General features: G+C 68.9%; 50 protein-coding genes and 1 pseudogene (2 of these 51 only partly in view). 32 read left to right on the forward strand and 19 right to left on the reverse strand.

Annotation, left to right across the window (positions count from 1 at the left end):
- The 5 genes from WS95_RS03300 to WS95_RS03320 form a co-directional block, all read left to right on the forward strand.
- A protein-coding gene (locus WS95_RS03300; protein ID WP_059822291.1) for a CPBP family intramembrane glutamic endopeptidase crosses the window boundary here: on the forward strand, positions 1 to 694 show its 3' portion. Its footprint begins 146 nt before the window's first position; only the last 694 of its 840 coding nucleotides appear in the window; its start codon lies beyond the left edge, outside the window; the stop codon is at positions 692 to 694.
- A 50-nt stretch (positions 695 to 744) separates the two neighbouring features.
- Positions 745 to 1656, forward strand: a complete 912-nt coding sequence (locus tag WS95_RS03305; RefSeq protein ID WP_059822293.1) for a hypothetical protein — start codon at positions 745 to 747, stop codon at positions 1654 to 1656.
- A 353-nt stretch (positions 1657 to 2009) separates the two neighbouring features.
- Complete coding sequence (locus WS95_RS03310; protein WP_059822294.1) at positions 2010 to 3596, forward strand: trypsin-like peptidase domain-containing protein; 1587 nt, start codon at positions 2010 to 2012, stop codon at positions 3594 to 3596.
- A gap of 232 nt (positions 3597 to 3828) precedes the next feature.
- On the forward strand, positions 3829 to 5040 hold the full coding sequence (locus tag WS95_RS03315; RefSeq protein ID WP_059822296.1) for an MFS transporter: 1212 nt from the start codon (positions 3829 to 3831) through the stop codon (positions 5038 to 5040).
- A gap of 126 nt (positions 5041 to 5166) precedes the next feature.
- Positions 5167 to 5706 carry a DUF4303 domain-containing protein gene (locus WS95_RS03320; protein WP_034206174.1) on the forward strand — a complete coding sequence of 180 codons (540 nt, stop codon included), beginning with the start codon at positions 5167 to 5169 and terminating at the stop codon, positions 5704 to 5706.
- A gap of 56 nt (positions 5707 to 5762) precedes the next feature.
- On the opposite strand, the gene WS95_RS03325 is transcribed toward WS95_RS03320, so the two are convergent.
- The 6 genes from WS95_RS03325 to cobA form a co-directional block, all read right to left on the reverse strand.
- Positions 5763 to 6461: a fumarylacetoacetate hydrolase family protein gene (locus tag WS95_RS03325; RefSeq protein WP_034204722.1), complete on the reverse strand. Its 699-nt coding sequence runs from the start codon at positions 6459 to 6461 to the stop codon at positions 5763 to 5765.
- Between the two features lie 118 nt (positions 6462 to 6579).
- Positions 6580 to 7521, reverse strand: a complete 942-nt coding sequence (locus tag WS95_RS03330) for a helix-turn-helix transcriptional regulator (protein WP_059783360.1) — start codon at positions 7519 to 7521, stop codon at positions 6580 to 6582.
- 80 nt (positions 7522 to 7601) lie between these two features.
- Positions 7602 to 8198 carry a uracil-DNA glycosylase family protein gene (locus WS95_RS03335; RefSeq protein WP_059822297.1) on the reverse strand — a complete coding sequence of 199 codons (597 nt, stop codon included), beginning with the start codon at positions 8196 to 8198 and terminating at the stop codon, positions 7602 to 7604.
- A gap of 121 nt (positions 8199 to 8319) precedes the next feature.
- Positions 8320 to 9372, reverse strand: coding sequence for a CmpA/NrtA family ABC transporter substrate-binding protein (locus WS95_RS03340; protein ID WP_059822299.1), 1053 nt, complete (start codon positions 9370 to 9372; stop codon positions 8320 to 8322).
- Between the two features lie 5 nt (positions 9373 to 9377).
- On the reverse strand, positions 9378 to 9974 hold the full coding sequence (locus WS95_RS03345) for an ANTAR domain-containing response regulator (RefSeq protein WP_034204726.1): 597 nt from the start codon (positions 9972 to 9974) through the stop codon (positions 9378 to 9380).
- 120 nt (positions 9975 to 10094) lie between these two features.
- Positions 10095 to 10856 (reverse strand): uroporphyrinogen-III C-methyltransferase, encoded by a 762-nt coding sequence (gene cobA, locus WS95_RS03350; RefSeq protein ID WP_059822301.1) that lies wholly within the window; start codon positions 10854 to 10856, stop codon positions 10095 to 10097.
- Positions 10857 to 11520: 664 nt separating this feature from the next.
- On the opposite strand from cobA, the gene WS95_RS03355 reads away from it, so the two are divergent.
- From WS95_RS03355 to WS95_RS03370, 4 genes are read left to right on the forward strand one after another with little or no spacing between them, the layout of a single operon-like run.
- On the forward strand, positions 11521 to 12846 hold the full coding sequence (locus WS95_RS03355; protein WP_059822302.1) for an MFS transporter: 1326 nt from the start codon (positions 11521 to 11523) through the stop codon (positions 12844 to 12846).
- Positions 12847 to 12867: 21 nt separating this feature from the next.
- Complete coding sequence (gene nirB, locus WS95_RS03360) at positions 12868 to 15429, forward strand: nitrite reductase large subunit NirB (RefSeq protein ID WP_059822304.1); 2562 nt, start codon at positions 12868 to 12870, stop codon at positions 15427 to 15429.
- A gap of 38 nt (positions 15430 to 15467) precedes the next feature.
- Positions 15468 to 15812: a nitrite reductase small subunit NirD gene (gene nirD / locus WS95_RS03365; RefSeq protein ID WP_059822787.1), complete on the forward strand. Its 345-nt coding sequence runs from the start codon at positions 15468 to 15470 to the stop codon at positions 15810 to 15812.
- Between the two features lie 16 nt (positions 15813 to 15828).
- Complete coding sequence (locus WS95_RS03370; protein ID WP_059822306.1) at positions 15829 to 20016, forward strand: bifunctional nitrate reductase/sulfite reductase flavoprotein subunit alpha; 4188 nt, start codon at positions 15829 to 15831, stop codon at positions 20014 to 20016.
- A gap of 183 nt (positions 20017 to 20199) precedes the next feature.
- On the opposite strand, the gene WS95_RS03375 is transcribed toward WS95_RS03370, so the two are convergent.
- Together WS95_RS03375 and WS95_RS03380 are read right to left on the reverse strand one after the other, a co-directional pair.
- Positions 20200 to 20976 (reverse strand): SDR family oxidoreductase, encoded by a 777-nt coding sequence (locus tag WS95_RS03375; RefSeq protein ID WP_059822308.1) that lies wholly within the window; start codon positions 20974 to 20976, stop codon positions 20200 to 20202.
- A gap of 4 nt (positions 20977 to 20980) precedes the next feature.
- A complete protein-coding gene (locus WS95_RS03380; protein ID WP_059822309.1) occupies positions 20981 to 21421 on the reverse strand; it encodes a GlcG/HbpS family heme-binding protein in 441 nt (146 codons plus the stop codon).
- Between the two features lie 107 nt (positions 21422 to 21528).
- Between WS95_RS03380 and WS95_RS03385 the strand changes: the two genes are divergently transcribed.
- From WS95_RS03385 to WS95_RS03400, 4 genes are all read left to right on the forward strand, one after another.
- Entirely contained in the window at positions 21529 to 22443 is a 915-nt protein-coding gene (locus tag WS95_RS03385) for a LysR family transcriptional regulator (protein ID WP_059783380.1), read from the forward strand.
- A gap of 81 nt (positions 22444 to 22524) precedes the next feature.
- A complete protein-coding gene (locus tag WS95_RS03390) occupies positions 22525 to 22959 on the forward strand; it encodes a hypothetical protein (RefSeq protein ID WP_034204735.1) in 435 nt (144 codons plus the stop codon).
- A 414-nt stretch (positions 22960 to 23373) separates the two neighbouring features.
- Positions 23374 to 25968 carry a bifunctional lysylphosphatidylglycerol flippase/synthetase MprF gene (mprF, locus tag WS95_RS03395; protein ID WP_059822311.1) on the forward strand — a complete coding sequence of 865 codons (2595 nt, stop codon included), beginning with the start codon at positions 23374 to 23376 and terminating at the stop codon, positions 25966 to 25968.
- The gene (locus WS95_RS03400; protein WP_059822313.1) at positions 25965 to 27245 is read left to right on the forward strand and encodes a virulence factor family protein; all 1281 of its coding nucleotides are present in this window, start codon (positions 25965 to 25967) and stop codon (positions 27243 to 27245) included. Before mprF ends, WS95_RS03400 begins: the two co-directional genes overlap by 4 nt.
- 243 nt (positions 27246 to 27488) lie before the next feature.
- On the opposite strand, the gene WS95_RS03405 is transcribed toward WS95_RS03400, so the two are convergent.
- The 3 genes from WS95_RS03405 to uxuA all read right to left on the reverse strand — a co-directional run bounded on the left by WS95_RS03405 (position 27489) and on the right by uxuA (position 30637).
- Positions 27489 to 27878: a hypothetical protein gene (locus tag WS95_RS03405; protein WP_034204738.1), complete on the reverse strand. Its 390-nt coding sequence runs from the start codon at positions 27876 to 27878 to the stop codon at positions 27489 to 27491.
- Between the two features lie 314 nt (positions 27879 to 28192).
- Complete coding sequence (locus WS95_RS03410) at positions 28193 to 29503, reverse strand: MFS transporter (RefSeq protein WP_059822315.1); 1311 nt, start codon at positions 29501 to 29503, stop codon at positions 28193 to 28195.
- 72 nt (positions 29504 to 29575) lie between these two features.
- The gene (uxuA, locus tag WS95_RS03415; protein WP_179950162.1) at positions 29576 to 30637 is read right to left on the reverse strand and encodes a mannonate dehydratase; all 1062 of its coding nucleotides are present in this window, start codon (positions 30635 to 30637) and stop codon (positions 29576 to 29578) included.
- Positions 30638 to 30904: 267 nt separating this feature from the next.
- Between uxuA and WS95_RS03420 the strand changes: the two genes are divergently transcribed.
- The 3 genes from WS95_RS03420 to WS95_RS03430 all read left to right on the forward strand — a co-directional run bounded on the left by WS95_RS03420 (position 30905) and on the right by WS95_RS03430 (position 34693).
- Positions 30905 to 31627 (forward strand): FadR/GntR family transcriptional regulator, encoded by a 723-nt coding sequence (locus WS95_RS03420; protein WP_059784995.1) that lies wholly within the window; start codon positions 30905 to 30907, stop codon positions 31625 to 31627.
- A gap of 166 nt (positions 31628 to 31793) precedes the next feature.
- On the forward strand, positions 31794 to 32924 hold the full coding sequence (locus tag WS95_RS03425; RefSeq protein WP_059822316.1) for an extracellular solute-binding protein: 1131 nt from the start codon (positions 31794 to 31796) through the stop codon (positions 32922 to 32924).
- The gene (locus tag WS95_RS03430; RefSeq protein WP_059822319.1) at positions 32921 to 34693 is read left to right on the forward strand and encodes a GGDEF domain-containing protein; all 1773 of its coding nucleotides are present in this window, start codon (positions 32921 to 32923) and stop codon (positions 34691 to 34693) included. Before WS95_RS03425 ends, WS95_RS03430 begins: the two co-directional genes overlap by 4 nt.
- Positions 34694 to 34780: 87 nt before the next feature.
- On the opposite strand, the gene WS95_RS03435 is transcribed toward WS95_RS03430, so the two are convergent.
- Complete coding sequence (locus tag WS95_RS03435) at positions 34781 to 35080, reverse strand: DUF4148 domain-containing protein (protein ID WP_059822320.1); 300 nt, start codon at positions 35078 to 35080, stop codon at positions 34781 to 34783.
- 286 nt (positions 35081 to 35366) lie between these two features.
- Entirely contained in the window at positions 35367 to 35624 is a 258-nt protein-coding gene (locus WS95_RS03440; RefSeq protein WP_006478949.1) for a hypothetical protein, read from the reverse strand.
- Between the two features lie 619 nt (positions 35625 to 36243).
- Between WS95_RS03440 and WS95_RS03445 the strand changes: the two genes are divergently transcribed.
- Entirely contained in the window at positions 36244 to 37140 is an 897-nt protein-coding gene (locus WS95_RS03445) for a LysR family transcriptional regulator (protein ID WP_059822322.1), read from the forward strand.
- Between the two features lie 118 nt (positions 37141 to 37258).
- Positions 37259 to 37897 carry a LysE family translocator gene (locus tag WS95_RS03450; RefSeq protein ID WP_179950163.1) on the forward strand — a complete coding sequence of 213 codons (639 nt, stop codon included), beginning with the start codon at positions 37259 to 37261 and terminating at the stop codon, positions 37895 to 37897.
- A gap of 70 nt (positions 37898 to 37967) precedes the next feature.
- Here the strand turns inward: WS95_RS03450 and yddG are convergent, their stop codons facing one another.
- Both yddG and WS95_RS03460 read right to left on the reverse strand, forming a co-directional pair.
- On the reverse strand, positions 37968 to 38909 hold the full coding sequence (gene yddG / locus WS95_RS03455; RefSeq protein ID WP_063890146.1) for an aromatic amino acid DMT transporter YddG: 942 nt from the start codon (positions 38907 to 38909) through the stop codon (positions 37968 to 37970).
- A 579-nt stretch (positions 38910 to 39488) separates the two neighbouring features.
- Positions 39489 to 41174 (reverse strand): purple acid phosphatase family protein, encoded by a 1686-nt coding sequence (locus WS95_RS03460; RefSeq protein WP_034204745.1) that lies wholly within the window; start codon positions 41172 to 41174, stop codon positions 39489 to 39491.
- 323 nt (positions 41175 to 41497) lie between these two features.
- Between WS95_RS03460 and WS95_RS03465 the strand changes: the two genes are divergently transcribed.
- From WS95_RS03465 to WS95_RS03495, 7 genes are all read left to right on the forward strand, one after another.
- Positions 41498 to 41797 carry a YXWGXW repeat-containing protein gene (locus WS95_RS03465; RefSeq protein ID WP_059783390.1) on the forward strand — a complete coding sequence of 100 codons (300 nt, stop codon included), beginning with the start codon at positions 41498 to 41500 and terminating at the stop codon, positions 41795 to 41797.
- 226 nt (positions 41798 to 42023) lie between these two features.
- A complete protein-coding gene (locus WS95_RS03470) occupies positions 42024 to 42809 on the forward strand; it encodes an RNA polymerase sigma factor (protein WP_082725141.1) in 786 nt (261 codons plus the stop codon).
- Positions 42806 to 43225, forward strand: a complete 420-nt coding sequence (locus WS95_RS03475; RefSeq protein ID WP_059783392.1) for a hypothetical protein — start codon at positions 42806 to 42808, stop codon at positions 43223 to 43225. The genes WS95_RS03470 and WS95_RS03475 overlap by 4 nt, the downstream gene beginning before the upstream one ends.
- Entirely contained in the window at positions 43222 to 43722 is a 501-nt protein-coding gene (locus WS95_RS03480) for a periplasmic heavy metal sensor (protein ID WP_059783394.1), read from the forward strand. Before WS95_RS03475 ends, WS95_RS03480 begins: the two co-directional genes overlap by 4 nt.
- Positions 43723 to 43946: 224 nt before the next feature.
- Positions 43947 to 45341, forward strand: coding sequence for a DUF1800 domain-containing protein (locus WS95_RS03485; RefSeq protein WP_059783396.1), 1395 nt, complete (start codon positions 43947 to 43949; stop codon positions 45339 to 45341).
- A gap of 2 nt (positions 45342 to 45343) precedes the next feature.
- Entirely contained in the window at positions 45344 to 46501 is a 1158-nt protein-coding gene (locus WS95_RS03490; protein WP_034204750.1) for a DUF1501 domain-containing protein, read from the forward strand.
- Between the two features lie 58 nt (positions 46502 to 46559).
- Positions 46560 to 46778 carry a YXWGXW repeat-containing protein gene (locus tag WS95_RS03495; RefSeq protein WP_034204751.1) on the forward strand — a complete coding sequence of 73 codons (219 nt, stop codon included), beginning with the start codon at positions 46560 to 46562 and terminating at the stop codon, positions 46776 to 46778.
- 135 nt (positions 46779 to 46913) lie between these two features.
- On the opposite strand, the pseudogene WS95_RS03500 reads toward WS95_RS03495, so the two are convergent.
- Positions 46914 to 48109, reverse strand: a pseudogene (locus WS95_RS03500) (tyrosine-type recombinase/integrase).
- 295 nt (positions 48110 to 48404) lie between these two features.
- On the opposite strand from WS95_RS03500, the gene WS95_RS03505 reads away from it, so the two are divergent.
- Positions 48405 to 48785 (forward strand): DUF4377 domain-containing protein, encoded by a 381-nt coding sequence (locus WS95_RS03505; protein WP_059822325.1) that lies wholly within the window; start codon positions 48405 to 48407, stop codon positions 48783 to 48785.
- 17 nt (positions 48786 to 48802) lie between these two features.
- On the opposite strand, the gene WS95_RS03510 is transcribed toward WS95_RS03505, so the two are convergent.
- Positions 48803 to 50188 carry a DHA2 family efflux MFS transporter permease subunit gene (locus tag WS95_RS03510; RefSeq protein WP_059822327.1) on the reverse strand — a complete coding sequence of 462 codons (1386 nt, stop codon included), beginning with the start codon at positions 50186 to 50188 and terminating at the stop codon, positions 48803 to 48805.
- An 831-nt stretch (positions 50189 to 51019) separates the two neighbouring features.
- Here WS95_RS03510 and WS95_RS03520 point away from each other — a divergent pair.
- On the forward strand, positions 51020 to 51697 hold the full coding sequence (locus tag WS95_RS03520; RefSeq protein ID WP_082746852.1) for a hypothetical protein: 678 nt from the start codon (positions 51020 to 51022) through the stop codon (positions 51695 to 51697).
- Between the two features lie 11 nt (positions 51698 to 51708).
- Here WS95_RS03520 and WS95_RS03525 read toward each other — a convergent pair whose 3' ends face one another.
- The gene (locus tag WS95_RS03525) at positions 51709 to 52935 is read right to left on the reverse strand and encodes an acyltransferase family protein (RefSeq protein WP_059822329.1); all 1227 of its coding nucleotides are present in this window, start codon (positions 52933 to 52935) and stop codon (positions 51709 to 51711) included.
- A gap of 485 nt (positions 52936 to 53420) precedes the next feature.
- Here WS95_RS03525 and WS95_RS03530 point away from each other — a divergent pair, with 485 nt between their 5' ends.
- The 4 genes from WS95_RS03530 (at position 53421) to infA (ending at position 55443) form a co-directional block, all read left to right on the forward strand.
- Positions 53421 to 53657: a FitA-like ribbon-helix-helix domain-containing protein gene (locus WS95_RS03530; RefSeq protein WP_034204757.1), complete on the forward strand. Its 237-nt coding sequence runs from the start codon at positions 53421 to 53423 to the stop codon at positions 53655 to 53657.
- Positions 53644 to 54060, forward strand: coding sequence for a type II toxin-antitoxin system VapC family toxin (locus tag WS95_RS03535; RefSeq protein ID WP_179949311.1), 417 nt, complete (start codon positions 53644 to 53646; stop codon positions 54058 to 54060). The genes WS95_RS03530 and WS95_RS03535 overlap by 14 nt, the downstream gene beginning before the upstream one ends.
- A gap of 447 nt (positions 54061 to 54507) precedes the next feature.
- Complete coding sequence (locus tag WS95_RS03540; protein WP_006483056.1) at positions 54508 to 54711, forward strand: cold-shock protein; 204 nt, start codon at positions 54508 to 54510, stop codon at positions 54709 to 54711.
- Positions 54712 to 55179: 468 nt separating this feature from the next.
- Positions 55180 to 55443 (forward strand): translation initiation factor IF-1, encoded by a 264-nt coding sequence (infA, locus tag WS95_RS03545; protein WP_059783409.1) that lies wholly within the window; start codon positions 55180 to 55182, stop codon positions 55441 to 55443.
- 504 nt (positions 55444 to 55947) lie between these two features.
- Here infA and WS95_RS03550 read toward each other — a convergent pair.
- Positions 55948 to 56727 carry an SDR family NAD(P)-dependent oxidoreductase gene (locus WS95_RS03550; protein ID WP_059783411.1) on the reverse strand — a complete coding sequence of 260 codons (780 nt, stop codon included), beginning with the start codon at positions 56725 to 56727 and terminating at the stop codon, positions 55948 to 55950.
- 166 nt (positions 56728 to 56893) lie between these two features.
- On the opposite strand from WS95_RS03550, the gene WS95_RS03555 reads away from it, so the two are divergent.
- A protein-coding gene (locus WS95_RS03555; protein ID WP_059783413.1) for an AraC family transcriptional regulator crosses the window boundary here: on the forward strand, positions 56894 to 57671 show its 5' portion. The gene runs 122 nt beyond the window's last position; 778 of the gene's 900 nt are visible here — the first part of the coding sequence; it begins with the start codon at positions 56894 to 56896; its stop codon lies off the right edge, out of view.

Here is a 57671-nt window from a genome sequence, read left to right on the forward strand (position 1 = left end):
CAGCATCGGGCGGGTGCTCGCGAACGGCCTCGTATTTACGGTGCTGCTTCATCACGGCAAATTGACCTACCGCAGCTTGCTGCACGACGGCGTCGATTCCTGGCGAACGACGATCGGGCGATTTTTCGTGCCCATCGTGCTGATGACACCGGCTTTGCTCGTGACGATGAGCGTGCTCGAAGTCGGCGTCGGGCAGTTTTTCCCGTGGACCGGAACCCGAGACGACGCCCGCGAGGTTTATGTGAATGGCGGGCTCGGCCTGATCGTATTGACCTGCGCGATTGCGCCGCTACTCGAAGAGATGCTGTTTCGCGGCGTGATGCTGCGCAGCTTCTTGCGACAGTATCCGGAGGGAACGGCTATCGCCCATTCGGCCGCGGTATTCGGTCTTGCGCATTTGAACGTGTATCAGTTCGCGCTCGCATTCGGACTCGGTTTGCTGATCGGCAAGCTGTATGCGGCTACCCGATCGCTGCTGCCGGGGATATTGATTCATGCCTGCTACAACACGGCCGTCGTGATCGTCGCGCTGAAATCGCCGTTCGTTCTCACCGGGGAGAGCCTGCTGGAAATCTGGCCGACGTCCTGGTGGTTCGGCGCGCTCGTGCTGGGCGGCGTCGGCGCATGGTGGCTGGTCAAGGCGGTGGATGAGCAGCGAATGGTGTCGGCGAGTACGGCAAACGACAACGCGTGAAACGAGCGCGCACGGCGATGGGCTTCTACAACGAGAAAACGAGGTGAAGGATGCGGGGCAAGCAAATCTTTCTGGTGGGGCTGGCAAGTACGGTGCTGATGCTGACGGCATGTGGCGGCGGCGATGACGGTGGCGGCGCCAAGACCGGAAGCAGCGCGTCGAACGACGATACGACGGGAACGCCGACGGCCACGTCGCCCGCCGCGCCGGCGCCAGCGCCGGGCGCGTCGACCCAGCCTGCGGTCCAGACGGCTTGCCGACCGAACGGCAACTTCAGCTATTCGGGGGCTGCGTCGCCGGTCGCGGCGAGCAACGGCCAACTGGCGGTGCTCGTCGTGCCGAATTTGCCGAGCGATTACGCGAAGAACCGCAACATGACGGCGGCCAATGTGCCGGCGACGAGCCTGGTTCAGCAGGGTAGCGGCGCATTTACGACGCTTGCGTCGTCGGCGGCGGCGACCGACTGCCTCGGGCTCGACCATGGGGCCGTGACCGACATCCAGGGCGTCGGCACCGATGTGGCGATCGGCCGGTGGAATCGCGCGATGGACACCGACGGCAATACGTATACCGATACGCAAGGCGTGCACTACGCGGTCGGCACGCCGCTGTCGTTGCCCGCCACGGGCGGCCCGCTTTCGTGTACCCAGGTGATGGCCGATACGGTGGCGAGCAACAACGGCGACACGAGCGGTGCGCTCGTGTCGAGTTCGGCCACGCTGGATCCGGTCACGCGCATGCTGACCACACTGAACCTGTCGATCAAGCTGGACAGCGCGCAATACGGGCTGACGTATACGCAGGTGCCGTTGAACGGCGTGCTGAAGACCACCGGCCCCGCGACGATTCAATCGATCGTGGTCGGACACGACGCGGCCCAGCCGCTGGTGGCCGTCGGTTACACGGTTGCGTTGCCGAACACGCAAGGCGTCGGCGGCGTGGCGGTGTTGTCGTGCCACTGACCGGAGCCGGTGCCGGCTCGTCGATGGACGGGGGCCGATGACGAACCGTTTGCGGTGTGCGGGCCACCTGTCCGTGATGCGCGACAGGTGGCATGTCCGGCCGCAGACCGCGACGATGACACTGGCACTGACGCCCGCACCGATGCGTGGTGGATGTTCGGATTGACGAACCGCGCGCTTTGTTCGAAACGAACGCCGTCGCGGTTCCGCCGCTCGGGTACCTCCCGGCATACGGGTTTCGATTCGTATGTTCCACCCGGCGCGTAGGCTATAAATGGTTGGGTGTGCCGGTGTTTGTCGGGCGCCTGCGCGTCTCGCGCAGGGGGACCGCGACTGCCCGGGGGAGGTGCACCGTGGTTTGCCAGACGCTTGCTCGCGCCGTGCTTCGCACCGCGTTGATCGGGGGCGTGTTTGCCGGAGTCCTGCCGCCGCCCGCCGCCATCGCCGGCACCCTCGCGCCACCCGCCGCACCGCCGGCGATGAAGGCACGGCCGCCCGCCGCGTCCTATGCGATGCCGGTCGACTTCCCGGCGATCGTCGAGCGCTACGGCCCGGCGGTCGTGACCGTCCTGGCCGCCACCCCCGATCCGCAGACCGGCGGCCCGGCCTTCGCCATCCTCGATCCCGACGATCCGCTCGCCGCGTTCTTCCGCCATGGCGCACCAACGCCCGCGCAGGGGCCGCAGGCGCCGGCGCCCGATACCGCGCCGCGTACGGTGTCCGGCAGCGGCTCGGGCTTCATCGTCAGCGCCGACGGCCTGATCGTCACGTCCGCCCATGTGGTCGACGAGGCGACCGACGTGACCGTGCGGCTCGTCGACCGCCGCGAATTCAAGGCGACGGTGCTGGCCGTCGATCCGCAAAGCGATGTGGCCATGCTGCGCGTCGACGCGCGGAAGCTGCCGTTCGTGCGCCTCGGCGATTCGTCGAAAGTCCGCGCGGGCGAACCGGTGATGACGATCGGCGCGCCGGACGGGTCGGGCAACACGGTCACGGCCGGCATCGTCAGCGCGACGTCGCGCCGGCTGCCGGACGGCAGCGCATTCCCGTTCTTCGAGACCGACATCGCGCCGAACCCGGACAACTCGGGCGGCCCCGTGTTCAATCGCGCGGGCGACGTGATCGGTATCGCGGTGCAGGTCTATACGGGCGCCGACCGCTACGCGAGCACGACCTTCGCGATCCCGATCGCATTCGCGGCGAAGGTGCGCGCCCAGTTGCGCGCGCAACGGCAGGCGCAGATGCAGGCGCAGCAGCCTCAGGCGCCGGCGCCGGGCGCACCGTCCGCCAATGCGTTAGGCGTCGACGTGCAGGACGTGGGCGTCGGTCTGGCCGCGGCGTTCGGGCTGCCGCGTCCGGCGGGCGCGCTCGTCAACGGCGTCGAGCCCGGCTCGCCGGCCGCCGCGGCCGGCCTGAAGCCCGGCGACGTGATCGTGAAGATGGGCGATACGGCCATCGGTCGCTCGGCCGAACTGAACGACCTGGCCGCCGCGCTGCCGCCCGGCGGGAAGGCGCCGCTGCGCGTGATCCGCAACCGTGCGCCGATGACGCTGACGATCGCCGGCGCCGACGACGTGGGTGGCGGCACGGCGGCGACGGTCGGCATGGTCGCGCCGAAGGCCGCCGCGCGGCCGGGGCCGGGTACCGGCGGCGCAGGCGACAGCGGCGACCACGGCGATCGTCTCGGGCTGACGATGCACGCGTTGAGCGACGACGAGCGCCGTTCGACGGGGCTCGCGGTCGGGATGATGGTGGACGCGGTGCACGGCCCGGCCGCGCGCGCAGGCATCCAGCCGGGCGACGTCGTGCTGGAGCTCAACGACACGCTGCTCGAGACGCCGGACGACGTGCAGACGCTCGAAGCGAACGGCGGCAGCGTGATCGCCGTGCTGATCCAGCGCAACAACGCGCGGAAGTTCGTCTCGGTGCGCACGCGTTAGTGAGGGCGTTGACGCGGGTGCCGTCGTCCACCTAACATCGTCCGCTATCGCTGGCGGTCCGCCACGCATTCGGGAGCCATTCGGCATGAAAACGGCATGCTTCATCGTAGTCGTCCACAGGCGCAAGGTCCGGTAGCGGCACCGCGCCGGCATCCATGCGCCCCCGACTCGTTCGGGGGCTTTTTTTTGTGTTGCGCGCGGCCATGCGGCCCGTGCGCGGGAGGGCATCCGCTTGCCATCGAACCTGTCGACCGCTTCCGACCCGGCGTCGCCGCGGCATGCGACGTTGATCCTGCTGTGCGCGTTGTCGGTGCTGCCGCTGAGCCTGTTCCTGTCGTCGCTGCCGACGATCGTGCGCGACCTGCATACCGACTATGCGGTCGTCGCGCTGTCGCTCGGCGGGTATGCGGCGGTGGCCGCGTCGCTCGAATGCGTGACGGGGCCGCTGTCCGACCGGTTCGGGCGGCGCCCGGTCGTGCTGACGAGCGTTGCGATATTCACGCTCGGTTCGCTCGGCTGCGCGATGGCGACCGATATCCGCGTGTTTCTCGGCTGCCGGCTGATGCAGGCGGCGATCACGTCGGTTTATCCGGTGTCGATGGCGGCGATCCGCGACGCCGGCGGCGGCGCGCGCGCGGCGAGCCGGATCGGCTATGCGGCGATGGCCGCCGCGTTCGCGCCGATGCTCGGCCCGACGCTTGGCGGCGCGCTCGACCAGACGGTCGGCTGGCGCGCAAGCTTCTGGCTGCTGGCCGCAGTCGGCATCGCGCTGTTCGGCTGGTGCGCGCTCGATCTCGTCGAAACCCATACGCACCGGTCGTCGAGCTTCGGGCAGCAGCTTCGCGCGTATCCGGCGCTGCTGCGTGCGCGCCGTTTCTGGGCCTATGCGCTGTGCATGGCGTTTTCGACGGGTGCGTTCCATGCGTTTCTGGCCGGCGCGCCGCTCGCCGCGAAAACGCGGTTCGGCATCGCGCCGGCGGAGATCGGCTTCTACATGGGGACGATCACGGCCGGGTTCGTGTGCGGCAGCTTCGTGGCCGCGCGGGTCGCGCGCCGCCATGCGCTGGCCACGACGATCCTGTGCGGGCGGATCGTGGCGTGTGCGGGCCCGCTGATCGGCCTCGTGTTCGTGTTCGGCGGCGCGACGCACGCGCTTGCGTGGTTCGGGCCGTGCGTGCTGGTCGGCATCGGCAATGGACTGAGCAATCCCGCCGCCCATGCGGGCGCGGTGTCGGTGCGGCCGGAACTGGCGGGCAGCGCGTCGGGGCTGGCCGGCGCGATGACGATCGGCGGCGGCGCCGCGCTGTCGTCGCTGACGGGCGCGCTGTTGACCTCCGCCAATGCGGGCTACCTGCCGCTCGCGACGATGCTGCTGTCGGCGACGGTCGCGCTGGCGGCCGCCGTGTGCGTGCGGGCGTTCGACGCGCAGGACGCCGGGCGGTGAGCGCGGGTGCGCCCCGGTACCGGCGCGCGGCCGAATGACGGACAATCCGCCGCATGCCGGGAGACGATGCACGATCCGCGCGCCACGTGTCCCGGCGAGCACGAAGGGCGACTGGACGAGGATGCGATGAGCGACTTTTCTGATTTCCAGCGAGACATTGCCGATGCCGCGAGGGCGACCTTCAGGGCGCTGCGGGCGTTGCACCCGGACGAGCATTTCTACGCGTTTGCGTTGTACACCGACAGCGGCGCGATGACGGTCGCGCCGGCAGCCAATTCGCTCGAAGGGCTGCGCCGGATCTGCGCGCGGCAGGCGGTTGCGGACGACGATCCGCGGTTCGTGTGGGGCGTTTCCGAATGGGCGTACGCGGCGGCCGAGGCGTCGCCGTTCAACGCGATCTGCGGCAGGCTGGCCGACGAAGTGCTGAGCCCGCAGTTCGTCCGGTCGCGATTCGCCGAATTTTCGCGGCAACTGCACGCCGACATGATCGAGGCGTTACGTTTGCTTGATCGCGACGGCGTATTCGGCACGGGCGACGACCGGGCGGCCGTCACGCTGTTCGTGTCGATCGGCGACGACGACGCAGCCGAGGCGCTGGAAAACGCTTCGGCGAAAGCGCTGAATCCGCCGGCCGTCGCCGACGCGTTCCTGCGTCGCTACGACTGACCGGCATCGAGGTATCGCGGGGCGGCCCGGGCAGGCAGCCGCCCCCGCAAACGCCGTCAAGGCTTCGCGCCGACCACGAATTCGAACGTCGCGATGCCGTCGACGCCGCCCGTCACGCGGTCGCCCGGCTGCAGCGCGCCGACGCCGGCCGGCGTGCCGGTGAAGATCAGGTCGCCGGCCTTCAGCTCGACCGAGCGCGACACGTACGCGATGACGTCGGGCACGGCCCAGATCATGTCGGCGAGGTCGCCTTGCTGGCGCGTGTCGCCGTTGACCGCGAGCCAGATGCGGCCGGCGGCCGGATGGCCGGTGGCCGTCGCCGCGCGCAGTGCGGTCACGGGGCCCGATGCATCGAATCCCTTTGCCCAGTCCCACGGGCGGCTCAGCTTCTTCGCTTCGGCCTGCAGGTCGCGGCGCGTGAGATCGACGCCGACGCCGTAGCCCCACACGTGCGACAGTGCGTCGGCCGGGTCGATCGAGCGGCCGTCCTTGCCGATCGCGACGACCAGCTCGATTTCGTGATGGAGATCGTTCGTCAGCGGCGGATAGGCGACCGTGCCGCTGGCCGGGACGATCGCGTCGGCCGGCTTCGTGAAGAAGAACGGCGGCTCGCGGTCGGGGTCGGCGCCCATTTCACGGGCGTGGTCGGCGTAATTGCGGCCGACGCAGAATACGCGGCGTACCGGAAAGCGCGCGGACGACTGGTCGACTTCGACTGAAGGACGCTCGGCGGCGTCGATGACATAGGCGGACATCGGATGGCCCTCGTTCGGTAGGAAGACGGATGGCCGGCGCACCGCGCCGGCATGCGTGCAACGATACCCGACGCGCGTGCGCCCGGATGCGACGCAACTGCGTTTTACCGGGACAAAACTACGCGTCGGCGGCGGCCGGCGGATCGTCGCCGTCGGGCAACGCGGCGTTCGCGTCGCGATAGGCTTTCGGCGAGACGCCGACCCGCGCGCGGAAGCGCCGCGCGAAATACCCTTCGTCGCGGAAGCCGACCGAGCGCGCGATGTCCGCGATGCGCCGGCTGGTATGGGCCAGCAGCGACTGCGCCAGCGCGATGCGGCGCTCGGTCACGAGATCGGTGAAGGTGCTGCCGGTTTCCTTGCGGACCAGGTGCGCGAGGTAGTTCGGCGAGAGGAACGCGGCTTCGGCGGTCGCGGCGAGCGTCAGGTCCTCGCGGGTCAGGTTCGCACGCACGTGGCGCAGCACGCGGGCCAGCGCGTCGCGCCGGCCGGCGCGCTGGGCGCCGCGCTGCGCGAGTTTGTCGAGCGCGCCCGCGTACTGCGTGCAGACGAGCCCGATCAGTTGCAGCAGGTAGCCGCGCAGCAACGTGGTCGAGCCGAAGGTGCGCACGCGATCGGCGTCGAGCATGCACAGCGCGAGGCGGCGCGCTTCGTCGTACGTGTCGCCGGTCAGGATGAAATCGAGGTGCTCCTGGAAGCGGAACGGCGTCAGCTCGGGGAAGCGGTGCGCGGGCACGTCCTCGAGGTCGAGCGGATCGACGTCGAGATCGGCGCGCAGGAACGCCTGGCTGAAGTTGATCACGATGAAGTGCGCGCCTTCCGGATGCGGAATCAGGTGCTCGCGGTGCGGCAGCACGAACGCGAGCGCGCCGCGCGGAAACGGCCGCGTGACGCCGCCGATGCGCTGCTCGGTGTCGCCGCCGAGGTTGAACTGGATCTGGAAATACGCGTGCCGATGCGGCTCGGTGATCGCCTGGCGCGACGCCTGGTCGCGGATGTAGAAATCGAGCCGGTCGCTGCGTTCGGGCATCCCGTACAGGCGCGGCGGGGCGGTGGAGGGCATGAAGGATTCTGCTGTTCGTGACGCGGATGAGCCGCGATGGTACAGCGAACCGGGCGCGACGGGGACGGGCGTTTGCGCGGTCAGCCCACGAGCGGCGCGACCCGGCGCCGCAGCTCGGGCACGACCTCGGCGTCGAACCACGGATGGTGCTTGAACCACGCCTGGTTGCGCGGCGACGGATGCGGCAGCGGCAGGATCGCGGGGCCGTAGTCGCGCCACGCGTGGACGGTGTCGGTCAGCGTCGCCTTGCGCGTGCCGCGCAGGAAATGCCGCTGCGCGTACTGGCCGATCAGCAGCGTGAGCCGGATCGACGGCAGTTCGGCCACCAGCCGGTCGATCCACAATTGCGCGCATTCGGGGCGCGGCGGGTTGTCGCCGCTCGCGCCTCGGCCCGGGTAGCAGAAGCCCATCGGCACGATCGCGAAGCGCGTCTCGTCGTAGAACGCGTCGGGCTCGACGCCGAGCCAGTCGCGCAGCCGCTTGCCGCTCGCGTCGTCCCACGGGATGCCGCTCGCATGGACGCGTGCGCCCGGCGCCTGCCCGACGATCAGGATGCGCGCGTCGCGATGCGCGCGCACGACCGGGCGCGGGCCGAGCGGCAGGTCGTTTTCGCATGCACGGCACGCGCGGATTTCGGTGAGCAGCACGTCGAGCGGCGCGCGCGTTCGTTTCGGCATCGGTTCGGAGCGGGGACGGAGTGGCGAGGCGCTGTCGTACGAGCGGCACGAGCGGCACGCGCGGGCAGCGGCCGGGCGCCCTGGCCCGGCAGCGCACGCCGGCTGCACCGCGCGGCGCGCGTCACGCCTGCGACAGGCCCGCTGCGCCGCCTTCGGCGACCGCAGCATCATACAACGCGGTCTGCGCGATCGCCGCGGCGATGCCCGCGTCGTCGTGCGTGCCGTCGAGCATGCCCCAGCGCCGGTATTGCGACAGGAACCACAGGCCCTCGCGCGGATCGGGCCGGTTCACCGCGCCGCCGTCGTGGAAGCGGATCGGCAGCGGCGGCGTGGCGAACGGCCCCGCGCCGTAGTCGCCGAGCAGGCGCGGCGCGATCAGCCGGGCCGGCACGCCGAGCGCGTCGGGCGACGCGAGCCAGTCGGCCGCCTCGCGGCGGTGCGCGGCGCTGTCGAGCCATGCGCATGCATCGACGAGCGTGCGGATCAGCGCGCGGGCGCTGGCCGGATACAGCGCGACGAAATCGCGCCGGGTCGCGAGCACCTTCTCCGGATGATCGGGCCAGATCTCGCTCGTGACGGCGACGGTCCGGCCCGCGCCGCATGCTTCGGCGACCGCATGCCACGGTTCGCCCGCGCAGAACCCGTCGAGCTCGCCGCCCGCGAGCGCGGCGACCATCTCGGGCGGCGGAATCACGACGCTGCGCACGTCGCGCAGCGGATCGACGCCGTGCGACGCGAGCCACGCGTTCAGCCACATCGCGTGCGTGCCGGTCGGGAAGGTCTGCGCGAGCAGCGGCTTGCGGCCGAGCGTCGCGAAGGCGGCGCGCACGCTGCCGGTTTGGCGGTACGCGTCGGCGAGGCCGCGCGACAACGTGATCGCCTGGCCGTTGCGGTTCAGCACCATCAGCGCGGCCATGTCGGCCTGCGGGCCGCCGATGCCGAGCTGCAGCCCGCAGACGAGCCCGTACAGCGCATGCGCGGCGTCGAGCTCGCCGCTGAGCAGCTTGTCGCGCACGGCCGCCCACGACGGCTGGCGGTTCGGTTCGAGCGTGAGGCCGTGGCGCGCGCCGAGGTTCAGGCGGTGCGCGACGATCAGCGGGGCCGCGTCGCTGAGCGCGACGAAGCCGAGGCGAAGATGCGCACGTTCCGGCGCGGCGGGAGGAGATGTATTCATTGCACTCATGACTGGGGTGACGCGTCGAGCAGTTGTCGCGCGACGTCGACGATGCGCAGGCCCTGATCCATCGCACGCTTGCGCAGCGCCGCATACGCGTCGTGTTCGGACAGCTTGCGCCGGTCCATCAGCACGCGTTTGGCGCGATCGATCAGCTTGCGCTCCGCGAGTTCGCGCTCGACGTCGGCCAGCCGGCGGCGCAGCGCATCGTCGTGCGAGAAGCGCGCGAGCGCGACTTCGAGAATCGGCGCGAGGCGCTCGGCGGACAATCCTTCGACGAGATACGCACTGACGCCCGCGCCGACCGCCGTGCGGATCAGTTCCTGATCGGCGTCGTGACTGAACATCAGCACGGGGCGCGGCGCGGTCGCATGCATGACCGCGAGCTGCTCGAGCGTGTCGCGCGACGGCGAATCGGTATCGATGATCACGACGTCGGGGCGTTGCTCCTCGACGGCCGCCGGCAGGCGCGCGGGCGTCGCGACGTCGTTCAGCATCTCGTAGCCGAGGCGCGCGAGCGCGTCGCCGAGTTCGCCGATCGGCTTGTCGGTATCGGTGACGAGCAGCACGCGCAGGCGGGCGGGCAGGGCGGACGAACTCATGAGGCGGGCAACAGGGGCAGTGACGCGTCGGTACAAGGGGCGAACGAGGGATTCGGGCCGCACGCGCGGCCGGCGGCAAAGGAAACGGGGAGCGGCCGAAGCCGCGCGATGCCGCGCACGTCAGGCGGCCCGCGCAAGCGTCGCGCCGGCTGCCGCGTCCACGCCCTGGGCGGCCGCTGCGCCGATCGCGCCGCCGACGAGGATCACGGCCGGGCTGCCGAGCCGCGCGGCTTCGACGCCGCCCGCGAGCGTGCCGAGCGTGCCGGTCCAGCGGCGCTCGTCCGGCGTGCCGGCCCATTGCACGGCCGCCGCCGGCGTCGACGCCGGGAGCGCGGCGAGCAGGCCCGCCGCGATGCGGTCGACGCGGCTCATCCCCATGTAGATCGCGAGCGTGGTGCCGGTCGCCGCGAGCCGTGCCCAGTCGGGTTCGCCGTGGTCCTGGCGGTGCGCGGTGACGAACGTGACGCCCTGGCAGTGCTCGCGGTGCGTGAGCGAGATGCCGAGGCTCGCGGCGGCGGCGAATCCCGACGAGATGCCGTTGACGATCTCCACGGGAATCGCGGCCGCGCGCAGCGTCGCGAGTTCTTCGCCGGCGCGCCCGAACAGCAGCGCGTCGCCGCCTTTCACGCGCACCACGTGCGCGCCGCGCAGCGCGTGGCGGCGCATCAGCTTCTCGATGAACGCCTGCGGCGTGGAGCGGCAGCCGCCGCGCTTGCCGACGCGGATCACGCGCGCCTGCGGCGCGAGTTCGACGATGCCGGGCGCGACGAGATCGTCGAGCAGCAGCACGTCGGCGGCGGCCAGCGCTTTCACCGCCTTCAGCGTGAGGAGATCGGGATCGCCGGGGCCGGCGCCCAGCAGCGTGACTTTGCCTGTCGTCATGTCGTGTTCCTGTGCCGCATCGCATCCATGCGGCGGTCTGATAGTGCGTTGCTGCGCGGCGGCGGCGGGCGGTCGAAACGCACCGGCATCCGGCCGTGGCCGAGCACGGGGGGACGCCGTTGTCCTGGAGGCTCGCCGTGAAGCGCGAGCAGGGTTTTGCGGGGACTGCCCACCGGCGCCGTTGCCGGTGTGATGCATGGGGTTCAGCAATATCCGGGCCAACCCGTCCGTTGCGCGGGCATCGTGTGCCGCGACGCACCGCGCGATGCCCGCGCGCTTGCAGGCCGCTTGCCGTGCGCGCGACCGTCGCGATGCCGCATCGGCGTGCATCGCGCCCCGTCGGCGCGCACCGCAATGTCGCACGGCGACAGTGCTGCAGCGCACCACATCTGTGCCTCGCTGCATCGCGACGCATCGCGCGCCGCGTGCCGGAGCGTCGCGCCTATTGGCCGGCGCGCCTTGCGCGGCGGGGCTGCCCGCGCGATTCGGGCCGATATGGCACGGCGTTTGCATAAGCTGGTTGGAGCGGATCAACGACGATTCGCCCGCAGTACCGATCAACAGAAGCGCCCGGCAACGGGCTTCATGGGCAACGGCGTCCTACGCATCGGGTCTCTCGACGAGACGGGGTGCGCAGGACGCCGTTTTTCGTTTGGCGGATGACATGACCGACAAAGCTACCCGTATCGATCTCTTCAGCCTCCGCACCGCGCCGATGCGCGCGTTCCATCTGACGTGGATGGCGTTCTTCGTATGCTTCTTCGCATGGTTCGCGTGCGCGCCGCTGATGCCGCTGATCGCGCGCGAATTCCATCTCACGGCGGCGCAAGTCGCGAACATCAACATCGCCGCGGTGGCCGCGACGATCGCGGTGCGGCTGCTGGTCGGCCCGATGTGCGACCGCTTCGGGCCGCGCCGCGTGTATGCCGGGCTGCTGCTGCTCGGCGCGATCCCCGTGTTCGCCGTGTCGTTCACGCACGATTACCTGTGGTTCCTGATCTGCCGGCTCGGCATCGGCGCGATCGGCGCGGGCTTCGTGATCACGCAGTACCACACGTCGGTGATGTTCGCGCCGAACGTGGTCGGCACCGCGAACGCGACGACGGCCGGCTGGGGCAATGCCGGCGCCGGCGCGACGCAGGCGCTGATGCCGCTGCTCGTCGCCGCCGGCCTGATGCTCGGCTTCGGCGAGGGCGCGTCGTGGCGCATCGCGCTGATCGTGCCGGGCGTGGCGATGCTCGCGATGGCGTGGGCGTACTGGCGCTTCACGCAGGACTGTCCGCAGGGCGATTTCGTCGCGCTGCGCAAGCAGGGCGTAACGGTCGACAGCGGCAAGAAGGGCGGCTGGGCGAGCTTCTTCGCCGCCTGCGGCAACTACCGCGTGTGGATGCTGTTCGTCACGTACGGCGCCTGCTTCGGCGTCGAGGTGTTCATTCACAACATCGCCGCGCTGTACTACGTCGATCACTTCAAGCTGTCGCTGAAGGATGCCGGCTTCGCGGTCGGCCTGTTCGGTCTGCTCGCGCTGTTCGCCCGCGCGCTCGGCGGCTGGCTGTCCGACAAGATCGCCGCGCGCCGCAGCCTCGACGTGCGCGCGATGCTGCTGTGCGCGCTCATCGTCGGCGAAGGGCTCGGACTGATCTGGTTCTCGCATGCGCAAGGCGTCGGCATCGCCCTCGTCGCGATGCTGACCTTCGGCCTCTTCACGCACATGGCGTGCGGCGCGACCTACGCGCTCGTGCCGTTCATCGACCGCAAGGCGCTCGGCGGCGTCGCGGGGATCGTCGGCGCGGGCGGCAACGTCGGCGCGGTCGCCGCGGCTTTCCTGCTGAAGGGCGTCGGCGACGTGCAGCACACGCTGAGCCTGCTCGGCCTCGCGGTCACCGCGACCGCGTTGTGCGCGATGGCCGTGCGCTTCAGCGACGAACACAAGGCGCGCGAAGCCGAGCTGCGCGATCGCGCGCTGGCCGCCGCGAGCGCCGCGAACTGATCGACCGAAGGAACCGTCATCATGAAACTCATCGTCATCGGCCACGGCATGGTCGGCCACAAGCTCCTCGAATGCATCGCGGCGCAAGCCGGCACGGCAGGCACGCTGCAGGTCACCGTGCTCGGCGAGGAACCGCGCCCGGCCTACGATCGCGTGCACCTGTCGGAATTCTTCGCGGGCAAGTCGGCGGACGACCTGTCGCTCGTCGAACCCGGCTTCTTCGAGCGCCATCCGCAGTTCGACCTGCGCGTGAACGCGCAAGTCGCGTCGATCGACCGCGCCGCGCATACGGTCACGCTCGTATCGGGCGAAACGCTCGCGTACGACAAACTGGTGCTCGCCACGGGCTCGCGTCCGTTCGTGCCGCCGGTGCCGGGCCGCGATCGCGCGGGCTGCTTCGTGTACCGGACGATCGAGGATCTCGAAGCGATGCAGGCGTGCGGCGCGCACGCGAAGCGCGGCGTCGTGATCGGCGGCGGGCTGCTCGGCCTCGAATGCGCGAAGGCGCTGCGCGACATGGGGCTCGACACGCACGTGGTCGAATTCGCGCCGCGCCTGATGGCCGTGCAGGTCGACGACGGCGGCGGTCGGATGCTGCGCGCGAAGATCGAGGCGCTCGGCGTGACCGTGCATACGGGCAAGAACACGCTCGAAATCGTCGACGGCGACGAAGGCGCGCACCGGATGGCGTTCGCCGACGGCACGCATCTCGACACGGACATGATCGTGTTCTCGGCCGGCATCCGCGCGCGCGACGAACTGGCCCGCGCGTGCGGGCTCGACATCGGCCCGCGCGGCGGCGTCGCGATCGACGACGCATGCCGCACGAGCGACGCCGACATCTACGCGATCGGCGAATGCGCGGCCTGGAACGGCATGGTGTACGGCCTCGTCGCGCCCGGCTACGACATGGCGCGCGTGGTCGCGAAACGGCTCGGCGGCGCGGCCGACGCCGCGTTCGCCGGCGCCGACATGAGCACGAAGCTGAAGCTGATGGGCGTCGACGTCGCGAGCATCGGCGACGCGCACGGCACGACGGCCGGCAGCCGCACCTACCAGTATGCGGACGAACGCCGCCAGGTCTACAAGAAGCTCGTGGTGTCCGACTGCGGCAAGTTCCTGCACGGCGCGGTGATGGTCGGCGATGCAGCCGAGTACGGCACGCTGCTGCAGATGATGCTGAACCGCATCGAGCTGCCCGAGTCGCCGGAATTCCTGATCCTGCCGTCGTCGGACGGCGCGGCCAAGCCGGCGGTCGGCGTCGACGCGCTGCCCGCGGCCGCGCAGATCTGCTCGTGCAACAACGTGTCGAAGTCGCAGATCTGCGCGGCCGTGGCCGACGGCGCGACGAGCCTCGGCGCGCTGAAGACGTGCACCGGCGCCGGCACGTCGTGCGGCGGCTGCGTGCCGCTCGTCACGCAGATCATGAAGGCCGAGATGAAGAAGCAGGGCCTCGCGGTCAACAATCATCTGTGCGAGCACTTCGCGTATTCGCGGCAGGAGCTGTTCCACCTGATCCGCGTCGAGCGCATCACGACCTTCGACGAATTGCTGCATAAGCACGGCCGCGGGCTCGGCTGCGACGTGTGCAAGCCGGCCGTCGCGGGCATCCTCGCGTCGTGCTTCAACGAGTTCGTGCTGAAGAAGGAGCACGCGGGGCTGCAGGATTCGAACGACTACTACCTCGCGAACATCCAGCGCGACGGCACGTATTCGGTGGTGCCGCGCATGCCGGGCGGCGAAGTCACGCCGGAAGGGCTGATCGCGGTCGGTCAGGTCGCGAAAAAATACGGCCTGTACACGAAGATCACGGGCGGTCAGCGCGTCGACCTGTTCGGCGCGCGCGTCGAGCAACTGCCGTCGATCTGGGAGGAACTGATCGCGGCCGGCTTCGAGTCGGGACACGCGTACGGCAAGGCGCTGCGCACCGTGAAATCGTGCGTCGGGTCGACGTGGTGCCGCTACGGCGTCGACGATTCGGTCGGCCTCGCGATCGATCTGGAGAATCGCTACAAGGGGCTGCGCGCGCCGCACAAGATCAAGTTCGGCGTGTCCGGCTGCACGCGCGAGTGCGCGGAAGCGCAGGGCAAGGACGTCGGCGTCATCGCGACCGAGAAGGGCTGGAACCTGTACGTGTGCGGCAACGGCGGGATGAAGCCGCGCCACGCGGAACTGCTCGCGGCCGATCTCGATCGCGCGACGCTGATCCGCTACATCGACCGCTTCCTGATGTTCTACGTGCGCACGGCCGACCGCCTGCAACGCACCAGCGTGTGGCGCGACAACCTCGAAGGCGGCCTCGACTACCTGATCGACGTCGTCGTGCACGACAAGCTCGGGATCGCGGCCGAACTCGAGGCCGACATGCAGCACGTGGTCGATACGTACGAATGTGAATGGAAGAAGGCCGTCACCGATCCGGACACGCGCAAGCGCTTCCGCCACTTCGTGAACAGCGACGCGCCCGACACGACCATCGCGTTCGTCGAGACGCGCGGCCAGATCCGGCCCGCGACGCCCGACGAGCGCGTGCGCGGCAAACCCGTGGCGATTCCGGTCGTCGCCGAACCCGCAACCGTTTGACCCTCGCCGACACCAGCGTCTTTCTCAAGGAGCCCATCATGAACGATCGTCTTCCGCTGTCCTGGACCCGCGTGTGCCCGCTCGACGACATCGTGCCGAACACGGGCGTGTGCGCGCTCGTCAACGGCGAGCAGGTCGCGGTGTTTCACGTCGCGCATCCCGACGGCGGCGTGTTCGCGATCGACAACGTCGACCCGGTGTCGCAGGCCGCCGTGATGTCGCGCGGGCTGATCGGCAGCCTCGGCGAGCGCATCGTGGTCGCGTCGCCGCTGTACAAGCAGCACTTCGACCTGCGTACCGGCGAATGCCTGGAAGCGCCCGACCAGTCGGTGAACGCGTATCCGTCGCGGGTCGAGGACGGCTACGTGTGGATCGCGGCCTGAGCGCCCCGGAGCACGCATGACCGCCACCCCCGTCAAGAGCGTGTGCCCGTACTGCGGCGTCGGCTGCGGGATGGTGCTGCACGTCGAGGAGGGCGAAGTCGTCAAGGTGTCCGGCGACGCCGACCATCCGACCAACTTCGGGCGGCTGTGCACGAAGGGTTCGTCGGCGCACGTCGCGCTGCGTCGCTCGGGGCGGCTCGACCGCGCGTTCGTGCGGCGCGCGCGCGAGGACGACCTCGTGCCGCTGCCGGTGCGCGACGCGATCGCCGAGACTGCATGGCGGCTGCGCGCGGTGCTCGATACGCACGGGCCCGACGCGCTGTCGTTCTACGTGTCGGGGCAGATGTCGATCGAGGCGCAATACCTCGTGAACAAGCTCGCGAAGGGCTTCGTCGGCACCAACAACATCGAGTCGAACTCGCGCCTGTGCATGGCGAGCGCGAGCACCGGCTACAAGCAGTCGCTCGGCGCGGACGGCCCGCCCGGGTCGTACCAGGATTTCGACCGCGCGAACCTGTTCTTCGTGATCGGCGCGAACATGGCCGACTGTCACCCGATCCTGTTCCTGCGGATGATGGATCGCGTGAAGGCCGGCGCGAAGCTGATCGTGGTCGACCCGCGGCGCACCGCGACCGCCGACAAGGCCGACCTGTTCCTGCAGATCCGCCCGGGCACCGATCTCGCGCTGACCAACGGGCTGCTGCATCTGCTGCATGCGAACGGCCGCACCGACGCCGCGTTCATCGCTGCCTGCACCGAAGGCTGGGACGCGATGCCCGCGTTCCTCGCCGACTACCCGCCCGAGCGCGTCGCCGAGATCACGGGGCTGGCCGAAGCCGACATTCGCACGGCCGCGCAATGGATCGGCGACGCGCAGGAATGGACGAGCTGCTGGACGATGGGGCTCAACCAGAGCACGCACGGCGTGTGGAACACCAACGCGATCTGCAACCTGCATCTCGCGACCGGCAAGATCTGCCGCCCGGGCAGCGGGCCGTTCTCGCTGACCGGCCAGCCGAACGCGATGGGCGGGCGCGAGATGGGCTACATGGGGCCGGGGTTGCCCGGCCAGCGCTCGGTGGCATCCGACGACGATCGCCGCTTCGTCGAGAACCTGTGGCGCGTGCCGGCCGGCACGCTGCGCAAGGACACGGGCAAGGGCACGGTCGACCTGTTCGCGCGGATGGCGGCCGGCGACGTCAAGGCATGCTGGATCGTCTGCACGAACCCGGTCGCGACCGTGCCGAACCGGCGCAACGTGATCGCCGGGCTGCAGGCGGCGGAGCTCGTGATCGCGCAGGACGCGTTCCTCGACACCGAGACCAACCGCTACGCGGACATCCTGCTGCCCGGCGCGCTGTGGGCCGAAGGCGACGGCGTGATGATCAACTCCGAGCGCAACATGACGCTGATGCGCGCGGCGGTCGCGCCGCCCGGCGACGCGCTGCCCGACTGGCGCATCGTCGCGGAAGTCGCCCGCGCGATGGGTTTCGGCGATGCGTTCGACTATGCGTCGGCGGCCGACGTGTTCGACGAGATCGTCCGTTTCTCGAATCCGGCGACCGGCTACGACCTGCGCGGCGCGAGCCACGCGGCGCTGCGCGACGGGCCCGTGCAGTGGCCCGTCGCACCGGGCGCCGCGCGCGAGCGGCATCCGATCCGCTACCTGAACGACGGCGTGAGCCAGCCGCTGCGCACGGCGGCCGACGGCAGCGAAGCGCCGCGCATCGCGTTCCCGACGCCGTCGGGCAAGGCGCGCTTCTTCGCGCGGCCGCATGTCGATCCGGCCGAGCTGCCCGACGACACGTTCCCGATCGTGCTGAACACCGGGCGGCTGCAGCATCAGTGGCACACGATGACGAAGACGGGCAAGGTCGCGATGCTGAACAAGCTCAACCCGCGTCCGTTCGTCGAACTGCACCCGGACGATGCCGGCGCGCTCGGCATCGCCGCGAAGGACAGCGTCGAGATCCGTTCGGCGCGGGGCCGCGCGGTGCTGCCGGCTGTCGTGACCGAGCGCGTGCGGCGCGGCAACTGCTTCGCGCCGATGCACTGGAACGACGTATACGGCGACGACCTGTGCATCAACGCGGTGACGAACGATGCGATCGACCCGGAATCGCAGCAGCCCGAACTGAAATACTGCGCGGTCGCGCTGCGGCGCGTCGAGGCCGACGCGTTCGCGTCCGCCGCCGACGACACCGCGCAACCCGATACATGCGCCGACGACGCGCGGCCCGCGCCGGCGATGGCGCAGGCCGCGGCTTCACAGGAATCCGACATGGCAGACATCGACACTTTCGCGGCCGCGCTCGGCGTCGCCGATCTCGCGCCGCCGCCGCTGACCGACGCGGAGCGCCTGTACGTGGCCGGCCTCGTCAGCGGGCTGAAGGCAAGCGCCGGCCGGCGCGAAGGCGGCGTGCCGGTGCTGCCGGCCGGCGCGCCGCTCGCGCCGCCGGTGCGGCTGTGGCTCGACGGGATGCTCGCGGGTCTGTTCAGTCGCTCGCTGCCCGCCGGTGCGCAGAGCGCCGCGGCGCCCGCGCTGCCGGCGGACGCCGCCGCGTCCGGCGGCGTGCGCATCGTGCGCCCGCGCCCGAAGGTCACGCTGCTGTGGGCATCGCAGACCGGCAACATCGAATCGTTGACCGAGGATTACGCGACGAAGCTGATGAACGCGGGCTTCGAGATCCGCACCGCGTGCATGTCCGACTACCCGGTCACGTCGCTGGCCGGTGCGCAATACGTACTGCTGATGACCAGCACGTTCGGCGACGGCGATGCGCCCGACAACGGCAGCGAGTTCTGGGACGCGCTGCAAGCCGGCAGCGCCGCGCGCCTCGACGGCGTGCATTTCGCGGTGCTCGCGTTCGGCGACCGCAACTACGACCAGTTCTGCGGCCACGGCCGCCGGCTCGACGCGCGGCTCGCGGAGCTCGGTGCGGTGCGCCTGTGCGCGCGCGTCGATTGCGACGTCGAATTCCAGCACGATGCCGACCGGTGGCTCGAGCGCGTCGTCGCGCGGATCAAGGAGGCCGATGCCGCGTTGCACGCGGTGCCGTCCGGCGCGATGAGCCCGTCGGGGCTGCTGCCGACGAAGGCGCATCCGGCGCCGTCGAAGCTCGTCGCGAATCTGCGGCTGAACCGGCCGGGCGCCGCGAAGGACACGCGCTACGTGTCGCTGTCGACCCAGGGCGCGAACCTCGAATACGAAACCGGCGACGCGCTCGGCGTATGGCCCACCAACTGTCCGGAACTGGTCGAGGAGTTGCTGTCCGTCACCGCGCTGAAGGCCGATGCGCCCGTGTCGGTGGCGGGCATCGGCGATATCCGGCTCGGCGATGCGCTCGCGCGCCACTTCGACATCACGCGCCCGCATCCGGACACGCTGGCCTTCATCGCGTCGCGCAGCGCGAACGGCGCGCTGAAGTCGCTGCTCGGCGACGATCGCAAGGCCGACCTCAAGCAATGGTTGTGGGGGCAGCAACTGGCTGACGTGCTGCACGAATACCCGGTCGAGCTGTCGGCGGCGGAGCTGGTCGGCATGCTCAAGCGCATGCAGCCGCGCCTCTATTCGATCGCGTCGAGCCCGAGCGCGCACGAGGGCGAGATTCACCTGACCGTGTCGGCCGTGCGCTATCACAACGGCCGGCGCGCGCGCAAAGGCGTCGCGTCGACGTTCCTCGCCGATCGCGCGGACGACGGCCGCGTGCCCGTGTTCGTGCAGAAGTCCGCGCATTTCCGGCCGCCGGTGAACGGCGACGTGCCGATCGTGATGGTCGGCCCGGGCACCGGCGTCGCGCCGTTCCGCGGCTTCCTGCACGAGCGGCGGGCGCGCGGCGCGCGCGGGCGCAACTGGCTGTTCTTCGGCGAGCAGCACGCGCAGACCGACTTCTACTACGGCGACGAGCTGGGCGCGATGCACGACAGCGGGTTCCTCACGCGGCTCGATCTCGCGTTCTCGCGCGACCAGGTCGACAAGATCTACGTGCAGGACCGGATGCGCGAGCACGGCGCCGAGCTGTTCGCCTGGCTGGAGGAAGGCGCGCATTTCTACGTGTGCGGCGACGCCGCGCGAATGGCCAAGGACGTCGATACCGCGCTGAAGGCGGTCGTCGCCGAGCACGGCGGCATGTCGGACGAAGCCGCGAACGACTACGTCGCGCGGCTTTCGAAGGCGCGGCGCTATATGCGGGACGTGTATTGAACACGGGCAGGGCGGCTTGATGCCGCCGCGCCTGCACGCGGGTTCCACGCGGCGGCCGGCCGGTCGGCGGCCGCCGGCGGTCCGAACCGTCGAGGCGGGCCGTCGATGCCGAACGCCGCGCGTCGCGTGGCTGGCGGCTGGCGGGGCGCCTCTGCGTGAACCGCCTGCCGCCGCCGGTTTGCATTACTGCTGGCGATCCCACGCATGCGCCTGCTCGGCGCGGACGAACTCCTCCGCCGACCGCGGCAGCAGGTTGCGGAACGCGCCGCCGTCACTGTCGATCACGTCGACCATCTTCGCGATCATTTCCTCCGGGTCGTGCTGTTCGAGCGGGAAGGTCAGCTTTTCCGGCGTCACGGTATGCACGGCCGGATCGTGCCAGCGCCGCGTCGTTTCCATCATCCGGTCGTTGAAACCCGTGCGGTACGGGCCCGGGTTCACGACCGCGACGCGGATGCCGTGCGGCGCCAGTTCGGCATGCATCGCCTCGGCGATCGATTCGACCGCATGTTTCGACGCACAGTACGCACCCGTGAACGGACCGGTGATCAACCCGGCAATCGACGACACGAACACGATCTTGCCGTGCCGGCGCGCGAGCATCCCGCGCGCGACCTGTTGCGTGAGCTCGAGCGGGCCGAGCACGTTGACGTCGAACAGTTCGCGCACGATCTCGATCGGCAGGTCGACGAGCGCGCCGGCTTCGCCGACGCCCGCGTTGTTGACGAGCACGTCGATGTCGAGATCGGCCGCGCGGGCGCGGTCGTATGCGGACGTGACGTCGAGCTTGACGACGCGCAGCGCGGCGCCGCGTTGCGCGGCGGCGCTCGTCACGACGTCGATCTCGGCGGCGGCGCGGACGCCGGCCGTCACGTCATGGCCGCGCTCGGCGAGCCGTAGCGCGACTTCGAGGCCGAAGCCCGATCCCGCGCCGGTGATGAGGATGCGTTTGCGTGCCATGTGCTTACTCCTTGCGGTTGAGTGTTGCCAGGAAATGATCGCTGCAGGCTCGCGCGATCGCTTCGTCTTGTTCGACGCTGCCGCCCGACACGCCGACTGCGCCGACGCAGCGCCAGTCGCCGTCGATGAGCGGCTCGCCGCCGCCGAACGTGACGAGCCCGCCGTGACTGTGCTCGATGCCGCGCAACGGCCCATCCACGCCGGACATCGCGCCCAGCGACGCGGTCGACGCGCGAAAGCGGATCGCCGTCAGCGCCTTGCGCTGCGCGAGGTCGATCGCGCCGAGAAAACAGTTGTCGGTGCGTGCGAATGCGAGCAGGTTGGCGCCGGCGTCGACGACGGCGATCGCGACGCCGGCCACCTGCAGCGACGCGGCATGGGCGAGCGCCGCGTCGATCGTGCGGCGGGCGGCGGCGAGGGGCAGGGCGGCGATGAGCGGGTTCATGCGAGGCTCCGATGGGGACGACAGCGCCAGTGTAGGCAGCGACGGTATATGGCAGAATCCGTATTCCGCTCGAAGCAGTTTCAAGTTTTTCTAATGATGGACAGACGATGAGCCGACGCGATCCAATGGCCGGGCTGCACGTGTTCATGACCGTCGCGACGGCCGGTAACTTCACGCGCGCCGCCGCCGCGCTGGGCCTGACGCCGGCTGCCGTCAGCCTCGCGATCGGGCAGCTCGAGGGCGAGCTGAACGTGAAGCTGTTCAACCGGAGCACGCGCGGCGTGAGCCTCACCGAAGCCGGCCAGCGCTACCTGCGGCAGACCGAGCCTGCGTACCGTCAGGTCGTGCAGGCACGCGACGAACTGAAGGACGCGCGCAGCGAGCCGAACGGGCTGTTGCGCGTGACCGCGCTGCCGCTCGCACGCTTGCGCGTGATCGCGCCGGTGCTCGCCACGTTCCGCGAACGCTATCCGAAAGTCCGGCTCGAAATTCGCTACGAGAACGAACTCGTCGACATCGCAAAGGACGGCTTCGACGCGGGGATCCGCCTCGCCGACCGGTTGCAGCCGGGCATGATCGGCGTGCGGATCGCGCCTGCGTTGACGTGTGCGCTGGTCGCGTCGCCCGCTTATCTGGCGCGCTACGGTGTGCCGGCGTCGATCGCGCAGCTCGAGCATCATGCGTGCGTTCGTTTCCGTTTCTCGGAAAGCGGCCGTTTGCATAAATGGCTGCTGCGCGACGGGCAACGCGACGTCGATCTCGATCCGGACGGCGTGTTCGTGACGAACGACGACGATGCGGTGATCGATGCGGCGCGCGCGGGCGTCGGCATTGCGTTCGCGTTCATGCGCGAGCGGATCGAGCAGGACCTGCGCGACGGCACGCTCGTCGAGGTGCTGCCCGGTGCATGCCGCACGTTGCCGCCGATGTGGTTGTATTACGTGAATCGCAAGCACGTGCCGGCCAAGCTGCGCGCGTTCATCGACGTGCTGCGCGAGCGCGCGGCCGGCGATGCGGCGTAATCGCATCGGCGCGGCTCGCTGCAGCGATCGATCCGGCGGTGCATGATGGCGGCTCCAGCCACGAAGCCATGGAGTCGCGCAATGACCGTATTCCCGCATGTTCCGATTCGGACGCTCGTGATTGCCGCCGCGTTGGCGGCCGTCGCGCTTTCCGGCGCACCGGCCATCGGCCAGACGTCGACGGTGCCGGCCGGTTCGGCGGTCGCGACGCCCGACAACGCGGTCCTGCTGACCGTCTTTCTGAAGCACGACGAATCGCGCCCGCTCGCGGAGCTGAATGCGCAGCTCGCGAAGCAGGGGTTCTACAAGGCGTTTCCGCCGCCGGGCGTCGAGGTGGTGAGCTGGACCGTGACGATGGGGATCGGGCAGATCGTCGTGCTGCGGCTGCCGGCGTCGCGGCTGCGCGAGGTCAATCGCGTGCTCGAGGATACGGCCTGGGGCGTGTACCGGACGGAGTTCTATCCGACTTACGATTACAAGGCGATCGGCTTGGGAGAGCATGAGCGGGCAAAGTAACGGAGGCCAGGACGTTTCCGCGCGGATGCGCACGTCCGAATCAATCTGCCCCCATTCCGCTGAAGCGTCGCGGCGCGACGCTTTCGTCCTCGCCGGCCGGAGTCCGTCGGGCAGATTCCTCCCAAATGGACGAGAAGTCATTCGTCCGATGAAAAAACCGCCCCGGTTCCCGGTATGATGCGCACCTTGCGTTCGTCGGACGCCCTGTTTCTCGGTGCGTCTTGCTGTGCGAGACACCACAAATCCGCACAAAGTCGACGTGAAAGATTCTGTAATATTAATTCCGTATACTCGTAAGTTCTGATCCAGGCGCCACGAGGCCGTATTCGGCCGGCCGCCCACGCAGAACAACAGATACGTCGCCGCCCGGCCAACCCGCGCCGCGACACGCTATGCACCACCACTGAACACGTTATGTCTTCCCGCCACTCTGGTTCGCCCGGTCGCGCCGCGGCGGTGATCGCCCGTGCCCGGGCGCTGATCCGCAACGAGCGCGTGCTGTCGCCGCTGCTCGCGCTCGGCATCGGCCTGCTGCTGATCGTGGTTTTCCAGCATCTGTCGGAATCCGTCGACTACCGGTCGGTGATCCGCCAGTTGCGTCACATGTCCGTCCGCGAGTGGGGCGCGTCGCTGGCCGCGACGGCCCTCAGCTATCTCGCGCTCGTCGCCCGCGATGCGGTCGGCCTGCGCTATGTCGCGGCCAGGGTGCCGCGCGTCGCGCTGTGGATCGGCGCGATTGCCGGTTCCGCGCTCGGCAACGCGACCGGCTTCGGCGCGCTGACGGGCGGCGCGGTGCGCGCGCGCGTGTACGGCGTGTCGGGCGTCACGCCTGCCCAGATCGGCCGGATGACGGTATTCACGAGCGGCACGCTGGCGCTCGCGATGGTGCTGATGACGGCGGTCGGCATGGTCTGCGTGCCGGAGGCGCTCGCCGCGATGCTGCACGTCGCGCCCGGCGTGCTCACGTGGACGGGCGCTGCCCTGCTGGTCGTGCTCGCCGCGCTGGTCGTGCTGTGCGGCAACACCGCGCGCCCGGTCGTCACGCGCTTCAAATGGCTGTCGTTCGACGTGCCGGCGCGACGCGATCTCGTCGCGCAGGTCGTCTATGCGGTGCTCGACGTCGTTGCCGCGGGCCTGACGCTGTGGGTGTTGCTGCCGGCTGCACCAGTCGGCTTCCCGACCTTCATCACCGTTTACGCGGCCGCGTTGCTGCTCGGGATGATCGGCCATACGCCGGGCGGGATCGGCGTGTTCGAAGCGGCGATGGTCTTCACGCTCGGTCACGAAGTGCCCGCGCACGCGATGGTCGCCGCGCTGATCGCGTATCGCGCGATCTATTTCGGCGTGCCGCTCGTGCTGTCGGCGGGCCTGCTCGCCGGTTTCGAGGGCCGCGCGCTGCGGCGCCGGCTCGTGACGCGGCAGGCCGTGCGCGTGTCGCAACTGGCGCCGGTGTTCCTGAGCCTCGTGACGTTCGCGGTCGGCGGAATGCTGGTGATCTCGAGCGCGACGCCCGCGTTCTGGCATCGGATCGCGATCCTGCGCCACATCGTGCCGCTGTGGGTGCTCGAAGGCTCGCAGGTGATCTGCAGCGTGCTCGGCGTCGCGCTGTTGTTCGTCGCGCGCGGGCTGCTGCGCCGGCTCGACGGCGCCTGGTGGATGACCTTCGCATTGACGCTCGCGAGCCTCGCGCTGTCGCTGGCCAAGGGCCTTGCGTTCGTCGAGGCCGGCGTGCTCGGCACGCTGCTCGTGCTGCTGCTCGTCAGCCGGCGCCGGTTCAACCGTCATTCTTCGCTGCTCGCCGAGCGCTTCACCGTCAGCTGGTTCGTGTCGGTGGCGATGGTGCTGATGCTGGCCGTGTGGGTGCTGTTCTTCGCGTTCCGCGACGTGCCTTACACGCGCGAGTTGTGGTCGCATTTCTCGTTCGATGCGCGCGCGCCGCGGGCGCTGCGCGCGACGCTCGCGGCCGGCGTGTTCGTCGCGCTGTTCGCGCTGTGGCAATTGCTGCGCCCGGCGCCCGGACGTTTCGTGAAGCCCGCGGAGCAGGACCTGGTCGACGCGGAGCAGATCATCCGCGCGCAGGAGTGCAGCGATGCGGGTCTCGCGCTGATGGGCGACAAGTCGTTCCTGTTCTCCGAGTCGCGCCGCGCGTTCCTGATGTACGCGAAGAACGGCCGCACGTGGGCCGCGCTGCACGACCCGGTCGGGCCGCGTGAAGAGTGGCCGGCGCTGATCAGCAAGTTCATCGCGCTCGCGCACGCGCACAGCGGCCGCGCGGCGTTCTACCAGGTGCGCGCCAACGCGTTGCCGCTGTATCTCGACGCAGGGCTCACGCTGATGAAGCTGGGCGAGGAAGCGCACATCGCGCTCGATCAGTTCGATCTGAAAGGATCGAATCGATCGCACCTGCGCTACGCGCTGCGCCGTGGCGACAAGGATGCGCTGACGGTCGAGGTGATCGCGCCGGGCGACGTGCCGGCCGCGCTGCCGGCGCTGCGCGACATCTCCGACGGCTGGCTCGACAGTCGCGATGCGCGCGAGAAGAGTTTCTCGGTGGCTGCGTTCCACGACGGCTATCTCGCGACGCAGTCGGTGATGCTGGTGCGGCAGGCCGACAAGCCGATCGCGTTCGTCACGTTCATGACGACCGATCTCAACACCGAGGCGACGGTCGGCGTGATGCGCCATCTGCCGGACGCATCGCCGTACGCGATGGAGTACCTGTTTACGCAGCTCGCGCTGCATCTGAAGGAAGCGGGGTTCCGCAAGCTCAGCCTGGGCATCGCGCCGTTCTCGGGGATGGGGGCGGCGAAGATGCCGTCGCCGTTCCACCGGCTCGGCCTGATGGTCTGGCGCTTCGGCGGCCGCTTCTACAACTTCCGCGGCTTGCGCGCTTTCAAGAGCAAGTTCGAACCGCACTGGGAGCCGCGTTATCTCGCGGCCTCGGGCTCGGTCGGCGTGTTCGTCACGCTTGCGGATCTGTCATTGCTGGCTGGAGGTCGGCGTTCATGATGTTGAAGAAGGTAATCGCGCGGGCGGCAGCCGCCTGCGCGGGAATGATGCTGGCCGGCGCCGCGTGCGCCGCGCAGCCGGCCGCCGCGAAAGCCGAAACCGTGTCCGGCGGCCGCTACGGGCCCGTGACCGTGACCAGGCCGAGCGGGCCGCTGCGTGGGTTCGTCGTGCTGTTCTCGCGTGGGGCCGGCTGGCAGGTCGCCGATCAGCAGGCGGCCGATGCGCTCGCGCAAGCCGGCGCGATGACGGTCGGCGTCGATTCGGGGCGTTACGCGGCGAATCTCGCCGGGAAGCAGGAGGCCTGCCATCACCTCGACGGCGACGCCGAGGCGGTCAGCCATCAGCTCGAACGTCTCGCGCAATCGTCGCGCTATTTCACGCCGATCGTCGCGGGGGTGGGCCAGGGCGGCGCAATCGCCAAGCAGATCCTGTCGATGGCGCCGGAGAATACGATCGCCGGCGTCGTCGCGGTGGAGCCGGCCGCGAAGCTCGATCCGCGCTTCAAGCCGTGTCCGCCCGATCCGACGATCGTGCGCCGCGCGATGCCGGGTTTCGTCGAAACGGCCGCCGCGGGCGATTCGGCCAAGCTCGTGTCGCTCGTCACGTCGCACTTGCGCGACACCAGCAGCAGCGACGAGCTCGACGTGTCGGATCTGCCGCTCGTCGAACTGCCGGCCAAGGGCGGCAGCGACCGGCTCGCGATCGTGATCTCGGGCGACGGCGGCTGGCGCGATCTCGACAAGACGATCGCCGAGGCGCTGCAGCGCGACGGCGTGTCGGTGGTCGGCATCGACAGCCTGCGTTATTTCTGGAGCGAGAAGCCGCCCGCACAGGTGAGTCGCGATCTTGCCCGCGTGATGCGCACCTACATGGCGCGCTGGCATGCGAGCCGCGTGGCGCTGGTCGGCTATTCGTTCGGCGCCGACGTGATGCCGTTCGCGTACAACCGGCTGCCGGCGGACCTGCGCGACAAGGTCGCGGTGATGTCGCTGCTCGGCTTCGCGCCGTCGGCCGATTTCCAGATCCGCGTGACGGGCTGGCTCGGCATGCCTGCGAGCGACAAGGCGCTGAAGGTCGCGCCGGAAATCGCGAAGGTGCCGCCACAACGCGTGCAGTGCTTCTATGGCGCGCAAGAGTCGGACACGATGTGCCCCGCACTCGCGAACACGGGCGCCGACGTGATCAAGACGCAGGGCGATCACCACTTCGGCCGCGATTACGTCGCGCTCGAGAAGAAGATCCTCGGCGCGTTCGGCAAGCCGGCAGCGGCGCACTGAACGCCGGCGGCGCCCGCGTGACGGCGGGCGTCGGCCGGTTTGCTTCCGGTTCATCGTACGGGCGGCCAGCGAGCCGCCCGTTTCATTTTGCGGCCTGCGCTGCCGGGTCCTGCGGCGGCATGACCGTTCTCGTATCGTGCTAACGCAAGCCCGGAAATAGGTCGAGTTGCCGGCGTGCGGTCGCGAGATCGGTGGCCTCGCCGCGCACGGGCCGCGCGCTCGAAAACCCCGTACGTCCCGCGGTCACGCGTCGACGACGAGCGCCGGATCGAGCGCGCGGATGCGCTGGTCGACGAAGTAGCCGCCGCCTTCCTGGTAGCGCAGGAACAGGCGGCCACACGCGCGGCAGCGGCTGACGGTGCAGCGGTTGTACGGGAAATGACGCGGCGCGATCGGCGCGTCGTCCGACGCATAGCGCGTGCCGGCCGGATGATGTTCCGCGTAGGTCGGCTCCGCGTCGTCGGGCGGCGCGAGCGTGGCCACTTCGATCAGTTGCGTGTCCGGCAGCGACAGCGGCAGGGTCGTCCAGCCGGCGAGCGAGGTCTTCGTGCACGTGCACGGCTGCGTGACGTGCGCCGCTTCGGCCGCGAGTGTCAGCAGCGCGTCGTGATCGAGGTAAGGCAGTGGGCTCATGGGCAATCGCGAAAGGGCGGCAGGAGCTGCAATGTAACCCGTGCGCCGATCGGCTGCATGGCCGTGACGCAGCCAGCGCAGCGCGCGCGTCGTGCGACTCGGCCGGCCCGGCGGACCGACGGACCGACGGTGGCGCGACCGGTCCGCCGAGCACGCGGATCGCGCGTTCGATGTCGCGACTCCACGGCTGGCCGAGGTTCACGCGCACGCCGCGCTCGAAGCCGTGCGAGGCCGAAAACGGCGAGCGCGGCTCATTGTCCGACGCGCGACCGAAAGGGAAAGCGTGGGTGTTTCGGCCGCGCCGTCCCGCTGCGTCAGGCCGCGTTCGGCTCGACATTTCTCTCGCTGCCGCCGCGCCGCAGCGGCGGCAACGGTTCGACCTTGCCGACGACGAACAGGTACGACAGCGCGCCGACCACGCACAGCGCACCGGCCACCGCGAGCGGCACGACGAACGAGCCTTTCGTGATCGACAGCATCACGCCGGTGAAGGTCGTGATGAAGATTCCCGCGAGATTGCCCGCGAAGTTCTGGATGCCGCCGAGCGATGCGACGTGCGCAGGCGTCGGCGCGACTTCGCCGACGAGCGTCCACACGTTGGCGCCGGCGAACGACAGGCTGGCATACGCGAGCGCGAACAGGCCGAGGCAGGCCCACACGTTTTCGACGAACGCCGACAGCGCGATCGACGACGACAGCAGCATGCCGAGCACGAGGCAGGTCTTGCGCGCGGCGGTGGCGCTCCAGCCGCGGCGGAACAGGCTGTCCGACACGTAGCCGCCGAGCCAGCCGCCGGGAATCGCGAGCAGCGCGGGCAGCATGCCCCACGTGCCGAGCGACGCGAGCGAGAAGCCGCGCGATTGCAACAGGTAGCTCGGGAACCACGTGATGAAGAAGTAGATCGCGAAGTTCAGGCAGAACAGGCCGATCATCATGCCCCACACGGTGCGGTAGCGGAACAGGTCGAGCCACGACACCTTCGGGCCGACGGTTGCGGCCGCAACCGTCGGGGCGCCGCGTTGCGCGAGCAGCGCATCGACGGCGTCCGGCGCGATCGCGCGATAGCGTTCCGGGTCGCGATAGACGAACCACCATGCCAGCGCCCACACGATGCCGATCCCGCCCGTGATCACGAACGACCCGCGCCAGCCGACGATCGAGATCAGCCACGCGACGAGCGGCAGCGACAGCGCGGAGCCGACGCGCGAGCCGCTGTCGAAGATGCTGCTGGCCAGGCCGCGCTCGCTGCGCGGAAACCAGTTGAACGCGACCTTCGCGAACGATGGGATCGCGGCCGCCTCGCCGACGCCGAGCATCAGCCGCACGCCGACGAGTTGCGCGAGGCCGCGCGCGGCGCCCGTCGCGACCGTGAACACCGACCACCAGCCGACGGCCAGCGCGAGGCTCACGCGCACGCCGACCTTGTCGATGAACCAGCCGGCCGGCAATTGCAGGAACGCATAGGTCCAGAAGAACGCGCTCAGCACGAGCCCCATGCCGACCGCGTCGAGGCCGAGGTCGGCGCGGATGCTGGGCGCGGCGATCGCGAGGTTCGCGCGGTCGATGAAGTTGATGACGTTGGCCAGGAAGCACATCAGGATCATGGCCCATCGGATGCGTGGCATGCAGGTGTCTCCGTGCGGAATATCGTGGCGGGCGACCGGCGATCCGCTGCGCCGGCCGCCTCGAAGGGCGAATTACCGCGACGCTTGCGGCGCGCGGTCGAACTTCGCCAACGCTTCCCACAGGCCGGTCAGGTAGACCGCGCCGAGCGCGCGATCGTAGAGGCCATAGCCGGGCTTGCCGGTCTCGCCCCAGATCATGCGGCCGTGGTCGGGGCGCACGTAGCCGGTGAAGCCGGTGTCGTGATACGCCTTCACGATCGCGGCGATGTCGAGCGAGCCGCAGCTCGACAGGTGCGCGGTTTCCTCGAAATCGCCGTTCGCGTCGACCTTCACGTTGCGGATGTGCGCGAAGTGGATCCGGCCCATCGCGCCGAATTCGCGCACGAGCGCTTCGACATCGTTCTCGGGGCCCGCGCCGAGCGAGCCCGAGCACAGCGTCAGCCCGTTCGCGGGCGAGTCGACGATGCGCACGATCCGCGCGAGATCGTCGCGGTTCTTCACGATGCGCGGCAGCCCGAAGATCGGGCGAGGCGGATCGTCGGGATGGATCGCCATCTTCACGCCGGCTTCCTCGGCGACCGGAACGATCGCCTTCAGGAAGTACTCGAGATTGGCCCACAGCGCGTTCTCGTCGACGTCGCGGTAGTCGGCGAGCAGCGCCTGCAACTGTTCGGGCCGGTAGCTCGAATCCCAGCCGGGCAGCGCGATGCCGTCGTTCGGATCGATCCGGTCGACCGCGTCGGTGCTGAACGCGAGGCAGGTCGATCCGTCGTCGAGCGTCTTCGACAGCTCGGTGCGCGTCCAGTCGAACACGGGCATGAAGTTGTAGCAGACGACGCGGATGCCGGCCGCGCCAAGATGGCGGATGGTCTGCCGGTACTGGTCGATCAGGCGGTCTCGGGTCGGCTTGCCGAGCTTGATGTCCTCGTGCACGGGCACCGATTCGACGACGTCGAACTGCAGGCCGGCGCGTTCGATCGTCGCCTTCAGCGCGTCGATCTTGTGCGCGGGCCAGACCTCGCCCACCGGTTCGTCGTAGATCGCGGACACGATATGCGTGACGCCGGGGATCTGGCGGATGTATTGCAGCGAGACCGGATCGGACTCGCCGTACCAACGGAAAGACATCTTCACTGGAGCGGCTCCTGGCTGGCGGTTCATGCGGTGGACGACGGGGCGGCGGCGTGCCGGCCCGGCGTCGGTGTGCGGATTATGATTGGTATGCCAGTTGTGCGGGATAGTGGTTTACCAGTTGTCAGGCCGGATGACGGTCGCCGTAACGTTCACGGACCCGCCTGGTAAAGATAGCCGACAGGCCGAACAGGCTTCGAACCAAATTGGTGTACCATTTTGGCGATCCGGCGCCGCAACGGCGCCGGCCAGCCCGTTGCGAGCCTTTCGATGACCGATCTTTCCACCCTGTCCGCCAGCCGCGACACCGATGCCGCGGACCGCTCCTATATCGGCCTTGCGCGGCAGATTCACGCGATGGTGGCCGCTGGCGCGTTCGAGGCCGGCGCACGACTGCCGTCGGAGCGCAGCCTGGCCGACCAGTTCGGCGTGAGCCGCACGCAGGTGCGCGAGGCGATCATCGCGCTCGAAGTGCAGGGGATCGTCGAGGTGCGGATCGGCTCGGGCATCTACGTGTCGGCGGCCGATGCCGCGCGGCCGGTGACGTTCGACGTGCCGCGCGGGCCGGGGCCGATCGAGACGCTGCGCGCGCGCGGGCTGATCGAGGCGGAAGTCGCGGCGCTCGCGGCGACCGAACGCAAGGATGCCGATCTCGACCGCCTGTTTTTCTCGTTGACGACGATGCGCGAGCAGATGAGCGACAAGGCCGCCTACGACGCGGCCGATCGCCAGTTTCACCTGCGAATCGCGGAATCCACCGGCAATACGGTGCTGCTGCACATGGTCACGGCGATGTGGGACTGCGCGCGCAGCGATCCGCTGTGGGACAAGATCGAGGAGCACTTTCACTCGACCGCGCTGCGCGAGGCGTCGCAGGAAGATCACCAGCGAATCTTCGCGGCGATCATGGCGCGCGACGCGGACGGGGCGCGCGACGCGATGCGCGCCCACCTGTCGCGCGTGATCGCCGAATTCACGCAGGCCTGGCGCTGACGGTCGTCGTCGCGTATTCGCGGCCCGACCCGGCCGACGTAATCGGGTCGCATTCCACCGCGAGACCCGATGAAAATGCGCGATGTGCGGCTTGTTCCGATTGCGTGACCATGCGTTTTATGGTCTCGTTGCGGGATATCGCATCGACTCGAAAAAGGACAGTCGAATGCAGCCGGGCGATCCACGCGGGGGGCGATTGATCAGGGGAATCGGCGTACGCACACGCGCCCGCGGCGCCGTGCGCGCGCTGCTCGTCGTATTCACGCTGGGCTTGCTCGCACTCGCTCTGCCAGCCTTCGCCGCCTCTCCCGAAACCGTCAACGACAACGTGCTGCGCGTGCTGGCCTGGCCCGGTTACGCGGACAGCGATATCGTCAGCGCATTCGAGGCGCAGTTCCACGTGCGGGTCGAGGTGACGCAGGTCGATTCCGACGAAGCGCTGTGGACGCGGATGCACGGCGCTTCGCCGCCGCCGTACGACGTGCTCGCCGCGAACACGGCCGAGATCCAGCGCTATGCGCACGAACATCTGCTCGCGCCGATCGACCTGTCGCGGATCCCGAACCGGCGGCGGCAATTGCCGAATTTCCAGCAGCTCGCGACGATTGGCGGGCTCGTGCAGGACGGCGCATCCTACGCGATCCCGTTCACGTATTCGTCGATGGGGCTGATCTACGACCGCAAGCAGGTGCCGGCCGCGCCGCACTCGATGCGCGAGCTGTGGAATCCGCGCTATCGCGGCAAGGTGCTCGACTTCAACAGCGCGCAGCACAATTTTTCGTTCACGGCGCTGGCGCTCGGCTATCCCGATCCATTCCACCTGTCGCCCGCCCAGACGCTCGTCGTGGCCCGCAAGCTGATCGACCTGCGCCGCAACCTGCTGACGTACTACACGCTTCCCGAAGAAGCGACCGCGCTGTTCGTCCAGCATCGCGCGGCGCTGATGTTCGGCAACTACGGCACGCAGCAGGTCGAGCAGTTGCGTCGCGCCGGCGCGGACGTCGGCTACGTGATCCCGGACGAAGGCGCACTCGCGTGGCTCGATTGCTGGGCCGTCACGCGCGGCGCGCTCCGTCCCGAGCTTGCATTAGCGTGGATCAACTACATGCTCGAACCGGCGATCGGCGCGCTGCTGACCGAGCGTCAGGGGCTCGCGAACACGCTCGAGCCGCCGCACGGCCTGGATACCGGGCATCAGCATCTCGTGTGGCTTCAGCCCGTGGAGGACATCGCGCGCCGCGAGTCGCTGTGGAGCCGCATCGTGTCGGGCGATCGGCCGGAGCGGTTCGGAAAATGATCCGGCTCGGGCTCACGTCGAAGCTGTCGGTGCTGTTCGCGTGCATCGGCGTGATTGCGTCCGGTACGACCGGCTACTACGCGTATCGCGCCAACCGCGCGATGCTCGTGCAGGAGGCGCAGCACAGCCTGCTGATGTCGACGCAACTGCTCGGGCAGCGCTTCGCGACCGCGCTCGCCGACGTTGCCGACGATGCGCTCGTGCTCGCGCAGTTGCCGTCGTCCGCGTTCGTCGCGGGCGACGACCATCCGGACGCCGCGCGGCGCACGCGGCTCGAGCAGGTGTATTACAGCTTCATGAGAAATCACGCGGAATACCTGCAGATCCGCCTGATCGCGAGCGGGCATTTCGGGATCGAACGCATTCGCCTCGATCGCGATGCGCGCGGCATCGTCGTGCTGCCCGAAAGCGTGTTTCAGGAGAAAGGGCAGTTCTCCTACGTATTCGATACGCTCGCGACGGCGCCGGGCCATATCTACCTGTCGCCGATCGCGATCAATCACGAGACGGGATCGCATGCGGCCGAAGGCCTGCCGATCCTGCGCGTGGGGACGCCGGTGACCGACGCATCGGGTCGGACGGTCGGGGCACTCGTCGTCGACGTCGAGCTTTCTCGGGTGTTCGACCGCCTCGAACGCGATCTGCCGGACGACTATGGGGTCTATCTCGCGAACGAATGGGGCGATTTTCTCGTGCATCCCGATCCGCAGCAGACGTTCGGCTTCGATCGCGGCCGGCGTGTGCTGATGCAGGACCGCTTCGCCGGCACGCCTGCGCTGTTCGACAGCGAGCGCACGAGCGTGACGCTCAATGGGCTCGCTCAGCCCGACGAGGCGCCGGGACAGATGTTCGCGTTCGTGCGCACGCCGTTCGGGCACGACGAGGGCAACCGCTTCGTCGTGCTCGGGATGGCACGCCCGCTGGCGGACGTGCTCGCGCCGGCCGGCATGCTGGGCGGACGGATCGTCCGGATGGTGCTCGTATCGAGCGTGCTGGCGGTGATCCTCGCGATCCTGTTCGCGCGTGCGATCACGCGGCCGCTGCAGACGCTCGCACGCGCCGCGACGCACGTGTTCGACGATCCGGCGGCCGAACGGCTGCCCGTTGCGCGGGCCGACGAGATCGGCGTGCTCGCGCGCTGTTTCGACAGCATGCGCGTCGAGATTCGCACGCAGATGGCGATGTTGCGCGCGAAGCAACTGGAGCTGACGCACCTCGCCGGTCACGACCCGCTGACCGGCCTGCCGAATCGCCTGCTGTTCATGGAGCATCTCGATGCCGCGATCCGGCATGCGGCCGCGGTGGGCGAGGGGCTGGCGGTGATGTTCGTCGATCTCGACCGCTTCAAGCAGATCAACGACCAGCACGGGCACTCGGCCGGCGACCGCACGCTCGTCACGGTCGCGAAGCGGTTGAGCCAGGTGCTGCGCGGCGGCGACATGGTGGCCCGGCTCGGCGGTGACGAATTCATCGTGCTGATTTCGGACGTGCGTTCGCCGGCGGTGATCGGCGATGTCGCGACGCGCATCCAGATCGTGATGGCCGAGGAGCTGGAGTTCGACGAAGGACGCATGGCCGTCGGCGCGAGCATCGGCGTCAGCGAGTTTCCCGCGGATGGCGCGTCGGCCGAGGAGTTGCTCGTCAAGGCCGACGCGGCGATGTACGCGGCGAAGGCGTCCGCGCAGTGCGTGTGCGTGCGCTATCAGGATCTGGTCCGCGGCGGCGTGCCCGACGAGAGTGGCCGCGTCGCGTCGGGCGGTAGCCGCTGAACGGCGCGTCGGAACGCAAGACGAGCCCGTCGCTTGACGGGCTCGTCTTCGATGCGGGATGCACGCGCGGGGCGCGCAGCGGCACGCTTAGTGGCCGAAGTAGACCGAGTCGCGCGGGTTCTGTGCCCGGACGGCCGGTGCGCCGCTCTCGACGGCCGCGGCCGGTTGCGAACCGAAGCCGCTGTTGTCGGTGCCGTGCACGCGGGCCTGCGCGGCCTGGATGTCGGCCGGGTAGTACGGGCTCGACTGGCTGGGCTTGTAACCGGCGTTTTCGAGCTGGACCAGTTCGTTGCGCACTTGGGCGCGGGTCACGGTGCTTTGCGCGAATGCGCCGAACGAGGCGGACAGCGCGACGGCGGCGGCGACTGCGGAAACGAGCGATTTCATGATGACCTCCGATGTTTATTGGCTTTCCGCGTTCGACACCATATCGTCAGCGGTTGATTACATCGTAGGCGCCGGCTCACCTAGGGTAAACGTGAGTTTGAGTGAAAGATCGTTGCGCTGGGAGTAATAATTTCGAGGCAAACATGTACCGTCCCCATGCTGTATTGCGGGGATGGGAGGCAATAACGGGAAAGTGAAGGGCGGGATGTCGTGCACGGGCGCACGGGCACGCACCCGGCTGCGCAGGGCCGGCGAATGTCTCGCGGCGGGATCGCGTCAGGGGTGCTCAGACCCCGTCGTCGTCGATTTCCTTGCGCTCGCGGCGTTCCTCGTTGCCGCGGCGCGCACGCAGGCGCTGGCGCGACAGGACGGCGATCACCTGCTGGGTCGGCGCGCCGGACGGCAGCTCGTTGCGGATGCGATCGGGGACCATCGGCAGGCCCGCGCGCTGCCGGCGCAGCGCCTTGGCGATCGCCCGACGGCATTCGTCGCCATGGCAATCCCATTCGTCCCGGATTCTCTGACAATAACGGCATTGTTCCATCCGGCTAGTCTAACCCGTCTTCGGGAATGGAGCAGGGCTTGGCGCCGAAGGTATCGTGCGCCGGGCGGCAGAGGCGCCGGCGGCGCGGAGCACAGGCGCCGGCAGACTGAATCGGACTGCGAATCAAGTGGGCCGGAATGGTTCGCGGACAACTACGGCTTTCCGTCCGTCTCCATACGGATTCCTTGCGCGCGGGCGGGGCCGGCGCGCGTCATCGGAGCGACCAGATACCCCAGATCGCCATCAACAGGCCCATGCCCAATCCGCAGCCCAGCAACACATAGGTTTCCATTTCGTGCCTTTGTAGACATGGCAACGCCGACGTCGACATCGGCGTACGTGCGGCAAAACCGGTCCCGTATCGTCCGTGCCGTCGGTGGGGGGCGATACGCCGGGTCTGCGAATACTACGCGTTGCAGCTTTCAGAACGCATGCGCGCTCGGTCGCACGCAGCATGCCGGCGGTTCGATCGTCCGTCGTACCCCGGCGGCGCACGGGGCATCCGCCGCGTGCGTGGCGAGGTACGCGTGTCGGCTGCGTGATCGTCACATCGGTTCAATATAATTCAAGTCGATCGGTCGCTTCATGTACGACATACAACCCCGAACAAGGAAACCCGATGACGCTCGCCCAGTTGCAGGCGCTGGCCGCCGTGGTCGAACTCGGTTCGCTGACGGCCGCGGCAGACCGGCTCAGCCGCAGTCAATCCGCGATCAGCCACGCGCTGACGGAGCTGGAGGACATCACGCAGGTCAAGCTGCTGTGGCGCGACCGGCAGCCGGTCGTCCTGACGGCGGCCGGCGAACGCCTGTGGCCGTATGTCCAGAGCGTGGTGCGGGAAGCACAGATGCTGCGCCAGCAGTTCAGCCTGTCGCGCGGCAAACTCGAAGGGAAGCTGGTGGTCGCGTCGCTGCCCAGCGTGTCGCTGGCGTTCGTCGTTCCCGCGCTCGAGGCGTTGAAGGAGATGCACCCCGGCGTATCGGCGGTGCTGCTCGAAGGGACGGACAGCGAAGTCGAAGGGTGGATCGACGACGGGACGGCCGACGTCGGCGTGGTCGCCGGCACGAAGACGTTCGCGCACAACCTGCCGCTGCTCGACGAGGATTTCGTCGCGGTGGCGGCCGACGACAGGTTCGTTGGCCGCAAGAGCGTGTCGGCCAGGCAGTTGGCCGCGGCGCCGTTCATTTTCTCGAAGGCGGGATGCGGGCCGGTGATCGCGGATTACTTCGCGCGCGGCGGCGTACCGCTTCGGGCTGCATTCAACGTGGTCGAGATGCGCACGATCCTGTCGATGGCGGAGGCCGGCATGGGCGTATCGATCGTGCCGCGCATCACGCTCACGTACACGCCGTTCGGCGGCCGCGTGCTGGCACTGTCTCCGCGGCTGCATCGCTCCGTGCGATTGGCGTGGAATACCGCCGGCAACGCGGTTACCGACGCGTTCGTGCGGCTCGTCGACGCGCAACGTGCGAAGGCCGAAAAGGCGATTCGGACCCGCGCGAAAAACGGCAGATAGCGACCGGCGCGCACGATGAACGGCGCTCATGGGCTGCTTGCAGTTTATTCATGCCGATGAAGGTCGGGATGCAATATATTGCTCGAACCTCGTTGTCGTTGCCATGAAGGAGTGTGCCGTGCCGGCCTTGCCCACCCTCGTTGCGTTCGGACTCGTGTCGCTCGGCATGGTGCTGACGCCCGGACCGAACATGATCTATCTGGTGTCGCGCTCGATCTGCCAAGGCCGCCGCGCCGGACTGGTGTCGCTCGGCGGCGTCGCGCTGGGATTCGTGTTCTACATGGTGTGCGCGGCAGTGGGTATCACCGCGCTGGTGATGACCGTGCCGTATGCGTACGATGCGCTGCGCCTGGCCGGCGCGCTGTATCTCGCGTACCTGGCGTGGCAGGCGCTGAAGCCGGGCGGGCGCTCCGCGTTCCAGGTCCGGCAGTTGCCGCACGACAGCCGCGTCAGGCTGTTCGCGATGGGCTTCGTCACGAATCTCGCGAACCCGAAGATCGCGGTGATGTATCTGTCGTTGCTGCCGCAGTTCGTCGTGCCGGGGCACGGCAGCGTGCTCGCGCAATCGCTGGCGCTCGGCTGCGTGCAGATCGCGGTGAGCGTCAGCGTCAACGTCAACGCGCTGATTGCCTGCGCGGCCGGATCGATCGCGGGTTTTCTTGCAGGGCGGCCGCTGTGGGCGGCGGTTCAGCGCTGGTTGATGGGGACGGTGCTGGCTGGGCTGGCCGTGCGGATTGCGCTGGAATCGCAGCGTTAGTGCGCGGCGGTCGACGCGTCGGCGCATGGCCGGCCGCGATCCGGCCTTCCGTCGACGGCGCCGGCCATCGTCACCCGTGGCAATTGCCCTCGGCTTCCTTGGCGATCCGCACGGGCTCGGCTTCGTCACGCCGCTTGCGCGTCGCGAGCCAGCACAGAATCGAGCCGCCGCACACCATCGCCGCGCCTTGCCAGAATTCGGCCGACAGCGGCGCATCCAGCAGCGCGGCGGCGAAGGCGGCGGCGAGCACCGGCGTGAAGTACGATGCGCCGACGATGATCGTCACGTTGCCGTGCATGATGCCGGTGTTCCAGGCCGCATAGCCGAAGCCGAGCGCCGACGCCGCGAGCACGAGGTACACGATCGCATGAAAACTGAACGTCATGCCGCCGCCGCCTTCGATCGCGAACTTGATCCACAGCACCGCGGCGACCAGCATGAAGAACGGCGTGACGCCGTTCTTGCCGTCGGCGATGCGTGCGGTCACCGTGCAATAGCCGGCCCAGATCAGCGCGCCGAAGAACGCCAGGCCGTAGCTGAGCGGATTGTCCGCGACGTTGCGCAGCATGCCGGCCGGATCGAGCCCCCGGTCGCCGCCGAGCACCCGGCAGATGCCGAGCATCGACAGCAGGACGCCGGGCACGACCAGCAGGTTTGCGCGCTGCTTGTTGAACACGATGGCGGCGACGAGCGTGAGGCTCGGCCACAGATAGTTGACCATCGCGACTTCGATCGTTTGCCGAGCGTTGCTCGCGTAGCCGATCGACAACGCCAGGCACAGCTCGTACGACACGAACAGCAGCCCGCCCCACAGCAGATAGTTTTTCGGGAATCGGCTCAGGTCGGGGAAGCCGATCGAAAACAGCAGAAGCACGGACGCCACCGTGTAGATCATCGCCGCACCGCCGGTCGCGCCGAGGCTTTCGCTGACCCCGCGGACGAGCGCGACCACCGACGCCCATAACAGCACCGCGCCGAGCCCGATGAGCGTTGCCTTGTTCTTGCGTTTCATGCGTGCTGCCTGTTTCAACATGCCCATTCGATTTCGGATGATGTGAGTCCGTCTGCGCGTGCCGTCATCACGAACGGCGAGACAACGGGAAGATTTCGCGGGAAACGCGCATTTTACGGTGGGGCGGCGGTTGCAGCGACGCAGGTGGATCGGCGCGTACGATCGATTCGGTCGCGCGAGCCGATCACGCGTCGTCGATACGCCACGCGGCGCCGATCCCGACAGCGCGGGTCCGATCGCGTCGAGCATCGCATTCCGCGTCGGGCCGAGCGTGATGACAAGGAGGAAGCCGGGTTCCTCGGCCGACGGATCGATCGGCGGTCGGCCGCCGGTCGCATCGCGAATTTCGAGCCGTCGTTCGTATGGACCGACGCCGATGTCGCGATGTGCTTGCCGCAGCACATTTGCGACGGCATGGAATACGCCGGCCGAAGGAGGAGGTGCAGGCGTGTGAATGCGGTATTCGAAACGCATCCGCATGGACCTGTGTGCGAGGCGGCAGTGCAACTCGCGCCGCGCCTGCCGTTCGCCGACGGTAATGCATCGGGCGCCCGCCGCGGCGAGCGCCCGATGCGTCGATCACCGTTCGCGCCGCTTCTTGCTCAGCTCGATCGTCTCGAACAGCTCGTACTGCGCGGTCGGATGCTGATCGGCGCCCGGCGCATGGTAGTAGCGCATCGTGATCGTCGTGTGGCCGCCCGGCTTGCCCGGATCGTGGTCGAACACCGCGATCCCGTAGCCGGTGCCGGTATCGCGGCGCGCGGACCAGATCGCATCCTCGAGCGCATCGGCCGGCTGGCGCACGAACGTGTTCGGCGCGGTGCCGGGCACCGGCCGGTTCGGCTTCGTGAACACCTTTGCCTGCGCGAAGCCGGTCGACGGGTTTTCGCCGTACACGTCGAGCGGTGCGCTGGTGCCGCCGCCGCCGAGGATCAGGTGGATCGTGCCGTGGCTCGTGTCGAACGTCGTGCGGTTCGGATCGTTCGAGCCGACCGGGCGCGGCTGCAGCGTCTCGACCACTTCGCCGGTTTTCGCATCGACGCCCGCGCGATGATTGCAGCCGCGCACCGGATAGCTGCGCTCGTAGTCGTGATCGTGGCCGCACAGCACGAGATCGACGCCGTAACGATCGAACAGCGGCAGCCACGCTTCGCGAATGCCCTTGTCGGAGCCGTTGCCCGTCTTCGACGAACTGAGCGCGTCCTGATGCATCTGCACGACGATCCAGTCGATGTCGTCGTCATGCGCGGCATGACGCAGCGTGCGTTCGAGCCAGCGCGTTTGCTCGCCGTTGCTGTAGCCGCGCACGTAGAACGACGTGCCCGGCTCGATCGGCGGGCGGCCGGTGCTCGCGGCCGGGACGAGCGGCGCAGGGCCGCCGACGAACGCGGCGGCGTCCTGGTACACGACATCGTCGGCGTCGAGCGACACGAACAGCACGGAGCTCACGCGGAAGCTGTACCAGCGGCCCGGGAAATGCGTGCCGTTCTCCGGCAGCGTATAGCGTGCGAGGTACGAGTCGAGCCCCTGCGGACCGTTGTTGAATTCGATCTCGTGATTGCCGGGGCATGGCATCCACGGACGATTCGCGGCCGACGTCTGGTTGTTGTTGCCGAAATCGCGCCACACGTCGGGCTGGTGCGCCGGGTTCAGGTTCGCGTAGCAGAGGTCGCCGTTCAGCAGGTGGAACAGCGGCTGGAACTGCTCGACGGCCTGCACCGCGAAGCGGCTCTGCGGCGACGACAGTACCCACGCGCCGTTCGGCGTCGCGAGATCGCCGTAGCTCGTGAAACGAAACGGCGCCCGGCCGCGCGGTGCGGTCGAGAAATTCGCGGAGAACGGCTGCGCGGCATTGCCGTCGTTGTCGGCGGTGATCTCGTAGCGGTAGCGCGTATCCGGCTTCAGCCCGTGCACGCGCGCGTGGTAGGCGAACACCGTCTCTCCGTTCAGGCCGTCGGTGTACAGGCGCTGGACGCCGTGCACGGTGCGCGCCGGCTCGCCGTCGGCGACGATGCGCGCGCGCGGATTGACGGCCGGGGCGAGCGACGCCCACGAGATCACGACTTCGGACGTCGGGTCGTTGCCCCACGTCAGGTGAACCTGCTCGGGCGTGCCGTCCGGATTCGACGCGGCGGCGCGGGCCGCCGCGAGCCCGCCGGCGGCGGTGGCGAGGCCGGAGACGCCGGCGAGTTTCAGGAAGCCGCGACGCGACACGGAGGCGGCCGGCTCGTTCGGCTGGTCAGGGAAAGTGTCCTGGTTCGACATGGTCGGTGTTTTCGTTGAGGGGACGCGAGACGTGGAACCGCGCGGCCATGCGCGAGCACGGCCGGGGCGTGGGCCGGAAACGAGCGGGATCCCGGTCGCATGCATTGTCGAAGGGCAGTTTTGCCGCGTTGTGACAGTACCGCAACCCCGTGTGTGCGGCGGCCGACCCGTGCAATCGCGCGTCGCGCGCCTCCGGCTTGCTCCGAAGCAGGGTGGGGCCACCAAAAATTTTTTTGCCGACGCCGCGACGGATTGCGCCCTCCGGCTCCGTTTAACGCATGAACGACCGCTTCCGGTCGATGCCCGTTATTTCGGAGTCTTTCATGAAACTTTCCGTTTTATTGCGATTGGCGGCCGGGTGCATGGCTGCACTCGCGACGTCGGCCGTATTCGCGCAGGCCGTCATCGTCGCGCCTTACGCGCCGCCGCCGCCGCGCGTCGAAGTGATGCCGGCGCCCCGTGCGGGTTACGTCTGGGATCAGGGGCACTGGCACTGGCGGCAGGGCCGCTACGTATGGATTCCGGGCCACTGGCAGGTCGTACGCGTCGGCTACCACTGGGTGCCCGGACACTGGGTCGCGCGCGGCCCGACCTGGCGCTGGGTGCCGGGCCACTGGGCCTGACGTGCACGCCGGCGCGCGGCGCGCGGTGCCGGCACGGCGGATTTTTCACGCAACATCATGAGTCGTGGCGATGCCTTTTCGAACCATCGTGATACTGGCGCTCGCAGCCGTCGTGCTGGCCGGCTGCGTCGTGGTGCCGGCCCGTCCGGTGTATTACCGGCCCGCGCCGGTCGTCGTATATTGAACGCGCCGGCCGACGGTCGCGCGGCCGGCAGACAGGATCGACATGCGGCGCGAACCGGATGTCGATGAAACCGGCACGGCCGACGCCGTGTGCGATGCCGGGTGCGACGCGCGCGGCGTCGACGAAGCGTCGGTATGGCGCCGTCCGGCGATGGCCCGACGCATGCAAGGAGAGCACGACGATGAGCTTCAGCCGGACGGCGGGTATTCCTGCCGCGACAGCGCGGCGCCCGCGCGGCGCGCGACGGAGCAGGCGACGTTGAGCGATCGCGGCGACCGCGATCCGGACGCGGAACTCGTCGCGCGCGTCGGCGCGCGCGATGCGTCGGCGGTACGCGTGCTCGTCGCGCGCAAGTTGCCGCGGCTGCTCGCGTTGGCGACGCGCATGCTCGGCGACCGGAACGAAGCCGAGGATGTCGCGCAGGAGACGTTCCTGCGAATCTGGAAGCAGGCGCCGCGCTGGCGAGAAGGCGAAGCCCGCTTCGACACGTGGCTGCATCGCGTCGTGCTGAACCTGTGCTACGACCGGTTGCGAGGCCGGCGCGAGGAGCCCGTCGACACGCTGCCCGACGTGCCCGACCCGCAACCGGAGCCGGCCGCGCATGCGGAGCTGCGTTCGCGCGACGCGCGCGTGCGGCAGGCGCTGGCCGCGTTGCCGCCGAGGCAGCGGGAAGCGCTGGTGCTCCAGTACTATCAGGAAATGTCGAACGTGGACGCGGCCAACCTGATGGGCATCACCGTCGATGCGCTGGAAAGCCTGCTCGCCCGTGCGCGGCGCAACCTGCGCGCGCAACTGGCCGGCGACCCACCTAGCGAGGACAAGCGATGACACCCGAACGATTTCGTACCATCGTCGCCGCGTACGGCGCCGACGCGCGGCGCTGGCCGACCGGCGAGCGCGCGGCCGCCGAGGCCTGGGCGCATGCGAACCCACGGGAAGCGCTGCTGGCGCTCGACGAGGCGGCCGACCTCGATGCGTGGCTCGCCTGCGACACGGTCGCGCCGCCCGCGCCGGCACTCGTCGAGCGCATCGTCGCAACGGCGCCCGCGCCGCAGCGCGCACGCCGGCGCGGCGCCGTATGGTGGTCGGGCGCGGCGTTCGCCGGCGTCGGCCTGGCCGGCGCGCTCGCGGGAGCGGTGGCCGTGTCGATGCTGATGCTCGGCAGCGCGCCGCCGGCACAGCACGAGCCGGGCTATCTGACGACGACGTTCGGCGGTCCGAGCGTGGATGGGGGCGACGAATGACCGAGCGCGGCTGGAAATTCACCCTCGTCGGCTCGGTCGTGCTGAACGTGTTCATGCTCGGCGCGATCGGCGGCGGCGCATATCAATGGTTCTCGACCCATCGCGACCAACACCCCGGCACGCCCGCCTCGCGCACCGCGTTGCGTTTCGCGGCGGATGAATTGCCCGATGCGCGCCGGCGCGAGTTCGCCGCCGCGCTGAAAGCGGCGCGCAAGGACGGCCGCGATTTGGCGCGGGAAGGGCGCGACGGCCGGATCGCCGTGCTGGACCTGCTCGCCGCGCCGCAACTCGATCGCGCGGCGATCGACGCCGCGCTCGAACGCACGCGCGCAGCCGACACCGCGCTGCGGGCGCAGGTCGAGCGCAGCGTCGTCGATTTTGCGGCGACGCTGACGCCCGACGAGCGCGCGAAGTTCGTCGACGGATTGCAGCGCAGCGGCAACTGGCGTTTGCCGCCAAGGCTGCAGAAGAAGCCGGACGCATCGGCGAGCGAGTAAAAGGAAGCCGTGCGCGGGCGGCCCGCGATCCGATCCGGATGATTCGCGCGTCACGTGTGCCGTTCCGGCGCGTCGCGCGGTCGTCGTCCGTTGACGATGCATGCCGCCGTGCTGCGAAACTTCCGCCTGCCGTTTCCCCGATCGCAAAAAATATTTCCCCTGCCGCGACGGATTTCCCGGCGCCCTTGCGTTGAACGTGAGTACGCACCGCAAGAGAGCCCGTCATGGACCACCCGAACGACTCCACGCCGGCCGCGATCGCGCTGAACCGTTTCGGTCTCGGCGCGCGGGCCGACGAAGCACCGCCCGCCGACCCGAAGGCCGCGTTGCTCGACCAGTTCGACCGCTACGACGCACGGCCCGCCGCCTGGGCCGGCGAGCCGGACGCGGTCACACTCGCCACGCGCTTCGCGAACACCCGCAACGCGATGACGAGCGACGACGCGGCCGCCAGGCGCGCAACCGCGCAGTCGATCCGCCGCGACGGCTACGACGCATATCGCAGCGCAGTCGCCGCGCGCATGAACAGTGCGCTGAGCACGCCCGCGCCGTTCGTCGAGCGTCTCGTGCATTTCTGGGCGAACCATTTCGCGGTATCGGTCGACAAGGGGCAGGTGGCCGCCTACGCGGGCGCATTCGAACGCGACGCGATCCGCCCGCACGTGCTCGGCCGTTTCGAGGACATGCTCGTCGCCGTCGAACAGCATCCGGCGATGCAGACGTTCCTCGACCAGGCGCGCTCGGTCGGCCCCGACAGCCCGGCCGCGCTGCGTGCGCAAGAACGCAATCCGTCGGCGAAGCGCGGGCTCAACGAGAACCTCGCACGCGAAATCATGGAGCTGCATACGCTCGGCGTGCGCACCGGTTACACGCAGGCCGACGTGACGGAATTCGCCCGCGCGTTGACCGGCTGGAGCATCGCCGGCGGCCGCGGGCCGCAACCGGGCGATGCGGCGCCCGGCGCATTCGTGTTCCGCCCGAATCTGCACGAACCGGGCACGCGCACGGTGATGGGGCGCACCTACGATCAGCCGGGCGAAGCGCAGGCGCGTGCGATCCTGCACGATCTCGCGCGATCGGAGGCGACCGGCCGGCACATCGCATTCAAGCTCGCCCGTCATTTCGTCGCCGATACGCCGCCGCCCGCGCTGACCGAACGGCTCGCGCGTGCGTTCGATGCGAGCGGCGGCGACCTGCCGACCGTCTATCGCGCGCTCATCGACGCCCCCGACGCGTGGTCGCCGGTCGACCGCAAGTTCAAGACGCCGTGGGAGTGGGCCGTATCGTCGCTGCGCGGGCTCGGCTGGCGCGACACCGGCGATCTGAAGGCCGCGCCGCTGCTGGCTCAACTCGGCCAGCCGGTGTGGCGGCCGGGCTCGCCGGCCGGCTACGACGACGTGGCCGCGAGCTGGGCCGCGCCCGACGCGCTCGTGCGCCGCGTCGAGATCGCGCAGCGCCTGGCCGCGCGGACGGGCGACCGCCTCGACCCGCGCACGCTCGGCAACACGCTGCTCGCCGGTTCGATGAGCGGGTCGACCGCGACCGCGCTCGCGCGCGCCGAAAGCGCGACGACGTCGCTCGCGCTGCTGCTCGTGTCGCCCGATTTCCAACGGAGATGACCATGGCACTGTCCCGCCGACAATTCCTCAGCGTTGCCGCCGCCGGCGCGGGCGCGATCCTCGTCGCGCCGCGGATCGCGTTCGCGAATGTCGACACCGACCGGCGCTTCGTGTTCGTGATCCAGCGCGGCGCGGCCGACGGCCTGAACATCGTCGTCCCGTACGCGGAGCCCGCGTATGCGTCGCTGCGCGGCCCGCTCGCGATCGACACGGCGGCCGCGACGAAGCTCGACGGTACGTTCGCGCTGCATCCGTCGCTCGCGCAGACCGCGCAGTTGTATCGCGACGGTCAGGCGCTGTTCGTCCATGCGATTGCATCGCCGTATCGCGACCGCTCGCATTTCGACGGCCAGAACGTGCTCGAAACGGGCGGCCGTGCGCCGTACCAAGTGAAGGACGGCTGGCTGAACCGGCTCGCCGCGCTGCTGCCGGCGACGCGCGACAACGCGATCGCATTCGCGCCGACGGTGCCGCTCGCGCTGCGCGGCGCGGTGCAGGCCGCGTCGTATGCGCCGTCCGGCTTGCCGGCCGCGCCGGACGATCTGCTCACGCGCGTGTCGGCGCTCTACGAAGCCGACGCGCAGCTCGGTCCGTTGTGGCAAGCGGCGATGGAGGCGCGCGGTCTCGCCGGCGATGCGCATGCACGGCAGGACCCGGCCGGCGTCGGCAAGCTCGCCGCGACGTTTCTCGCGCGCGACGACGGCCCGCGGATCGCGATGATCGAGACGGGCGGCTGGGACACGCACAGCGCGCAGAACGCGCGGCTCGCGAATCAATTGAAGGCGCTCGACACGATGCTCGCCGCGCTGCGCGACGGCCTCGGGCCTGCGTGGCGGCAGACCACGGTGCTGGTCGCGACCGAGTTCGGCCGCACGGCCGCGGCGAACGGCACCGGCGGCACCGATCACGGGCAGGCGTCGGTCGCGATGCTCGCGGGCGGCGCGGTGGCAGGCGGCCGCGTGATCGCCGACTGGCCGGGGCTGCGGCCCGGCGATCTGTACGAGGGGCGCGACCTGAAGCCGACTGCGTCGCTCGACGCGCTGATCGCGGGCGCGGCCGCCGACAGTCTGCGGCTCGATCCGCGCCGCACCGCGGCAGCGCTGTTTGCCGAAAGCGGCGCGACGCGGCCGATGAGCGGCCTGATTCGCGGGGCCGCGTGACGCGGCACGTATCCGCGATCGGCGCCGTCGACCGATTACACGACAGGGAGCATCGACAATGAAGATCCGATCCGTTTCGCTCGCCGTGCTGGCGAGCGCGAGTGCCGTGCTGATGACCGCGTGCGTGGTCGAACCGGTGCGGCCGCCGCAGCCGGCGCCCGTCGTCGAAGTAGCGCCGCCGCCGCCCGCGCCCGGCTATCGCTGGGCGAAGGGGCATTACCGGTGGGCCGGCAATCACTGGGCGTGGGTGCCCGGGCACTGGGTGGCGGTGTACTGACACGGCAGACACGGCAAGCGTGTCGACGTGTCGTGCGGCGAGATCGACGTGCCGGAGACGCGCGACCGTGCGCAGTGCCGCAGCAACGGCGGATCCGGCGGGATCGACCTCGTCCGTCGAGCGGCGGCACGCAGTCTAGTCCCACCCGATCCGGTGCTTCTCTTCCGTCTCTCGATGGCGCCAGTCGTCGTCCGCGTGAAGATACTGGCTCGTCGTCGTGAGCGACACATGGCCGAGGTTGTCGCGCACGAGCCGCAGGTCGACGCGGCCGTCGGCCATGTGCGAGCCCGCGCTGTGACGCAGCCAGTGCGCGGACGCCTGTTCGAGCACGCGCGCCGGTTGTTCGCCGGCATCCCCCTGAGCACGCAGCCGGTCGGCCGCGTGCCGGAACACCTGCTTCACGATCCGATGCAGCGCCGCGCGCGTGAGCGGCTTGCGCGTCCGGCCGATCGGCAACACGAGCGGCGTCGGTTCGCCGTCGAGCGGCAGCGCGGGCAGGCCGTGCGCGCGCCGGTAGCGCGCCAGCTCGGCCATCATCTCGTCGGTGGCCGGCACGAGCCGCTGCCGGCCGCCTTTGCCCGTCACGTCGAGCCACCAGCGCGCGTGTCCGTCCGCATCGCGCCGGCAGAAGAATTGCCCCATCGTCGTATCGGCCGCTTCGGTGATGCGCAGTCCGCCGAGATACAGCAGCGTGAACAGCCAGCGTGCGCGATCCGCATGGAAGCATGCGCGGGCATCGTCGCGCGGCATCGCGGCGATCGCGTCCTTCACCGATTGCCACAGCGGCTGCCCGAGATGGCGCGTGACGCGCGGCGACGGCCGGCGCTGCCGCTGTCGCGACAACGCGAGCGGATTGCCGGCCAGATAGCCGGCCTGCACGAGCCACGAGAACATCACGTTCAGGATCACCAGCGCCTGCCGCTGGCTGGCGGCCGACAGCGGCCCGTAAAACGGCCGCCAGCGCGGATCGTCGCGCGGATGCTTGCGGCCGCCGTTCGCGCACCACAGATCGGCCGGCGCGGGCGCGAGCAGGAATTGCCGGTAGACCGCGAGATCCTCGTGCGTGAGCGACGACAGCGGCTTGCCGCACGCGATCACGGCCCACAGCAGCAGGCGTTCGGCCTCCTTGCGGTAGTTCTGGAACGTGGTCGGCGTATCGACGAAGCGGGCGAGCCACGCGCGCACGGCGTCGAGGTCGTTGGTCGCGCGATCTGCGGATGCGCGCTGCCCGAGCGGTTGGTGCCCGTGCGTCCGTCGAGCGCGGCCGGCACGGCCAGCGTATCGATCGGCAGCGGGCGCAGCGCGGTGTCGGACGGAACGGATGAGGTCATGCGAAGGGAACGCGCTGTGCGAACCGCGCGGGCTTGGCGTGGTGGGCGAACACAGTGCGCCAAAGCGTATCGGAAAGCGTCGATGGTACACGATCGCCATATGGCGAAGCCGCCGTCGACGGCGATCGCGTGGCCGGCGATGAAGCGCGCAGCGGAACCGGAACACCTGACGTATCGGCTCGCACGCGAAATCCGATGAATGAGCGTGCTCGAACGCGCTCCGTAAGGTGTTCGTGAACCTTCTCGCCGGGCGGCTCGTCTAATTGGCCCTTCAACGCTCCCGGAGACCTATCAGATGATTCCCAAGATCCGAACGCTGCTTGGCGCGGCCGTCCTTGCCGGCAGCACGCTCCTCGCCGGATGTCAGACCGATGCGGCGGCCACCGCGTCGAACGCCGCCGGCCCGGCCGGCGGCAAGCCCGTGGCCAAGACCGTCTACGTCGCGCCGCAGTCCGCGCGCTGCACGGGCGTTGCGCCGATGGAATGCCTGCAGGTGCGCAGCAGCCCGAGCGAGCCGTGGAGCCTGTGGTACGCGGGGATCGAAGGGTTTGCGTACCAGCCCGGCTACCTGTACACGCTCGAAGTCGACGAATACCGCGTCGCGCGGCCGCCGGCCGACGGTTCGTCGATCCGCTGGGTGCTCAAGCGCGTCGTCGAGCGCCGCCAGGTGAACTGACGGCCTGACGGCCGCGATCACGCGGAAGGGCGCGCCGCCGCACGGGCCGGCGCGGCCGTATCGATCCGCCGGAACACGACGGACGACAGCAGGGTCACCGCGCCCATGCACGCGAACGACAGCATGAACCCGTGTGCGGTCGAGCCCCGATAGGCGGCGAACAGATTGACGAGCCCGCCGCCGATCGACACGCCCAGCCCCATCGCGAGCATCTGCATCATCGTGAACAGGCTGTTGCCGCTGCCCGCGTCGGCGTGCGACAGCCCCTTGAGCGTCACGCCGTTCATCGCCGCGAACTGCATCGAATTCGCCGCGCCGAACACGATCAGCAGTACGCCTTCCAGCACCGGCGCGGGCCGTGCCGACACCAGCGCGAACCCCGCGATCGCGCAGCCGACGATCCCCGTATTCACGACCAGAAACGCCGCATAGCCGAAGCGCTTCACGAGCGGCGCGATCCACCGCTTCGCGATGACGCCCGCGATCGCGGCCGGCAGCATCATCAGCCCGGATTGCAGCGGCGTATAGCCGAGCTGCACCTGCATCAGCAGCGGCAGCATGAACGGTACCGAACTCGTGCCGATCCGGCACAGCAGGTTGCCGAGCAGCCCCGACCCGAAGTTCGGCTCGCGGAACAACCCGAGCCGGAACAGCGGCTGTGTGCGTCGCCGCGCGTGGGGCAGGTACGCCAGCGCGCTCGTCAGGCCGAGCCCGGCGAGCGCGGCCGACCACGCGGCGCGGTGCGAGGACATCGGCGGGTCGATCGCGAGCGACAGCGCGATCATCGCGGCCGACAGCAGCGCACAGCCGACGAAGTCGAACGGCGGCGGCTGCGTCGCCTGGTCGTGCGGCAGGTAGCGCTGAACCGCGACGAAGCCGATCGCGCCGACCGGCACGTTGACGATGAACACCCAGTGCCACGAAATCGCCTGCGTGAGCCAGCCGCCGAGCGTCGGCCCGACGATCGGGCCGAGCTGGCCGGCGATCGACACGAACGCGATCGCCGCGACGTACTGTTCGCCCGGCACGCGGCGCAGCACGGCGAGCCGCCCGATCGGCAGCAGCATCGAGCCGCCGATGCCTTGCACGGCGCGCGCGACGACGAGCTGGCCGAGCGTGTGCGACGCCGCGCAGCCGATCGACGCGAGCACGAACACGAGGATCGCGACCGAGAATACGCGGCGCGTGCCGAACCGGTCGGCGAGCCAGCCGGAGGCTGGCGTGAGCATCGCCATCGTCAGCGTGTAGACGACCACGACGGGCTGCATCGCGAGCGGCGACGCATGCAGGCTTTGTGCGATCGAGGGCAACGCGGTGTTGACGATCGTCGTATCGAGCGACTGCATGAAGAAGGCAGCGGCGACGATCCAGAGCAACACGGAATGTGTGGGTTCCCGGGACATGGCGAAATCGGCGGTACGAGGGGCGGGCGCCGGTGCATGGTCGTGCGGCGCCCGCTCGATGGTACCGATTCCGCCGGTCGTCGGGAAGCGATCTCGCCAACCGCATCAGGGACACGATCCGGCGTTCCGCTTCGGCATCCGTTCGACGACGTCGAACGACATGAGCCGAGCGGCACGCCCGTCACGTCGCGCATGACCGGACAAGATGCGTGCGCACGCATCGGTATTCACCCTGCCTCGTCACGCAGGATCGCGTACCGGCGATGCTTGCGCCCGGCACGAAGCTGCATTTTTGCAACGCATTTTCAATGCGTCGTTCCGTACGCGATCGCTCGCAACGACGACGCGCGTGCGCTGACGGCCGTCCGGCTTCGCTCCGCGAGCATCGCGTCGCCGATGCGCGGTCGACGCGCAAGGCCGCGCATCGCGTGTTTCGGCGTCGCTCGCCGAATACGGATACGTTCATGAAACATTTCCTCTCGATTGCGACTCGCGCCACTACCCGTTCCGACGGAGGGCGCTTTTTCCGCTTTGCTCGGCGCCGCATGGCACGCCCTTTGCGGTTCACCCGATGCCGCCGACGCAGACGAACTTCGCCAGAACGATCCGCGCATCGACGGCATGTAATGACATCGAAACAAACGGGGAACCGGATCGGGTCGCGCGCGTCGTGTGCCACGGCGCCTGCGCGGCGCGTGTCGTATCGGTCACGCGCACCGCGCAACGCGTCCCCGATCCGTCGAACAGCAAGCGTGCTTGCAAGGTGTCGTGCCGGGGTTCGCATCGCGCATCGCGACGAAGGTCGCGTGTGGGTCGCGTCGCGCCCGGCACATGTCGGGGGAGGCGCCCGTGAAAACGACGGTGAATCAATGGGCAGCGGTCGCGGCGATGTTTGTCGCGAGCGCGCATGCGCAGGAAATCTACCTGCAGGGCGGCACGCAGGGCGTCGGCATCGGGGCGGCCGTGAGCTTCAATTCGATGCTGGGCGCGCACGCGGATTTCAACGCGATCAATCTGACGCATGACTTCACGGTGGCCGGCAACCACTATCAGGACGACCTGAAGCTGCGCCAGGGCGGCCTGTATGCCGATATCTTTCCGTGGCGAGGCAGCGGCTTTCGCGCGACGCTCGGGTTGCGCTTCAACGACGACGAGCTTCACGGCATGTCCGTACCGACCAACGGAACCTACGTATTCGGCGGCAAGCGTTATCCGGCACTTCCGGGCATGTACGCGGTCGCGCAAGCGCGTTATCCGACCGTGATGCCGTATGTCGGAATCGGCTACGGGCATCGGCCGGCGTCGAAAGGGCTCGGGTTCGTTGCCGATGTCGGCGTCGCGTACGGGATACCGAAATGTTCGTACACGCTGTCGCCGGCACTGGCCGCGGCGGCCGGACCGGCGAAGAGCCAGGTGCTGATCGCGAGCGGGCTCGACTCGCTGCGGCAGATGATGTCGCGCTATCGGTGGTATCCGGTCCTGCAGATCGGCATCTCGTACCGTTTCTGAGCGCGCACGGGTCACGGCGTGACCGTTTGACGCTCGCGAGCGGGCTCCGCCGCGCGGCGTGCCGGGCGGGCGTCGTGGCGCTTGGCGATGAACGGATGCTCGACGTAGCGGTAAGTCAGCAGCGCGCAGAAGACGGCAACCAGCGCGCACGCCAGCGCGAGCGCCCAGATGCCCGAATCGTCGACCGAATTGATCGGGAAGACGAAGTTGTTGAACGCGTGAACGATCATGTACACGATCACCATGTGGATCATGTAGATGCTGAAACTGGCGGTGCCGAGCAGCGCGAGCGGCCTGGTCTTGAGCACGCCGTCGAAAGTGTTTCCGCTGGCGATGCAGAGAAACACCGGAAGCAGCGGCAGTGCACCCTCTATCGAATACCGTTCGGCGGGAGACGGAGACATCGCGAGAATCAGCAGCGCGACCGTCGCCGCCGGTTTCGTGGCGAGCCGCGCACGGACCGCGGGGTGCCGCGACACCTCGTAGGCCACCGCGCCGAACGCGAACAGCAGCGCCATGCCGCCGGGCGGCCCGAACAGCGCCGCGCAGGCCGTGACGATCGCGAGCGCAAGCAGCTTGCGCCACGCACGCGTGGCGACGAACCACGCCAGAAACGGAACGGCGACGTAGAACCGCCATTCGTAGGCGAGGGTCCACCAGACGCCGCTCAGATACGGGGTGCGCTGCGCCCCGTTGATCGGGAACGCGCCGAACCAGCCGAGCGAAACGGTCTTGAGCAGGTCGGCCAGCAGCTGCACAGGTGCGCCGACGGCATGGCGGGGAAACCAGTAAAGCGTGCAGACGACGATGACGGCCGCGTAAAACAGATAGAGCGGCGCGAGGCGTCGCACGCGTCCGACGAAGAAGGCCCGCACGTCGAGTGTGCCTCTGCATGCGCGTTCCCAGAACAGCAGCCCGGTGACCATGAAGAACATCGCGACGGGAATCGTCCCGAGATTACGCAGGAAGTCGGTGCCGGCGCCCCAGACGCCGGTCGACAGCAACGCCTGGTTGCACGCGAAATGATGGAAGACCACGGACGTGGCCAGCAGGCCGCGAAACCCGTCGAGATTGCGATAGCGCATCGACAGCGACTTGTCGACGGCCGATCGGTAGAACGGCACGTGTCGGGCAACCAGCCACGCGATGATCGCCACGGCCGCCACGCATGCCGGGAAGTAGAGTTTGTCGGGTGTCGGGGAGAACAGGATTTCCAGAGAGGGCGTAACGAAGTCCACTGAAGAGCGTCTCGTGTCTTGGATCGGGATTTCAGGCACGGATGGTCCGCGTCGATGCAAGGTCTTCTGCGCGCTTCGCACGGCGTTCGATCGCCGGTCTTGTGATCCGATGGTACCAAACGATGGCGACGGTCGCGGCCGGTTGTGCAACACGATGTTTCAGCGCGAATCGAGGCGACGCCCGGATTTGTGACGCATGTCGCCGACGGTGCCTGCATCGCAAATCCCGTTCCTCGCCGGCCAGGCGTCGTGATCGATGGCGCGCGACTGGCCATCCGGCCGGCTTCCGCATCGTCCCGCGCGGGCTTACCTTGAGCGACAGCAGTTCGATGCGTCGGACCGGCGGTGGAGATGGACGAAATGCTTGTCGTCGGCTGCCGCGGGTCCGCGCCGACTCGGGGCCGTCCGGCCATGAGGGTGATAGCAATGCTTGCAATTCACCGTCATGGTGCTATCATTGATAGCAATTCTGGACGGAGGGACTCATGGCAAATCTTCTGGTGCGTAACGTGGATGACACTATCGTTCAAAGCCTGCGCGAGCAGGCCGCGGCCAATGGCAGGAGCGCCGAGGCCGAACATCGAGCCATTCTGGCCGACGCGCTCGGCCGGCCGAAGCGGCGGACTTTCGCGCAAGTGCTGATGAGCATGCCGGAGGTCGGCGAAGACGCGGATTTTCAACGTGTTCAGGATTCAGGCGAGGTCCGGCGTGTTTTTGATTGATACGAACGTCATCAGCGAAATCAGGAAAGGCAAGCGCACCAACCGCGGCGTGCGGGCATTCTTCAGGCAGGCCGAAGCCGACGCGAGCCCGCTTTACCTGTCGGTCGTGACGGTGGCCGAGTTGCGGCGCGGCGTCGATCTGATCCGTCATCGCGGCGATCACAGCCAGGCGTCGGCGCTCGAGGCCTGGATCGCGATGATCCTGTCCGGCTATGCGCCGAACATCCTGCCGGTCGATATCGAGATCAGCCAGATGTGGGGGCACTTGCGCGTGCCCGATCCGACGCACGAACTCGACAAGCTGATCGCAGCCACCGCGCTGATCAACGATCTGACGGTCGTCACGCGCAACGTCGACGATTTCGCCCGCACCGGCGTCCGGTTGCTGAATCCGTTCGACTAGCGTCGCGGCTGCCGCCCGCCGTCGTGCGAAGTCGGGCGGCTGCCGGCTACCAGGCTAGTGCAGGACGCCTCGCTCCCGTGGCCGGCTCGACGCCGCCGCCACATATCGCACGCCGGGCACCCACCGAATCCTCCGCCGGCGTGCTTTCGCGGCGCAACTCCGCCTCTTGGCGTCCATGCTCCCGTCCCGACAGACGATGTCACGCGATGTCACACGCTCGACCGGCCGGCCTCGTTGACGGCGCCTGAAGGTCCGCGCTTGTGCGCCGCATCAAAATAACTTGACGAGGCGGCCGTTACCGCGTAGTGTCCGAGACCGAAGTCGTCAAGAAGTCCGATTGCTCATCATTGGCCGCACACCGTGCGGCAGTCGTTGGTCTCTCCCTCTTTGATTCTTTCTGTGCCCGTCGCGGGCGCATGTTCAATTATTTGTATTAAGGAAGTATTTGTGGATACCGGTACCGTCAAGTGGTTCAACGAAACCAAGGGCTTTGGTTTCATTTCCCCGGACAACGGCGGCGACGATCTGTTCGCCCATTTCTCGGAAATTCGCGGCACGGGCTTCAAGACCCTGGCCGAAGGCCAGAAGGTCAGCTTCGAAGTGAAGCGCGGCCCGAAGGGTCTGCAAGCGTCGAACATCACGCCGCAGTAAGCCGCATCGGCAGCGGTCGCCGAGCGGCGGCCGATGCCGGATGGAGTATCGCGCGGGGCGCCGCATGACGGCGGCCTGTGCGTTCCGATGCGCACGACCGATGCATCGCGACATTCACGATGCATCGGTCGTGACGCCTCCCTCATCGCATGCGTGACCCGCGTGCGACGCAACGCCCTCGCGAAGCGCCTGGCGCTTCGCCAGCGCATCACCGCTTCAACGCATCAACCCGAGCAGGCCGCCGCCATGCCCCGTAGCCGGCGCGGTCCCGACTTGCGCGGCGCGCATTGCGCCGCCGCCACCGACCGCCCGAACGCCGCAGCGCGCCGGGCTCCGATCGCAAGACAGGCCAGTGGCCCGTCTGAACGAACCGATCCCGGTCGCCTGCCGGCCGCCGTCCCGTTTGCGGGAGCCGGCGCCGGGCAATCGCCGCGGCCGCGGTCAATCACCTTGTCTGGAGGAATTGGTTTGGCAAAAGAAGAACTGCTGGAACTGGACGGAATCGTCGACGAAGTGCTGCCGGACAGCAAATACCGTGTCACGCTGGAAAACGGCGTCGTGGTCGGCGCGTACGCGTCGGGCCGCATGCGCAAGAACCACATCCGCATTCTCGCCGGTGATCGCGTGACGCTGGAACTGTCGATGTACGACCTCACCAAGGGCCGCATCAACTTCCGGCACAAGGACGCGAACTCGCCGCGTCCGCCGCGAAGCGGCCAGCCGCGCAGCTGAGCGGCCACGACCGGTGCGTATCCGCGCGTACCGGCCGACACCTGTTCGGCCGCATGGCCGGACGAACCGGATGAACGGCGCACGGCGTGCCGTTCGCCGATTGCCGGCGGCGCCGTCGCGCCGCGTTGGCTTCTTCTACGTCTCCCGCCTTTATCGGCGCCGCGCGTGTTCCACGCTCAGGCGGCGCGTCCCGCAGGAAATCCTCGATCACCATCGCGAAATACGGCGGACATTCGTGCATCGGGTAATGCTGGCAATTCGGCATCGTCCCGAGCCGTGCGACCGCATGTCATGCAAAAAACGTCGCCTGCATCGCCGCTGCGTCGAACCTTGGGTCCTTGTCGCCGACGATCACCAGTTAGCGTGTCGAGCCCGCGCACGTCATCGATGAAGTCGTGTCGTTTTGGTCCTGGAACCAAAACGAAACACCCTCCCGGCGGACCGGCAGGGCGTTTTGATTGAAAGTGCGCCGATCGTATCGGGCCGATCGACGAAAGTCGCTGCTCAGAGCGCTATCCCGCCCGACACCTCGATGCGCTGCGCATTGACCCAGCGGTTGTCGTCCGACAGCAGCGACGCGATCATCGGCCCGATGTCGTCCGGCTCGCCCACGCGGCCGAGCGCCGTCCATTCCGCGATCCGTCGATTCACGTCGGGATTGTCGCGCACCATTCCGCCGCTGAAATCGGTCGCCACCGCGCCCGGCGCGACGACGTTCACCGCGATGCGGCGCGGGCCCAGCTCCTTGGCCAGATAGCGCGTCAGCACCTCGACCGCGCCCTTCATCGATCCGTACGCTGCGCTGCCGGGCACCGAGACGCGCGTGAGGCCGGACGACACGTTCACGATGCGGCCGCCGTCGCGGATCAGCGGCAGCAGCGTCTGCGTGAGAAAGAACACGCCCTTGAAGTGCACACGATAGAGCGCGTCGAGGTCGGCCTCGGTCGTCTCGGCGATCGGCGCGTGATGCGATGTGCCCGCATTGTTGACGAGGAAATCGAAGCGCTCGGCGCCCCAGCCTGACAGGGCGTCGCGAAGCTGTTCGGCGAAGCGGTCGAACGTGGCGATGTCGCCCGTATCGAGCGGCAGCGCGAGCGCCGGTTGTCCGGCTTCTGCGGTCAGCGCGGCGACGCGATCGGCTTCCGCGCGATTCGAGCGATACGTGAAGATCGAACGCACGCCGCGCTGCGCGAGATGAAGCACGGTGTTGCGGCCGAGCCCGCGGCTGCCGCCGGTGAGGACGGCGATCTTCGGGGCGGACGCTGCAGGGTGTGCTGTTGTCATGCTGTGCTCCTGGCCAAGTAGGTGACGAACAGCGGCAAGCGTACGGCGGCCGGCGCATCCGCTGAATGCCGGAACCGGCCGCGTTCTTGCCCGATCCTGCCCGCGCGTGCCGGCGTGCGCTGTGTCGCGGGTACCATCCGGAGATCGGGGTACGGAGGATTGCACCATGTCGGATGAACTGCTCGAGCGCGTCGCACACCTGACCGGCGGGCAACGCGACGAAAGCCCGGTCGCGACGGCGATCGACGGGCTGGTCCTGCTGCGTTCGAACCGCGAGCGGCTGTCCGCGCCGCGGATCATGAAACCGGCGCTGTGCGTCGTCGTGCAGGGTGCGAAGTGGACGACGTTCGGCGGGCGGCGCTACGACTACGGGCCCGGCCGCGCGCTCGTCGTCAGCGTCGAGATGCCTGCGACGAGCCGCATCGTGAAGGCCAGCGACGCCGAACCGTTTCTCGGCCTCGTGCTCGAATTCGATCTGGCGATGATGCGCGACGTGCTCGAACGGCTCGATACACCGCCGCTGCGGGCGGCCGGCCCGGTCGGACACGGCGTCTGCGTGACCGATTTCGGCGGGCCGCTCGGCGATTGCGTGCTGCGGCTGGTGCGGCTGCTCGATACGCCGGACGCGATTCCGATCGTCGCGCCGCTGGTGAAGCGCGAGATCTGCTACTGGCTGCTCGCCGGGCCGCACGGTGGTGAAGTGTCGCGCGTCGTGTTCGCGAATGGTCACGCGCAGCGCGTCGTCGCGGCGATCCATGCGCTGCGCGGCCAGTTCGCCGAGACGATCCGCGTCGACGAACTCGCCGCCGTCGCGCAAATGAGCCCGTCCGCGTTTCACCGGCAATTCAAGGCGCTGACGTCGATGACGCCGCTGCAGTACCAGAAGCAGTTGCGTCTGCTCGAAGCGCGACACCTGATGGTGACGGGCGCGGCGAACGCGGAAA

The sequence above is a fragment of the Burkholderia sp. MSMB1826 genome, assembly GCF_001526325.1.
GTDB lineage: Bacteria > Pseudomonadota > Gammaproteobacteria > Burkholderiales > Burkholderiaceae > Burkholderia.

Coding starts and splice junctions, on each gene's coding strand:
- WS95_RS03305 (WP_059822293.1), top strand. CDS start 745: ATGCGGGGCAAGCAAATCTTTCTGGTGGGGCTGGCAAGTACGGTGCTG.
- WS95_RS03320 (WP_034206174.1), top strand. CDS start 5,167: ATGAGCGACTTTTCTGATTTCCAGCGAGACATTGCCGATGCCGCGAGG.
- WS95_RS03325 (WP_034204722.1), bottom strand. CDS start 6,461: ATGTCCGCCTATGTCATCGACGCCGCCGAGCGTCCTTCAGTCGAAGTC.
- WS95_RS03330 (WP_059783360.1), bottom strand. CDS start 7,521: ATGCCCTCCACCGCCCCGCCGCGCCTGTACGGGATGCCCGAACGCAGC.
- WS95_RS03335 (WP_059822297.1), bottom strand. CDS start 8,198: ATGCCGAAACGAACGCGCGCGCCGCTCGACGTGCTGCTCACCGAAATC.
- WS95_RS03340 (WP_059822299.1), bottom strand. CDS start 9,372: ATGAATACATCTCCTCCCGCCGCGCCGGAACGTGCGCATCTTCGCCTC.
- WS95_RS03345 (WP_034204726.1), bottom strand. CDS start 9,974: ATGAGTTCGTCCGCCCTGCCCGCCCGCCTGCGCGTGCTGCTCGTCACC.
- cobA (WP_059822301.1), bottom strand. CDS start 10,856: ATGACGACAGGCAAAGTCACGCTGCTGGGCGCCGGCCCCGGCGATCCC.
- WS95_RS03355 (WP_059822302.1), top strand. CDS start 11,521: ATGACCGACAAAGCTACCCGTATCGATCTCTTCAGCCTCCGCACCGCG.
- nirB (WP_059822304.1), top strand. CDS start 12,868: ATGAAACTCATCGTCATCGGCCACGGCATGGTCGGCCACAAGCTCCTC.
- nirD (WP_059822787.1), top strand. CDS start 15,468: ATGAACGATCGTCTTCCGCTGTCCTGGACCCGCGTGTGCCCGCTCGAC.
- WS95_RS03370 (WP_059822306.1), top strand. CDS start 15,829: ATGACCGCCACCCCCGTCAAGAGCGTGTGCCCGTACTGCGGCGTCGGC.
- WS95_RS03375 (WP_059822308.1), bottom strand. CDS start 20,976: ATGGCACGCAAACGCATCCTCATCACCGGCGCGGGATCGGGCTTCGGC.
- WS95_RS03380 (WP_059822309.1), bottom strand. CDS start 21,421: ATGAACCCGCTCATCGCCGCCCTGCCCCTCGCCGCCGCCCGCCGCACG.
- WS95_RS03385 (WP_059783380.1), top strand. CDS start 21,529: ATGAGCCGACGCGATCCAATGGCCGGGCTGCACGTGTTCATGACCGTC.
- WS95_RS03390 (WP_034204735.1), top strand. CDS start 22,525: ATGACCGTATTCCCGCATGTTCCGATTCGGACGCTCGTGATTGCCGCC.
- mprF (WP_059822311.1), top strand. CDS start 23,374: ATGTCTTCCCGCCACTCTGGTTCGCCCGGTCGCGCCGCGGCGGTGATC.
- WS95_RS03400 (WP_059822313.1), top strand. CDS start 25,965: ATGATGTTGAAGAAGGTAATCGCGCGGGCGGCAGCCGCCTGCGCGGGA.
- WS95_RS03405 (WP_034204738.1), bottom strand. CDS start 27,878: ATGAGCCCACTGCCTTACCTCGATCACGACGCGCTGCTGACACTCGCG.
- WS95_RS03410 (WP_059822315.1), bottom strand. CDS start 29,503: ATGCCACGCATCCGATGGGCCATGATCCTGATGTGCTTCCTGGCCAAC.
- WS95_RS03420 (WP_059784995.1), top strand. CDS start 30,905: ATGACCGATCTTTCCACCCTGTCCGCCAGCCGCGACACCGATGCCGCG.
- WS95_RS03425 (WP_059822316.1), top strand. CDS start 31,794: ATGCAGCCGGGCGATCCACGCGGGGGGCGATTGATCAGGGGAATCGGC.
- WS95_RS03430 (WP_059822319.1), top strand. CDS start 32,921: ATGATCCGGCTCGGGCTCACGTCGAAGCTGTCGGTGCTGTTCGCGTGC.
- WS95_RS03435 (WP_059822320.1), bottom strand. CDS start 35,080: ATGAAATCGCTCGTTTCCGCAGTCGCCGCCGCCGTCGCGCTGTCCGCC.
- WS95_RS03440 (WP_006478949.1), bottom strand. CDS start 35,624: ATGGAACAATGCCGTTATTGTCAGAGAATCCGGGACGAATGGGATTGC.
- WS95_RS03445 (WP_059822322.1), top strand. CDS start 36,244: ATGACGCTCGCCCAGTTGCAGGCGCTGGCCGCCGTGGTCGAACTCGGT.
- yddG (WP_063890146.1), bottom strand. CDS start 38,909: ATGAAACGCAAGAACAAGGCAACGCTCATCGGGCTCGGCGCGGTGCTG.
- WS95_RS03460 (WP_034204745.1), bottom strand. CDS start 41,174: ATGTCGAACCAGGACACTTTCCCTGACCAGCCGAACGAGCCGGCCGCC.
- WS95_RS03465 (WP_059783390.1), top strand. CDS start 41,498: ATGAAACTTTCCGTTTTATTGCGATTGGCGGCCGGGTGCATGGCTGCA.
- WS95_RS03470 (WP_082725141.1), top strand. CDS start 42,024: ATGCGGCGCGAACCGGATGTCGATGAAACCGGCACGGCCGACGCCGTG.
- WS95_RS03475 (WP_059783392.1), top strand. CDS start 42,806: ATGACACCCGAACGATTTCGTACCATCGTCGCCGCGTACGGCGCCGAC.
- WS95_RS03480 (WP_059783394.1), top strand. CDS start 43,222: ATGACCGAGCGCGGCTGGAAATTCACCCTCGTCGGCTCGGTCGTGCTG.
- WS95_RS03485 (WP_059783396.1), top strand. CDS start 43,947: ATGGACCACCCGAACGACTCCACGCCGGCCGCGATCGCGCTGAACCGT.
- WS95_RS03490 (WP_034204750.1), top strand. CDS start 45,344: ATGGCACTGTCCCGCCGACAATTCCTCAGCGTTGCCGCCGCCGGCGCG.
- WS95_RS03495 (WP_034204751.1), top strand. CDS start 46,560: ATGAAGATCCGATCCGTTTCGCTCGCCGTGCTGGCGAGCGCGAGTGCC.
- WS95_RS03505 (WP_059822325.1), top strand. CDS start 48,405: ATGATTCCCAAGATCCGAACGCTGCTTGGCGCGGCCGTCCTTGCCGGC.
- WS95_RS03510 (WP_059822327.1), bottom strand. CDS start 50,188: ATGTCCCGGGAACCCACACATTCCGTGTTGCTCTGGATCGTCGCCGCT.
- WS95_RS03520 (WP_082746852.1), top strand. CDS start 51,020: ATGTCGGGGGAGGCGCCCGTGAAAACGACGGTGAATCAATGGGCAGCG.
- WS95_RS03530 (WP_034204757.1), top strand. CDS start 53,421: ATGGCAAATCTTCTGGTGCGTAACGTGGATGACACTATCGTTCAAAGC.
- WS95_RS03550 (WP_059783411.1), bottom strand. CDS start 56,727: ATGACAACAGCACACCCTGCAGCGTCCGCCCCGAAGATCGCCGTCCTC.